General features: G+C 59.5%; 52 protein-coding genes and 5 pseudogenes. 25 read left to right on the top strand and 32 right to left on the bottom strand.

Annotation, left to right across the window (positions count from 1 at the left end; all coding sequences use genetic code 11):
• Window positions 1–437: 437 nt before the first annotated feature.
• On the top strand, window positions 438–836 hold the full coding sequence (locus ACZIRK_RS34185) for a hypothetical protein (protein WP_130224877.1): 399 nt from the start codon (window positions 438–440) through the stop codon (window positions 834–836).
• A 994-nt stretch (window positions 837–1,830) separates the two neighbouring features.
• Here ACZIRK_RS34185 and ACZIRK_RS34180 read toward each other — a convergent pair.
• The 3 genes from ACZIRK_RS34180 to ACZIRK_RS34170 all read right to left on the bottom strand — a co-directional run bounded on the left by ACZIRK_RS34180 (window position 1,831) and on the right by ACZIRK_RS34170 (window position 4,240).
• Window positions 1,831–2,925 carry a DUF7482 domain-containing protein gene (locus ACZIRK_RS34180; RefSeq protein WP_474418945.1) on the bottom strand — a complete coding sequence of 365 codons (1,095 nt, stop codon included), beginning with the start codon at window positions 2,923–2,925 and terminating at the stop codon, window positions 1,831–1,833.
• Between the two features lie 61 nt (window positions 2,926–2,986).
• A complete protein-coding gene (locus tag ACZIRK_RS34175; RefSeq protein ID WP_474418944.1) occupies window positions 2,987–3,583 on the bottom strand; it encodes a cytochrome P460 family protein in 597 nt (198 codons plus the stop codon).
• 9 nt (window positions 3,584–3,592) lie between these two features.
• Window positions 3,593–4,240 (bottom strand): cytochrome P460 family protein, encoded by a 648-nt coding sequence (locus ACZIRK_RS34170; RefSeq protein WP_130224871.1) that lies wholly within the window; start codon window positions 4,238–4,240, stop codon window positions 3,593–3,595.
• A 972-nt stretch (window positions 4,241–5,212) separates the two neighbouring features.
• Here ACZIRK_RS34170 and ACZIRK_RS34165 point away from each other — a divergent pair.
• From ACZIRK_RS34165 to ccmB, 4 genes are all read left to right on the top strand, one after another.
• Entirely contained in the window at window positions 5,213–5,734 is a 522-nt protein-coding gene (locus ACZIRK_RS34165) for a hypothetical protein (protein WP_130224869.1), read from the top strand.
• A 186-nt stretch (window positions 5,735–5,920) separates the two neighbouring features.
• Window positions 5,921–7,177, top strand: a complete 1,257-nt coding sequence (gene hemA / locus ACZIRK_RS34160) for a 5-aminolevulinate synthase (RefSeq protein WP_130224867.1) — start codon at window positions 5,921–5,923, stop codon at window positions 7,175–7,177.
• Window positions 7,178–7,471: 294 nt separating this feature from the next.
• Window positions 7,472–8,098, top strand: a complete 627-nt coding sequence (gene ccmA / locus ACZIRK_RS34155; protein ID WP_456645677.1) for a heme ABC exporter ATP-binding protein CcmA — start codon at window positions 7,472–7,474, stop codon at window positions 8,096–8,098.
• A 127-nt stretch (window positions 8,099–8,225) separates the two neighbouring features.
• Window positions 8,226–8,897: a heme exporter protein CcmB gene (gene ccmB / locus ACZIRK_RS34150; RefSeq protein WP_130224863.1), complete on the top strand. Its 672-nt coding sequence runs from the start codon at window positions 8,226–8,228 to the stop codon at window positions 8,895–8,897.
• Between the two features lie 174 nt (window positions 8,898–9,071).
• Here the strand turns inward: ccmB and ACZIRK_RS34145 are convergent, their stop codons facing one another.
• From ACZIRK_RS34145 to ACZIRK_RS34115, 7 genes are all read right to left on the bottom strand, one after another.
• Window positions 9,072–9,554, bottom strand: coding sequence for a cytochrome c-type biogenesis protein (locus tag ACZIRK_RS34145; protein ID WP_130224861.1), 483 nt, complete (start codon window positions 9,552–9,554; stop codon window positions 9,072–9,074).
• Entirely contained in the window at window positions 9,551–11,548 is a 1,998-nt protein-coding gene (locus ACZIRK_RS34140) for a heme lyase CcmF/NrfE family subunit (RefSeq protein ID WP_130224859.1), read from the bottom strand. The genes ACZIRK_RS34145 and ACZIRK_RS34140 overlap by 4 nt, the downstream gene beginning before the upstream one ends.
• A 42-nt stretch (window positions 11,549–11,590) precedes the next feature.
• Window positions 11,591–12,046 (bottom strand): cytochrome c maturation protein CcmE, encoded by a 456-nt coding sequence (ccmE, locus tag ACZIRK_RS34135; RefSeq protein ID WP_130224923.1) that lies wholly within the window; start codon window positions 12,044–12,046, stop codon window positions 11,591–11,593.
• Window positions 12,047–12,057: 11 nt separating this feature from the next.
• The gene (gene ccmI, locus ACZIRK_RS34130; protein ID WP_245474610.1) at window positions 12,058–12,939 is read right to left on the bottom strand and encodes a c-type cytochrome biogenesis protein CcmI; all 882 of its coding nucleotides are present in this window, start codon (window positions 12,937–12,939) and stop codon (window positions 12,058–12,060) included.
• 214 nt (window positions 12,940–13,153) lie between these two features.
• Window positions 13,154–13,777: a DsbE family thiol:disulfide interchange protein gene (locus tag ACZIRK_RS34125; protein WP_130224857.1), complete on the bottom strand. Its 624-nt coding sequence runs from the start codon at window positions 13,775–13,777 to the stop codon at window positions 13,154–13,156.
• Window positions 13,774–13,923, bottom strand: coding sequence for a heme exporter protein CcmD (gene ccmD, locus ACZIRK_RS34120; RefSeq protein ID WP_130224855.1), 150 nt, complete (start codon window positions 13,921–13,923; stop codon window positions 13,774–13,776). Before ccmD ends, ACZIRK_RS34125 begins: the two co-directional genes overlap by 4 nt.
• Before the next feature lie 7 nt (window positions 13,924–13,930).
• Entirely contained in the window at window positions 13,931–14,704 is a 774-nt protein-coding gene (locus tag ACZIRK_RS34115; RefSeq protein WP_130224853.1) for a heme ABC transporter permease, read from the bottom strand.
• Window positions 14,705–15,388: 684 nt separating this feature from the next.
• Here ACZIRK_RS34115 and ACZIRK_RS34110 point away from each other — a divergent pair.
• Window positions 15,389–16,044, top strand: a pseudogene (locus tag ACZIRK_RS34110) (IS110 family transposase); the annotation flags it as partial.
• Window positions 16,045–16,284: 240 nt separating this feature from the next.
• On the opposite strand, the gene ACZIRK_RS34105 reads toward ACZIRK_RS34110, so the two are convergent.
• Both ACZIRK_RS34105 and ACZIRK_RS34100 read right to left on the bottom strand, forming a co-directional pair.
• A complete protein-coding gene (locus ACZIRK_RS34105) occupies window positions 16,285–17,586 on the bottom strand; it encodes a DUF3095 domain-containing protein (protein WP_245474609.1) in 1,302 nt (433 codons plus the stop codon).
• Window positions 17,587–18,535: 949 nt separating this feature from the next.
• Window positions 18,536–19,045 carry a sensor histidine kinase gene (locus ACZIRK_RS34100; RefSeq protein WP_245474608.1) on the bottom strand — a complete coding sequence of 170 codons (510 nt, stop codon included), beginning with the start codon at window positions 19,043–19,045 and terminating at the stop codon, window positions 18,536–18,538.
• Window positions 19,046–19,602: 557 nt separating this feature from the next.
• On the opposite strand from ACZIRK_RS34100, the gene ACZIRK_RS34095 reads away from it, so the two are divergent.
• Window positions 19,603–19,794 carry a helix-turn-helix domain-containing protein gene (locus tag ACZIRK_RS34095; RefSeq protein WP_130224851.1) on the top strand — a complete coding sequence of 64 codons (192 nt, stop codon included), beginning with the start codon at window positions 19,603–19,605 and terminating at the stop codon, window positions 19,792–19,794.
• A gap of 442 nt (window positions 19,795–20,236) precedes the next feature.
• Here ACZIRK_RS34095 and ACZIRK_RS34090 read toward each other — a convergent pair whose 3' ends face one another.
• The 3 genes from ACZIRK_RS34090 to ACZIRK_RS34080 form a co-directional block, all read right to left on the bottom strand.
• Window positions 20,237–20,446 carry a hypothetical protein gene (locus ACZIRK_RS34090; protein ID WP_130224849.1) on the bottom strand — a complete coding sequence of 70 codons (210 nt, stop codon included), beginning with the start codon at window positions 20,444–20,446 and terminating at the stop codon, window positions 20,237–20,239.
• Window positions 20,443–20,634 (bottom strand): hypothetical protein, encoded by a 192-nt coding sequence (locus tag ACZIRK_RS34085; protein WP_130224919.1) that lies wholly within the window; start codon window positions 20,632–20,634, stop codon window positions 20,443–20,445. The genes ACZIRK_RS34090 and ACZIRK_RS34085 overlap by 4 nt, the downstream gene beginning before the upstream one ends.
• A gap of 152 nt (window positions 20,635–20,786) precedes the next feature.
• A complete protein-coding gene (locus tag ACZIRK_RS34080; RefSeq protein ID WP_130224847.1) occupies window positions 20,787–20,984 on the bottom strand; it encodes a hypothetical protein in 198 nt (65 codons plus the stop codon).
• 1,172 nt (window positions 20,985–22,156) lie between these two features.
• Here ACZIRK_RS34080 and ACZIRK_RS34075 point away from each other — a divergent pair.
• The 4 genes and pseudogenes from ACZIRK_RS34075 (at window position 22,157) to ACZIRK_RS34060 (ending at window position 25,090) form a co-directional block, all read left to right on the top strand.
• A complete protein-coding gene (locus tag ACZIRK_RS34075; RefSeq protein ID WP_130224845.1) occupies window positions 22,157–22,492 on the top strand; it encodes a hypothetical protein in 336 nt (111 codons plus the stop codon).
• A 228-nt stretch (window positions 22,493–22,720) separates the two neighbouring features.
• Window positions 22,721–22,999 (top strand): hypothetical protein, encoded by a 279-nt coding sequence (locus tag ACZIRK_RS34070; protein ID WP_474418943.1) that lies wholly within the window; start codon window positions 22,721–22,723, stop codon window positions 22,997–22,999.
• 173 nt (window positions 23,000–23,172) lie between these two features.
• On the top strand, window positions 23,173–23,706 hold the full coding sequence (locus ACZIRK_RS34065; RefSeq protein WP_245474607.1) for a cytochrome b: 534 nt from the start codon (window positions 23,173–23,175) through the stop codon (window positions 23,704–23,706).
• 92 nt (window positions 23,707–23,798) lie between these two features.
• Window positions 23,799–25,090 (top strand): annotated as a pseudogene (locus tag ACZIRK_RS34060) (IS701 family transposase).
• 1,032 nt (window positions 25,091–26,122) lie between these two features.
• Here the strand turns inward: ACZIRK_RS34060 and hemC are convergent.
• From hemC to ACZIRK_RS34040, 4 genes and pseudogenes are all read right to left on the bottom strand, one after another.
• Window positions 26,123–27,100, bottom strand: a complete 978-nt coding sequence (gene hemC / locus ACZIRK_RS34055; RefSeq protein ID WP_130224838.1) for a hydroxymethylbilane synthase — start codon at window positions 27,098–27,100, stop codon at window positions 26,123–26,125.
• Between the two features lie 197 nt (window positions 27,101–27,297).
• Window positions 27,298–27,774, bottom strand: coding sequence for a redoxin domain-containing protein (locus ACZIRK_RS34050; protein WP_028164538.1), 477 nt, complete (start codon window positions 27,772–27,774; stop codon window positions 27,298–27,300).
• Window positions 27,775–28,039: 265 nt separating this feature from the next.
• Window positions 28,040–28,270, bottom strand: coding sequence for an SDR family oxidoreductase (locus ACZIRK_RS34045; protein WP_028164537.1), 231 nt, complete (start codon window positions 28,268–28,270; stop codon window positions 28,040–28,042).
• 49 nt (window positions 28,271–28,319) lie between these two features.
• A pseudogene (locus ACZIRK_RS34040) lies at window positions 28,320–28,529 on the bottom strand (SDR family NAD(P)-dependent oxidoreductase); the annotation flags it as partial.
• 331 nt (window positions 28,530–28,860) lie between these two features.
• Between ACZIRK_RS34040 and ACZIRK_RS34035 the strand changes: the two are divergent.
• Window positions 28,861–29,445, top strand: a complete 585-nt coding sequence (locus ACZIRK_RS34035) for a Rid family hydrolase (RefSeq protein ID WP_349645059.1) — start codon at window positions 28,861–28,863, stop codon at window positions 29,443–29,445.
• A gap of 63 nt (window positions 29,446–29,508) precedes the next feature.
• Here the strand turns inward: ACZIRK_RS34035 and ACZIRK_RS34030 are convergent, their stop codons facing one another.
• Window positions 29,509–29,754: a hypothetical protein gene (locus ACZIRK_RS34030; RefSeq protein ID WP_207230980.1), complete on the bottom strand. Its 246-nt coding sequence runs from the start codon at window positions 29,752–29,754 to the stop codon at window positions 29,509–29,511.
• Window positions 29,755–30,956: 1,202 nt separating this feature from the next.
• Here ACZIRK_RS34030 and ACZIRK_RS34025 point away from each other — a divergent pair.
• The 10 genes and pseudogenes from ACZIRK_RS34025 to ccoS form a co-directional block, all read left to right on the top strand.
• Window positions 30,957–31,061 (top strand): annotated as a pseudogene (locus ACZIRK_RS34025) (peptide-methionine (R)-S-oxide reductase); the annotation flags it as partial.
• A gap of 202 nt (window positions 31,062–31,263) precedes the next feature.
• The gene (locus tag ACZIRK_RS34020; protein ID WP_028164535.1) at window positions 31,264–31,629 is read left to right on the top strand and encodes a c-type cytochrome; all 366 of its coding nucleotides are present in this window, start codon (window positions 31,264–31,266) and stop codon (window positions 31,627–31,629) included.
• A 165-nt stretch (window positions 31,630–31,794) separates the two neighbouring features.
• Entirely contained in the window at window positions 31,795–33,450 is a 1,656-nt protein-coding gene (ccoN, locus tag ACZIRK_RS34015; protein WP_130224831.1) for a cytochrome-c oxidase, cbb3-type subunit I, read from the top strand.
• A 3-nt stretch (window positions 33,451–33,453) separates the two neighbouring features.
• Window positions 33,454–34,185 (top strand): cytochrome-c oxidase, cbb3-type subunit II, encoded by a 732-nt coding sequence (gene ccoO, locus ACZIRK_RS34010; protein WP_130224829.1) that lies wholly within the window; start codon window positions 33,454–33,456, stop codon window positions 34,183–34,185.
• A gap of 2 nt (window positions 34,186–34,187) precedes the next feature.
• A complete protein-coding gene (locus tag ACZIRK_RS34005) occupies window positions 34,188–34,358 on the top strand; it encodes a CcoQ/FixQ family Cbb3-type cytochrome c oxidase assembly chaperone (protein ID WP_028164533.1) in 171 nt (56 codons plus the stop codon).
• A complete protein-coding gene (gene ccoP / locus ACZIRK_RS34000; protein ID WP_130224827.1) occupies window positions 34,349–35,230 on the top strand; it encodes a cytochrome-c oxidase, cbb3-type subunit III in 882 nt (293 codons plus the stop codon). The genes ACZIRK_RS34005 and ccoP overlap by 10 nt, the downstream gene beginning before the upstream one ends.
• Window positions 35,227–35,472 (top strand): hypothetical protein, encoded by a 246-nt coding sequence (locus ACZIRK_RS33995; RefSeq protein ID WP_130224825.1) that lies wholly within the window; start codon window positions 35,227–35,229, stop codon window positions 35,470–35,472. The genes ccoP and ACZIRK_RS33995 overlap by 4 nt, the downstream gene beginning before the upstream one ends.
• A 5-nt stretch (window positions 35,473–35,477) precedes the next feature.
• The gene (locus tag ACZIRK_RS33990) at window positions 35,478–36,275 is read left to right on the top strand and encodes a DUF2189 domain-containing protein (RefSeq protein ID WP_474418949.1); all 798 of its coding nucleotides are present in this window, start codon (window positions 35,478–35,480) and stop codon (window positions 36,273–36,275) included.
• A gap of 48 nt (window positions 36,276–36,323) precedes the next feature.
• Window positions 36,324–38,603 carry a heavy metal translocating P-type ATPase gene (locus tag ACZIRK_RS33985; protein WP_474418942.1) on the top strand — a complete coding sequence of 760 codons (2,280 nt, stop codon included), beginning with the start codon at window positions 36,324–36,326 and terminating at the stop codon, window positions 38,601–38,603.
• Complete coding sequence (gene ccoS / locus ACZIRK_RS33980) at window positions 38,600–38,794, top strand: cbb3-type cytochrome oxidase assembly protein CcoS (protein WP_035690432.1); 195 nt, start codon at window positions 38,600–38,602, stop codon at window positions 38,792–38,794. The genes ACZIRK_RS33985 and ccoS overlap by 4 nt, the downstream gene beginning before the upstream one ends.
• Window positions 38,795–38,968: 174 nt before the next feature.
• On the opposite strand, the gene ACZIRK_RS33975 is transcribed toward ccoS, so the two are convergent.
• The 3 genes from ACZIRK_RS33975 to ACZIRK_RS33965 all read right to left on the bottom strand — a co-directional run bounded on the left by ACZIRK_RS33975 (window position 38,969) and on the right by ACZIRK_RS33965 (window position 46,502).
• Window positions 38,969–39,196 (bottom strand): integrase core domain-containing protein, encoded by a 228-nt coding sequence (locus ACZIRK_RS33975; RefSeq protein ID WP_245474615.1) that lies wholly within the window; start codon window positions 39,194–39,196, stop codon window positions 38,969–38,971.
• Between the two features lie 339 nt (window positions 39,197–39,535).
• Window positions 39,536–40,576: a LysR family transcriptional regulator gene (locus ACZIRK_RS33970; protein ID WP_207230979.1), complete on the bottom strand. Its 1,041-nt coding sequence runs from the start codon at window positions 40,574–40,576 to the stop codon at window positions 39,536–39,538.
• 1,081 nt (window positions 40,577–41,657) lie between these two features.
• Window positions 41,658–46,502, bottom strand: a complete 4,845-nt coding sequence (locus tag ACZIRK_RS33965) for a trifunctional serine/threonine-protein kinase/ATP-binding protein/sensor histidine kinase (protein WP_130224819.1) — start codon at window positions 46,500–46,502, stop codon at window positions 41,658–41,660.
• Window positions 46,503–46,633: 131 nt separating this feature from the next.
• On the opposite strand from ACZIRK_RS33965, the pseudogene ACZIRK_RS33960 reads away from it, so the two are divergent.
• Window positions 46,634–46,790, top strand: a pseudogene (locus ACZIRK_RS33960) (IS5/IS1182 family transposase); the annotation flags it as partial.
• A 112-nt stretch (window positions 46,791–46,902) separates the two neighbouring features.
• On the opposite strand, the gene ACZIRK_RS33955 reads toward ACZIRK_RS33960, so the two are convergent.
• Both ACZIRK_RS33955 and ACZIRK_RS33950 read right to left on the bottom strand, forming a co-directional pair.
• Entirely contained in the window at window positions 46,903–47,310 is a 408-nt protein-coding gene (locus ACZIRK_RS33955) for a globin domain-containing protein (protein WP_245474606.1), read from the bottom strand.
• A 224-nt stretch (window positions 47,311–47,534) separates the two neighbouring features.
• The gene (locus tag ACZIRK_RS33950; RefSeq protein ID WP_165435114.1) at window positions 47,535–48,539 is read right to left on the bottom strand and encodes a helix-turn-helix domain-containing protein; all 1,005 of its coding nucleotides are present in this window, start codon (window positions 48,537–48,539) and stop codon (window positions 47,535–47,537) included.
• A 332-nt stretch (window positions 48,540–48,871) separates the two neighbouring features.
• On the opposite strand from ACZIRK_RS33950, the gene ACZIRK_RS33945 reads away from it, so the two are divergent.
• Both ACZIRK_RS33945 and ACZIRK_RS33940 read left to right on the top strand, forming a co-directional pair.
• Complete coding sequence (locus tag ACZIRK_RS33945; protein WP_130224815.1) at window positions 48,872–49,408, top strand: PAS domain-containing protein; 537 nt, start codon at window positions 48,872–48,874, stop codon at window positions 49,406–49,408.
• A gap of 223 nt (window positions 49,409–49,631) precedes the next feature.
• Window positions 49,632–50,198, top strand: coding sequence for a sulfite oxidase-like oxidoreductase (locus ACZIRK_RS33940; protein ID WP_207230978.1), 567 nt, complete (start codon window positions 49,632–49,634; stop codon window positions 50,196–50,198).
• A gap of 612 nt (window positions 50,199–50,810) precedes the next feature.
• Here ACZIRK_RS33940 and ACZIRK_RS33935 read toward each other — a convergent pair.
• From ACZIRK_RS33935 to ACZIRK_RS33905, 7 genes are all read right to left on the bottom strand, one after another.
• Complete coding sequence (locus tag ACZIRK_RS33935) at window positions 50,811–51,203, bottom strand: response regulator transcription factor (RefSeq protein ID WP_028164516.1); 393 nt, start codon at window positions 51,201–51,203, stop codon at window positions 50,811–50,813.
• Window positions 51,204–51,563: 360 nt separating this feature from the next.
• The gene (locus ACZIRK_RS33930; protein WP_130224811.1) at window positions 51,564–52,220 is read right to left on the bottom strand and encodes a response regulator transcription factor; all 657 of its coding nucleotides are present in this window, start codon (window positions 52,218–52,220) and stop codon (window positions 51,564–51,566) included.
• Between the two features lie 664 nt (window positions 52,221–52,884).
• A complete protein-coding gene (locus ACZIRK_RS33925) occupies window positions 52,885–54,072 on the bottom strand; it encodes an AraC family transcriptional regulator (RefSeq protein WP_130224809.1) in 1,188 nt (395 codons plus the stop codon).
• A 961-nt stretch (window positions 54,073–55,033) separates the two neighbouring features.
• The gene (locus tag ACZIRK_RS33920; protein WP_130224807.1) at window positions 55,034–55,453 is read right to left on the bottom strand and encodes a hypothetical protein; all 420 of its coding nucleotides are present in this window, start codon (window positions 55,451–55,453) and stop codon (window positions 55,034–55,036) included.
• Window positions 55,454–55,773: 320 nt separating this feature from the next.
• Window positions 55,774–56,127 carry a hypothetical protein gene (locus tag ACZIRK_RS33915; RefSeq protein ID WP_456645656.1) on the bottom strand — a complete coding sequence of 118 codons (354 nt, stop codon included), beginning with the start codon at window positions 56,125–56,127 and terminating at the stop codon, window positions 55,774–55,776.
• A gap of 46 nt (window positions 56,128–56,173) precedes the next feature.
• Window positions 56,174–56,674: a hypothetical protein gene (locus ACZIRK_RS33910; protein ID WP_456645655.1), complete on the bottom strand. Its 501-nt coding sequence runs from the start codon at window positions 56,672–56,674 to the stop codon at window positions 56,174–56,176.
• Complete coding sequence (locus tag ACZIRK_RS33905) at window positions 56,646–56,936, bottom strand: hypothetical protein (protein ID WP_474418941.1); 291 nt, start codon at window positions 56,934–56,936, stop codon at window positions 56,646–56,648. The genes ACZIRK_RS33910 and ACZIRK_RS33905 overlap by 29 nt, the downstream gene beginning before the upstream one ends.
• Window positions 56,937–57,076 lie beyond the last annotated feature (140 nt).

Below are 57,076 nucleotides of genomic sequence, written 5' to 3'. Positions count from 1 at the left end.
TCTATCGTCGCTGTTCGTCGATCGTCGTTTTCTACCGTCGCACTGCATGGACCTGTGGCTTTTCCTACGCGTGCAGCCTAGGACGATCGCGGTCAGCCGCTCAATTGATCGTAGGTAATGTGCGGGCCATCCAAAGGGGCCGGGAAATGCTACGAAGGTATAGCGAGCGCGCCCCTAAAGCCAACCACTTGCGCAGCGGGCCGTTCGCGACCGAATTGGCCAGCGGCAAAGTCCGGGCGCGGTCCGCTATGCTGCCGAACGCGGAAGTTCATGGCTTTGGAGCTACGTTAGAGATCGCCTTCACGCTCACGCTGCAACCGGAGTATCCTACCGCGACGCAACAGGAGCGAACACGAACTGAGAGCTCGCGACCGTGTCAGAAAACTCGCGACCGTCAGCGCACGTCGGCACTGGCACTGCACCTCGATTGCAGCCGCGTGTACATTGGCAAGCTCGAAGCTGAAGGCGTGATCCAGTGGCGGAGTGCGAGCGTCCCGCTCGACCAGAGCCGCGTTACGCACCCTCGATACTTACGACCCGAGCGGCTGCAATTGTCGCGCACGCGAGCCGACGCTGATCATGTCAAGGTCAAGACTGAGATGCGGCAGTTGCTCCTGCTGGAGAAGAAGCGCGAACTGGTGCGCCGGACCAATGTCGATGCACTGATCGACGAGGTCGCTGGCACCGTGCTGATGCATCTGAGCGCGCGTTGCAGTCGCGACATGTTGGGAAGGCGCAACATCGATGCGGTGGTGACGCAGATCAGGCGCGAGATCAGTGAGGCGCGCAGCCAGGCGGCCGACGCACCCAACGAGCCGCTGCTGGATGAGCAATGACTGCGTGATTGTTTTGACGGCCCGGCGGCTTGGTCAAATCTTTCGGCTTTGCTCGCTCTTGCTGTGCGAGCGCGGCGTGCGATCTGGCGCGGAATTGCTACGGACGTGACGGCACAAAAAGAAAGGCCGCCTGCGTTGCCACAAGCGGCCCAAGTCTAGGGAGGAAACGCCCAAGGAGGGCAGCGGTAGCGAGTCGGGGGAGCTGAGGGTTGCTACCGCATGACCTATCTAAGATGATCGCGATCAGCGGCTCAATTGAACGTAGGTAAACGTGAGGCATCTAAAGGGGCTCGGATACGATACGAAGGTTTAGTGACGCGCGACTTGGGACCTTGGCGAGGGACGATTCCGCACGGTTGGTGCGATCCGCGACTTGCAATCAAGGATGCGGATCTCGATGCACTGAAGAAGATATGATGACGATGCCAACGTGGACGTGGCGAAGGGGCTAAAGATGCTGAGGACGCGGGTTTTCGTATGGTGACCGTGACAAATGCGCCTCCAGCCCCCGGCGGGAAGATGCCGCTCGAGAACGCCAACCTCGACAAGTATTTCGAGCGGCAGTTCAGTACCGAGGCACGCGCCTACAAGCCGGCACGGGTCGTCCTTCACATTGGTTGCCCAGGAGTTCGACGTGCCCCCGCAAGACTGCTGTCTGGCGGCGACATATGTTTGGGACCGATCGGCGCGGAGCGCGGGCATGGCGAGCGGCCTTCCCACGCGGCCGGGCCAGGCCATCCCGCCCATCGAAGGCCTAGCGCAACCGATCCGGGTAGGCCCCGATCTGCCCGCTCTCGCACGGAAAATGATTGACTCGTTTCAGCCCGCCCCCACAGGGGCGCCTGAGACATAGCACTGCATCAAAAAAACCGCGCACGACGCTGGCGGAATGCGCTTGATTGCAGCTGCGAACGGATTGCTGGGCTTGTAGGGACGACCAACAACTCACGAAGCTACCGCGTCGCACTAATTTGACGTCTCGTTCGTCGAGGAATCACTCGTTCGTGAAACCCACGACTGGGCAGTTCACCAGATGTCCGATCGTTTTAACCGGACCTCCGACAGGGCTTACCAACAAGCCAGCTTCGCTCTTTGCTGCAATGTCGTTACCGTCAGTAATCAGCTTCCGTTGATTGCTCTCAACAGCCTCTTTGGTCCACTCGGCCAGCTGAACATCCCACATCGGTGAATATCCGGCACTGATCTCCTTGAAATTCGCAAGGATATCGAGTGCAGGGCCTTCGCCACTGAGCGCGCTGTTAAGCCCTTGGCGCTCAGGATCCTTCGGTCCGGTCCTACCATTTACGATTGTGTAGATAATCTCCGTCGCGCCGCTTTGCAGGATGTCGCTTTCGGCGGGCGCAAAGGTAGATGCCTCGAGCGCTGCGGATTCCTCGGAGTTGGCGTCGAAGCTGAGGTACCGCAGATGCTTGCCGTCCGCAAATCCGAAGCGCAGCTTCAAGTCGACGGTGCCCTTGTCAGGGCAGATGTTTGCCACCGAGTCGGTCACAAGCGAGTAATCGGGATTGCCGCCGCAGAACGAGATTTTCTCTGGTCCGACGTTGAAGGCGATCATGGGGGCGTTAAAAACAATGTCATTACGGTTTGCCACCCGGACCAGCGGACTGTAGTGCGCATCCCCAACAGACCCGGCCCGCGCCAACCTAGGCGGGAAGAAGTTTGGCGTCTCTCCGGCCGTCAACGTTTGAACTGGTGAGAAATCAACCCTCCCCGATTTGAAGGTGAAGTTATTGGACGCATCCATTTCCGCAACCCGCGTGCTCGCGAGATCTTTTGCTTGACTGAGGCTCGGCGCCCATGTGAGGCCCATTTTCTTGGAAGTGGCGAAATCGCTTACGTCGGTGAGAACGAACCAGACTGTCTCTCCGGAGGAAAGGCGACCGCGATGAAGCGGCAATCTTACCACTTCTCTTGCAAGATCGACTTGGCCCGAGGTGAGAAACAGCTTCGTGATTCTCCTTTCGGTCGATTCATCCGCCGCCGAACTCCCCTCACTTGCGAGAAAAGACACAAGAAGAACCATCATCGGTCCGTAAACGCATTTACCAAGAGGTTTGCTGAATTTCATAATCGCTCCGATCACTGGCTTTCATAGCCGGCCTTGGCCGGACGACCATTTTTTGGCGCACCTACTTCTTCAGTCCGGGATAACCGGAGACATAGATCCAATCCGTCGCCTTGGCTGGAATGTGGCAGCCCAGACAATCAGCACGAAAATCCTTCGAGGTGGTCTTGACCTTATTGTCAGCATCAAACCAGGACCAGCCCCAGCCGTTACCCCACAGCTTGTTGTCAGGGTGGCTGTTCTTGCTGTCCTTCACCATCATGAACCAACCCTTGAGACGATCTACATGACTGACCGTGCCCGTGGTCATTACTGCAGTCGCTGTGCTCTGGACCTCTTTTACTAAGACCGATCCATCAGGGAACTGACCCGTGGCGCGATAAGCCTCCGCAGCTCCCGGTGAGGCGTAGACGGTGTGCATCTCTTTCGCACCCTTCTCATCGCCTGCCACAGACCAACTTCCCAGGTATTCATAGTTGATGCGGTAATTGTCCGGTATGTGCATGTTGCCGGCCGCATCGACGAGCTGGGCCTGCGCAGAGCCGGCCTGAGCCTGCGCAGAGCCGGCCTGACTGCCCGCCGGCAGCGAGACCAGGCATCCAATGCCCGTTGCGATTATGGACGCCGACAAAGCCGCCATCGTTGGCTTGAGAATCTTCATCGCAGGCTCCTACTTTTTTATAGTCTTGTTTTCGGCGGGCGGCACCGGCACCTGGTCGAGTAACGCGTAGAACTGCGTCCATACGTCATCGCGTTTAGCACTAGCGATATGACAATACGCGCATTCCTCCAGTGGCCTGACCTTGGCGGTGGCGGCCTTCGGCTCGAAGTGGTTGAAGTTGTAGTAACCCCAGCCATTTGTCTCGGGGTACCGTTTGGTGTCTTTGACGGTTACATCGGCGCCGTTAAAGGGCCCCGGAAAGAACCCGCGCCCAGAGGGCTCTTGCCTCGAGCCGTCCGCACGATCGGCGGGCAGCATAAGTTGTAGCTCCTTTACGAAGATGGTTCCTTCGGGGAAGACGCCCGTCTTCTTATAGATTTCATAGGAACCCGGCTCGATGTATACGTTATGGAACTCTGGGAAGTTTGCTTTCCCATTGTTCAATATGTTTGGCGTCAGGGGCGAGCCGACATAAACCCATTCATGGAAGTTTTTCGGTAGCACGAGAGCACCATCACTCGTGTATTCCGGAAGATAGCGCCCAGTCGCATGCCAGTCGTCCGGTGGAGGAAGCTTTGGTTGTTGCGCGAATACCGCCGTTGTGATCGCGCCGACAGCAAGAACGCTGGAAAGCAATAGTGCCACGGTGTGCTTCATGATTTTTCTCCAGTCAAACCGCGATTCGCTCGCGTCGGCGATGAGAGTGACTTCCTCCGCCCAGCAAGGCGAAATTTAACCCAAGGCCCTGCGTCGCGAAAATCGAATGTGGTCATCGAATCGATGCACGTTGGGAATGCGGATCGCGGGCAGTTTATCGTTCGAGACACGATACTCCCTTGGCCAACTCACCTTGCTGCCTCGTAAGGCGGTGGCAATCGTGAATGTTGCAGCTCGATGAGGCGATCTCTGCGCTTAACGTCGAGAGCGTGTAGCTAGTCCAGCACTCACTAGCAGTCTGCTGAAAAACCTCGCCGTAGCGAGAATTTGCTGATTCACTTTTTTATCATGAATTGGTGGAGGCTCGTATGCGGGGCACATTTGTGGATCAGGGCCGGCTGTTGTCGTACATCTCGCCGAGACGTTGGTGCCGCCGAACCGTCCGCCGAGAAGAGTCGAACGCTTGTCCGTGATGTGCTGGCGAGCTGAACCGTAACTTTGATACGCTCTATTCGACCGAAGGATGCCCCTCGATCTCTCCGGAGCAATTGCTGTGCAGGCGTTCTACGGCATGCGGTCGAAAGACAGCTGATCTAGCAATTGGACTGCAATCGCTTGTACTGCTGGTTCGTGGGGCTGTCGCCGGACGATCCGGTCTGGGACCCGCCCCGCTTCACGAAGAACCGTGAGCGGCCGCAGAAACACAACGTGTTTACGAAGCTCATAAACAAGAACCATCCTCGGATCGTGTCGCTATTGTCGGACGAGCATTTTGGACAGGACGTTGATTGAAGCCTGGGCTTCACGGAAGAGCTTCCGCCCCAAGGACGGCAGCGATGACAGCGACGGCGCGAGCTTTCATGGCCAGGAGTGCAAGAACGACACGCATGCGCGGACTAGTAATCCCGACGGTCGCCCTCGCGAAGCCCGCCGGGGTGGGAGGCAAAGCTCTCCCACATCGGCCACGCCACCATGAAGAACCGGCATACTCACTCTCGCCAACGGCACCGCCGAGCGTCGTGCCTCGGAACGGATGCTGAAAATCAAGGCCAAGGTCACCGTATCACTGCCGGTGAGGACAAAGCCTATCATACGGCCTATCATGTGGCCAATCTTCGCGCCTTCACCGTCGCGCCGTACGTGACGCAGAACAACGGCATCACCAAAACTGGCAAGAGCCGCTGGAGCGCCGTCGACGGGCGGACCACGCGCCACCAAGGCTATGGCACGCCGCAATCACGCCGGGCGATGATCGAATGCATCTTCGATTGGGGCAAGCAGCATGGCACAATGCGCAAAACAAAACATGGCGTCATCTGTCGCGCCACAAGCGCAGCCCCGCATGTGCTTGCGACCGAACGCAAGGCACAAGGTAGCGGACTGCATTCTTGTCATGGAGGTGGCTGGATCGCGCTACTTGCCTTTGCAAGTTCACACCAGAGATCGCATTTAGCCGACGCGCATGGCAATAATCAGGGGGCATACAAACAATAACTTGTGCGAGACGAGAGGGCCTGAAAGATAATGAGCCATGGACAACCGGGGCTTCAGCTTTAGGACCTGGCAAAGATGGCAGATCACGTTATAGGGGCGGAATTGCTGGCGAGACCTCAAACTCGCGCTCGTGCTGGCGAAGCATGTCCGTGCTTGAGCGCGATGTCGGGGCAAGGAGCGCCAGCCATGCACTTGCCCGCAAGGGTCGCGTCCAGGCCGGGCGACACGAAGGGCGCGCACCAAGCCTACGAGCGTCACTTCCGCAGGGCTCTCGATCGCTTGCACGATGAGCGGCGCTACCGTGTTTTCACGGATGTCGAGCGCATTTCTGGCCGCTTCCCGGTCGCCAAGTGGCGCCGGCCCGACGGGATGACCACCGAGATCACGGTCTGGTGCTCCAATGACTATCTCGGCATGGGGCAGCGCCCAGAGGTCGTGGCCGCGATGATCGAGACTGCCCGGTGCTGCGGCGTCGGCGCGGGCGGCACGCGCAACATCGCGGGAAATAACTCGGCACTGGTGGACCTTGAGCGCGAGCTCGCCGACTTGCACGGCAAGGAGGCGAGCCTCGTCTTCACCTCGGGCTACATCTCGAACCAGGCCGGCATCTCGACGATCGCCAAGCTGATCCCGGACTGCTTGATCCTTTCCGACGCCTTCAACCACAACTCGATAATCGAAGGCATCCGTCAATCGGGCTGCGAGAAGCGGATCTTCCGCCACAACGATCACGGCCATCTTGAGGCGTTGCTACAGGAGGCGGGCGACCGCCCTAAGCTCATCGTGTTCGAGTCCGTCTACTCCATGGACGGCGACGTGGCACCTATCGGCAGGATCTGTGACCTTGCGGATCAGTACGGCGCGATGACTTACCTCGACGAGGTCCACGCGGTCGGCCTTTACGGCCCCCGCGGCGGCGGGATCAGCGAGCGCGACGGGGTGATGCACCGCGTAGATGTAATCGAGGGCACCCTCGCCAAAGGCTTCGGCTGCATCGGGGGCTACATCGCGGCCTCGCCGACAATCTGCGATGCGGTACGCAGCTTCGCCTCGGGCTTCATCTTCACCACAGCCCTGCCGCCTGCGGTTGCCGCCGCTGCCCTCACTTCCGTGCGCTACCTCAAGCACTCGAATGCCGAGCGCGAGGCACATCAGCGACAGGCGGCTGCAACAAAGGCCGCGCTCAAGGCCGCCGGTCTGCCGGTGCTCGCCACCGACACTCACATCGTGCCGGTGATGGTCGGTGATGCAGAGCGGTGCAAGGCGGCTGCCGATCACCTGCTTGAGCACCACGCCATCTACATCCAGCCGATCAACTACCCTACTGTCCCACGCGGCACCGAGCGTTTGCGCATCACGCCCTCGCCGCTCCACGGAGCGGCACACATAGCCAAGCTAACGGCAGCGCTCGTCGAGACCTGGGATACCCTGGCTTTGGATTGAGCCGTGTCCCTGGGCGAGTTGGGTTCTCGACAGCGGGTGCTCGGCCACACGCGAACAGGGCGCTCCGATGGTTCGGCCAAGAGGCGAGCCTGGGCCGAGCCACCGAAGTTCCGCCATCGACGGGGTCGGAGTCATCGGCCCAAACGTGGCGTCACGTCTGGCACCCGTGCCGCTAAGTCGGATCTCTCACGCGATGTGATGCCAACCTGGGCTCGCGCCGCCGCGAGCGAGAAGCAAGCAGGGGAGCGTTCTAAAAACGCGAACGGCGCGGGGCATAGCTGACTGAAAGCGAAGATGAGCCACACACAATCCTGCCATCTCCAAGTCGCGGACCTCTGGGTCGTGCGCGGTGGGCGCACCGTACTCCGTGGCGTATCGTTACGGCTGGACGCCGGACAGCTCGGCGAAGTAACGGGCTCAAATGGCGTGGGCAAATCAACCCTGCTGCGTGTGATCGCCGGCTTCTTACCTCCGGCGTCCGGCTGCGCGTCATTGAACGAGTGGGGGGCCAAGGATCTGGCGCCTCTCGCAGAGCGCGTCCACTACGTGGGTCACCTCGACGGGTTGAAGTCCGCGCTGACCGCTCGCGAAAACATCCAATTCGGTCTGACCCTTTCTGGGCAGGCCCGGCTGCCCCCTCGGGAGGCGCTCGACCGCGTCGAGCTCGCGCACGTTGTCGACCTGCCGGTCGGCTATCTTTCGGCAGGTCAGCGCCGCCGCGTCGCGTTGGCCCGACTCCTGGCCGCTGACCGCCCTCTATGGCTGCTCGATGAGCCATTGACCGCACTAGACCGAGCCGCACGTGTCATGCTGATGGGTATTGTGGCCGATCATCTCGGACGCGGCGGCTTAGTGCTTGCCGCGACCCACGAACCACTCGGTCTGCCAGGGGCCCTCGAACTGAGGCTTGAGGCGCAATGAGAGCAGTGCCGCGGCGCCCTGCCCGCCTGCTTCGCTTCCATACGCCCCGGAGCGAGAAACAAGGCCTGGCCGATCCTTTTCCTCAAGGGAGACGGTCACACCGCTATGGCGGCGGCGGATGGAGGCCATGACAGATACTCTTCTAGCCGTTTTTTACCGCGATCTCGTGCTATCGCGCCGCATCGGCGGCGGAGGGTCTCTCGCGATAATCTTCTTCCTCGGTCTCGTCACGATCGTGCCCTTCGCGATCGGACCCGACTTGAACCTGCTATCGCGAATCGGTCCGGCCATCCTGTGGCTCGGAGCATTCCTGGCGACTCTGCTAGGCCTTGACCGGTTGTTCCAAGCCGACCACGAGGATGGTTCGCTAGACCAGATGCTTCTGTCACCGGCACCTCTAGAACTCGTTGTCCTGGTAAAGTGCCTAGCTCACTGGTGCGCCACAGGGCTGCCGCTGGTGATCCTCTCTCCTCTGTTCGGCCTGATGTTGGCCCTGGATGGCCCGGCGCTCGGGGGAGTGACCGTGAGCCTGCTAGTAGGCACACCAGCTCTAACTTTTCTGGGCGCGATCGGGGCAGCTCTTACCGTCACGTTGCGACGCGGCGGCCTTCTGCTCTCGATTCTTGTCGTACCGCTGGCGGTGCCAGTGATGATCTTTAGCGTCTCGGCGGCCTCGGCGGCGGCGAGTGGGACGGTGTCATTCCTAACGCCCTTTCTGATCCTCTGCGCGCTTAGTCTCGCGTCCTTTGCGCTCGCGCCGATCGCTGCAGCCGCCGCGCTTCGCGGGGCGGCGGAATAAAGGAAGCAAGCGGTGGAAATAAGTTCGTTCCGAAGCGGATCACGTCAGTGAAACGGCTCCAATCTGTGGCGCGGTATGACTAACGCCGCCGTTCGAGTCGACGCTTGAAGGGAAGAGGTGAAATGCCTCGGCACGTGCATATCGCAAGATAAAACGATCCGACTAATCCCAAAATCACTCTGAAGGAATATCGGCGTTCAATACCAACGCGAGCCGGTCGCACTCGGCTTGGCTCAGCGGATCAGGCGGCGGGAACCGCCTGCGGCGGCGCAGTCCGAGAAGAAGCGGGATCGCGCCTGCCACAAACAGGAGGGCCGGCGTGCCCCAGAGTAGGGCGGTTTCCGAGTCGAATGGCGGTTTCAACAGGATGAAATTTCCATAGCGCCGCACCAGGAAATCGCGCACCTGCGCGTCGCTGTCGCCCGCCTTCAGACGTTCGCGAACCAGTAGCCGGAGATCCCGCGCAAGCTCAGCGCTCGAATCGTCGATCGACTGGTTCTGACAGACAAGACAGCGCAGCCCAACGGAAATTCCCCGCGCGCGCGCTTCGAGCTTTGAATCGGCGAGGACCTCGTCGGGCTGGACCGCGCTCGCCAGACCGGGCGCGAGCCCCGCGAACACGACCAAAAGAATGAGAAAGCGACGGAGCGCGGTCATTCTGCGGGCTGCGGCGCTACAGGATCGCCAGAGAGGCGGCCGCGAATGGCACGACGCGCAAAGCCGATCCTGAGACGCCGATCGGACAACGACACAATTCCTCCGATCGCCATCACGATCGCGCCAATCCAGATTAACGTAACGAGCGGCTTCCAGAACATGCGGGCATCGATCGAACCATCCGGGTGCTGGTCCCCGAGCGAGATATAGACCTGCCCAAAACCTAGGGTCACGATGCCCGCTTCCATTATCGTAGTCTGGCGCACCGGAAACGTGCGCTTGGCCGGTTCAATCGTCGTTACCGTCGACCCACCCTGGCTGATAATCGCACGGACCCCTATTTCGGAATAGTTGGGGCCCTGTCGCTCCTCAAGCTTGACTATGGTGGCTTGATAGAGTCCGAGATCGACCGTCTGCCCCGGCTTGACCGCCGCAATCTGTTCCACGCCCCAACCGGTTGCGGCGAGCCCCAACAGTGTCACGCCGAGCCCCGCGTGGGCGATAGCCGTGCCCCAAGCCGAACGCGGAAGCCCAGTCGCGCGGGCCAAAGTCACCCGCCAGGCCTGCCCTTTGGCCCAGATCCGCGACACTAGTTCGCTGGACGATCCAAGGATCAGATAGACCGCCAAGCCCACACCTATCGGAGCGAGGATCGGGCCGCCACGCAGGGCCGCCACCAGAACTAGTGAAAGGGCCACGCCCGCCGCCGCCGCAACCATCACCCGTTGCGCTGCGCCGAGAAAGTCGCCGCGCTTCCAAGAAAGCGACTGGCCGATCGGCATTAATAGCAGGATGGGAAGGACCAACGGGGCGAAGGTCAGATTGAAAAAAGGCGCACCGACCGAAATCTTGTCGCCGGTCAAGGTCTCAAGTACCAGAGGGTAAAGGGTACCGGTGAGGACGATACCGCAACAGATGGTCAGCATCAGGTTGTTGATCACGAGCGCGCCTTCCCGAGACACAGGCGCGAACAGGCCGCCGGGTCGCAAGGCCGGAGCGCGCCAAACGAAGAGAACGAGCGACCCGCCGATAAAGAGGATAAGGATCGCCAGGATGAAGAGGCCGCGTGATGGGTCGCTGGCGAAGGAGTGCACCGAGGTAAGCACGCCCGAGCGGACCAGGAACGTGCCGAGCAGCGAAAGCGAGAAGGTGAGAATCGCGAGGAAGATGGTCCAGATCTTGAGCGCGTCTCGCTTTTCCATGACGGCCGCAGAATGCAGCAGCGCCGTGCCCGCGAGCCAGGGCATCAACGAGGCATTCTCCACCGGATCCCAGAACCAGAATCCACCCCAGCCCAGGGTGTAATAGGCCCAGTAAGAACCCATCGCGATGCCGAGCGTCAGGAAACTCCAGGCGATCAGCGCCCATGGTCTAATGTATCGGGCCCAGGCGGCATCGACGCGGCCGCTAATCAGCGCCGCCGCCGCGAAGGAGAACACAATCGAGAAGCCGACATAGCCGAGATAGAGCAGCGGCGGATGTATCGCGAGGCCAGGGTCCTGAAGCAACGGATTGAGGTCTTGCCCCTCGAAGGGTGCGGGAAATCGGCGCGCGAAGGGGTCGGATGTGAGCAGAATGAACAGTAGGAAGGCAAACGCAATCCAACCCTGGACCGCCAGCGTATTGGCCCGCAGTTCATCTGCCATGCCGCGGCTAAAGCTCGCCACCGCGGCTCCGAAGATCGCCAGGATTAAGACCCAGAGCAGCATAGATCCTTCATGATTGCCCCAGACGCCCGCGATCTTGTAGACGAGCGGCTTGGTGGTATGCGAATTCTCAACGACCGTTACGAGACTGAAGTCGGACACCACATGAGCGTAGGTCAGCGCCGCAAAGGCGTAGGCCACCAGCGCAAATTGGGTAATCGCGGAAGGCACCGCCATCGAGGCGAGCCCGAGATCGCCGCGGCGAGTACCCCAGATCGGCAGAACCGACTGCAGCAGTGTGACCGCTAAAGCTAGGGCGAGCGCATAATGTCCCGTTTCGACGATCACCCTGTCACTCCTGGACGCTGATATGAACCATAAACGGCAACTCTATTGTGTCTGCGCGGACTGCTCGCCGTCACGCCAAATACCCTGCCGTTTGAGCCTGTCGGCCACGTCCTTGGGCATGTAGCGCTCGTCATGTTTGGCGAGCACAGTGTCGGCATGGAAGAGGCTTAGACCTTCTACCGTGCCCTCGGCCACGACACCCTGCCCTTCCCGGAAGAGATCGGGTAGCAATCCTGTGTAGATGACCTTGATGTGCTTCTTAAGGTCGGTCACCGCGAACGTGACGGTCGACGGGCCCTCATGTATCAGTGAGCCCTGCTCCACCAGCCCGCCGATCCGCAGCCGCGTTCCCAACGGCGGCGCTTTCTCGGCCATTTCGGTCGGCCCGTAGAAGAAGACGATGCTGTCGCGTAGCGCAAAGAGTACGAGACTCATCGCGATCGCCAAAGTTATGCCAGCCGCGCCGATGAGGAGAAGGCGCCTTTTCTTTCTTGCCAAAATTTGTCCTTTCAGCCCGAGCTGTTTGACGAACCCATCAACGCGTGCCAACGCTTCATGTTGTCCGAATGCCTAACCCGCGCATTTGCCACGGCCTCTTCGACCTTCTCTTGCTTACACGCGACCGCGTAGGCCCTGATCAATTGCAGCCACCCGTCGAGATCGTGATCGTTCTTCGCGGGCTTCCCAGCGAGTCCCTCCACCATCGCACTGGTCACCTCCACCCTCTGCTCTGGAGGCGGCGCCGCAACGCCGGTACTGTCTAAGCCGGACCGCGCGGCCTCCACGCCCGGCTGCGGCGCTCCGGCAATAACAGCCAAATGCGGATGCACAGCATCCATCCACGGCGCGTCGGATAGCGAATCCGCTCGTAGCGCCTGCCAGAGTTGCCTTGCTTTTTCTGTGCTGCCGTCTTGCTCGACCACGAGCGCCTGGAAGCCGTGTCCGTCGTTGAGGTCGGCCGCGTGATGCGCCCCGATCTTGGGGATTATAGCCGTGGGGTTGAACTCTGCACCCGTCCGGCGTGATGCTGGCATGTCAAGTTGGTTAGGCGCGCCCACCCTAAGATAAACCGCCAGAGCGATAAACGGCAGCACCACAACAACCGTCAGAAGGGCGCAGATGCGCCTCGGTCGCACCGATGCATGCGGCCGATCCTTCCGCACGGAGTCGACGGAGGCGAGCAGCCGGCGCGCAATTTCGGCTCGCGCCGCCGCGGCATCCTCAGCCGCGACTAAGCCTCGGCGGACATCATCATCCGTTTCAACCAATAGGCTTCGATAGAAAGCGATGTCAGAAGCGCGCGGGTTACGCTCTTCCTGCCGCGCCGAGAGCGGCCGGAGCAGCGCCAGCGAGACCGCGGCCGTCATCATTGCGAAGGCAAGCCAAAGCATGTCTCAAGGTCCTCTACCGCCGACTTCCGCGAACGCGTGACCTTGCAAAAGATGGTACGCTCGCCATTCTCTACGACCAAAATGCTCCTGTAGTGCAGTTCCTTCGAGCCGATCGATCGCCTGCCTGTGGCGCAGGCCAGTGACGCCGCGCGTACGGACAAGATCAGACTTGTTAGACCTGTTGTATATGGATCGAGACTTGGCAAAGTAGCCGTCATGGCCGTTGCGCGCTTGCGATTGCTGCCATCAAAGCGGGACGCGTCGCGTCGGAGATGCCGCCCACCAGCTTGTAGGCGATGGTCCCATTTCCTTTGACTACGTAGGTCTCGGGGACGCCATAGACGCCGAAATCAATACCGGTCCTGCCGGACGGGTCAATGCCGACCTGTGCGAACGGAGTCCCCTTGGCATTGAGATAGCTCCGCGCACTCCCTGGATCGTCCTTGTAGATGATGCCAGTAAGCTTTACCCCATGCTGCCGCAGCGCCGGTTCACGCGACAAGGCCATGAGTGCCTCGTGCTCGTTATGACATTCGACACACCAGGACGCGAACACGTTCACAAGCGTCACATGCCCTGCCTTCAGGTCGGCGCTCGACAGGCCGGGCGGCCCGGGTGTGGCGAGCCCTTCAAGCGGCGCCAACGCGAATTGCGGCACTGGCCTGCCGATCAGGGCCGAAGGCACGAGTGACGGGTTGTCGACGCCAAGCCGCACCGCGAGCAGTGCGGCAATTCCCAGGAAAACCAGACTCGGGACCGCCGCCACAATGCGGACCAAGCGGTGCCGAGTGGCCGCGATATCGGGTGAGAGGAATTTCGAGGGAGGAGTGTCGTTCATGAGCGATTGCCGAGACGGCCTGGTGCAAGGCGGGCCAGCGCATGCAGCTGAAGCCGATAGTCTAAGAGGATTGCCGCGATCGTCCCGATCAGGATCGTGCCCGTCACCAGATAAGCTGCCACGATGAACCCGCCATGCTGAGCCATCGCACCCTCAGGAAACAGTTTCGACCGATTGCAGTCGGGCCCCAGCGGATTCGCCAACGGCCGCCAGCATGATCGCGAGCCGCTGAGCGCGGCGCCGCATGATTTCGTTGCGGATCGCCATAACGTGGAGCGTCGCGAATAGAAGCGTGTATGCAAGCGACATGACGAGCAGTGGCCATAGCATCGGGCCGGCGATCGTCGAGCCTTCAATCCGGAATACAGAGGCTGGCTGGTGGAGGGTATTCCACCAGTCGACCGAAAATTTGACGATAGGAATATTGATGAACCCGACCAGCGTCATGATCGATGCGGCCCGCGCGGCCCTGCTGGTGTCCTCGATTGTCTGCCAGAGTCCGATCAGACCGAGATAGATCAGGAAAAGGACCAGCACGGAAGTAAGCCGGGCGTCCCACACCCAGTACGTGCCCCACATCGGCTTGCCCCAGAGGGAGCCGGTGACGAGGCAAGTAAAAGTGAAGGCGGCACCGAGCGGCCCGGCAGCCTTCTGCGCCGCATTCGCAAGCGGATGGCGCCAAACCAACGAGCCGACCGCCGAGATCGCCATCAGCGTATAGGCCAGCATCGCCACCCAGGCGGCCGGAACGTGAATGTACATGATGCGCACCATCTCGCCCTGCTGGTAGTCGGGTGGTGCCGTGAACGCACCGAAGAGGCCGAGCGCAAAGGCTAACGCCGTCAACCCCCACAGCCACGGCAGCAGCTTCGCGGCAACGTGCAGAAAATTGGTGGGATTGGCGTAGGCGATGAAACTGACCTTCAAGTTCCCGATCTCCTGAAATCGACAGCCTCGGATGTATGGGTCGAGAGCTCTTTCTAGATTGGTTGCAAACGGCTAGTGCCCAATAAAGTCGGTGGCGCGCCTATCGCGTGATACAATGCATCCGTAGCAGCTTCGCCAATTACAATCGGTTATCGTTTCGATGCCGTTGGCGCATCTGAATGGAACACTTTGCCACGTATCAGCGCAGTCGAATGGCCTGACCGGCTTAACCGGTTTTGACGTCTGCGAATCACGGGGGTTGAGCGCGAGAGAGATTAGTGTCGATGCCAGAGATTGAACCGAGCACGACCTCGAAGCTGACCATCCACCTGAAACTTTTGCCCGGATGGACTAGACGTGTTTCGAGCGAAGCAGCGACTTTGCTCCGACGATCTTTCCCTTATCCCCACGATCCGACGCGGGTCGACTTCGTCTTCCAACAGCGACTCGATCATGGCGGTCGGGCTCTAGGAGCTGTTGGGCAACCACATCGACGCGCGCCAGGCTTTCCGGCGATATCCGAAGCCGTCATCCGTCATCCCGTCTTGGATGTGCAGCGTTCGCACGACGGTGTCGTTCGGCATGCAAATTTGGGAACTATGACGTAACTGCGATCGACGATTCTGAACTAAGGTCATCCTATTATCGTCGAGCTCTCGCGATCAACCGATTCGCAGCGCTACCATGAGGCGGTACGTCGGGCTCGACGTCTCGCAAAAGGACGCTTCAGTATGTGGGATCGACTATAGCGGGGGCGGGTAACGTTCGAAAGCAAAGCTAAATCCGAGCCGGGGCATTGACTGAACTGCTTCCCAAGCGTGGCACCAAATGCCGAACGTATCGGGTTTGAGACCGGCGCAATGGCGAGCTGGCTTTCGCACGAACTGCGACGCGTCGACGTTCCAGTTGTCGATGCTCGCCACGCACATGCCGTACTCGCAAATCGCCTGAGAAACAGCGATCAGAATGACGCTAGGGGACTGGCCGAGTTGACGTCGGCTGGTACCGGGAAGTGAAGTCAAGAGCGAAGAGATTCAACGGACCCGTGCTATTCTAGTGGTTCGACCTCGGTCGGTCGGGATCCGAGGAGATATCGAAAACCAAGTTCGCAGCATCATTGGAGAGTACGGCCTGCTGTTCTCGATAGCTTTCGGTTTCCAGTTTCGGAAACAGATTATCGAGTTACAAATAACGATCATCAGCTGCATTCGGTAGTTAATCCCGTTCTTCTGGTCCACGACCAAGTCCGTCAGTAGCAAGGAAGGTTTGATGAGGAAGTTCGCCGACCGTCCAAATCGGATGAAACCGGACGGCGCCTCATGACGGTCCCTGGCGTAGGGTCGCGCAAACTGGCGAACTCCGCCCGACATCCCGCTGTTGTTGCGATTATTGGTCCGTCAACCAGACGAACACCAACCCTATATTCTTGTTTGGTGTCGGACGCGTATCACCGGCATTCGCAGCAACACGCAGTTAATCTGGGGGATGCTCCCGAATTGTCGTCGCTCGAGAACGGCGAGCAGCGCGACAGCGCGGCCGTCTCCACCCCCGCATCGACAATGACGCGATCCTTTCCGATCTCAATCACGGTGCGGCCGCTCGCCGGCGTCGATGCTCCTATTCGCTCTATAGTGACCATTCGTGCCGCGCGGCAGCCTCACCCGCCTTTTTTTGGCGGCAGCCGCGGCATAGCCGCCGTCGGCCCCATCAACGAAGTGGACGTGATCGGACTGAATGTTTGAAGGAACGTAACAGGTGAGATGTGCGCTTTTCTGACGATGTGTACCCGCCAAACAAACGCCAGAACGCTCGGCGAAAATCAGTCGAGCTTCGATAGCCTCTGCGATTTCCGGCGAACAATCCACCGTCATTTTCAGTCCATCATCGAACTTCCTGAAGTCCGTATTCTGCCACATCTCCCGTCGATACTTGGAGGGTTCGAAGCGGCCAATGCGAATACCTGCCGCAAGAACGATTCGCGTCTTGATTGCTCGTAATGCATCTGCCGCGGCAGTCAGGAGGTTCGCGTGTGGGGAGTCCCTGCTAAGCAGTCTCTGGATCTCGCCTCCGAGCCAGCTGGGTAGCGGACCGCCCTCCGGCAACGGATGTCCCGACCGGCGCGACGAAAATTCAATCAGGGTCAAAACGTCTGCCACCAGCGCCCTATACGACGCCTGATCTTCGAGCGGTAAGGCAATAATAGACAGGATGACCCCCTGCTCGGTAGGGATTGGACCGAACCCGCAATAGAGCCCTGATAGATTAGGCTTGGCATCCAACGGTGCGCGATGTATCGCGAATTCTCCTTTCTTTAGCTGCGTTTCCGCCCAGGCAACGCCACCCCCGGTGAACATGGCATACGAGACATTCTCGGATGCGGCATATCGCGCGACACGGACATCGTGACCGGCCGCGCGGATCTCCGAAACGGGAACGATCGTGACTCGAAGCACAAGACCGAGAGAATCTTCGGCCCAAGCCGCAGTTCGCGCCAATTCATACCGCACGTCATCGAGATACTTACCCGGAAGGGCTACGGTCGCTCCGTCGCCGCCGAAAACATAAGGAAAGCCGAGTCTAGGTAACGCGTTAGTTATCGCGACCAGCACCGCAGCAGCTACGGTGTTGACTGCCTTGTATCGACCGATCTCTATCGCCCGAGTCGATTGGACAACATCGGCTACCCCGATGAACCAGTCGTCCGGCAGAGGAAGATAGCGATCGAAATTCGTCAGTTGCTCGAAGTTGGCGAATGGCTTCAGGTCGGCGTAGAAGTCCTCTGTATTCGTGCTTGCGGAAGCAAGTTCTTGAGCAATCTTGCTCATCAAGCCGTCTTGGGGCGATGTCATTTGCTGGTTCTCTTTGTCGTTTTTCTCACTCATTCCACTATTCCGATACATGCGCGTGACATGACATAGTCCTTGTCCGATGCAAGATTGATGTGTTGAGTAACTCGCGACCCTTCGTTGGCAGTCGAAAGATATTGATGTCGGCTGCGCTGCGCGATATAATCACCACTTCAGCCAGCAATACCTGCGATATCTTCACTACGTGCATCTTTCCACGTTCCCACCATGCGCATTCCGACGACGGCGTTTCGCCGAAGCAATGCCGACTCCATGGACCATTTCTATTTCTGCGGCGCCTTAAGTAAAGTTATTGAAACTATAGAGGATCGCGATAGCTTGGAGTTGCGCCGCGAAGCTGCACCGCCGAGCCATTCACGACGCGCAAGGCGCGGAAAGACGAATTGCCTCTTGTAGGTCGTCTTCGCCCGGCTCTCTTCCATGTGACAGGTCGCTTGTGCTCAATGTCGTTGGGAGAGGGCAAAGTCTGGAGCGATGAAGATGAGCTAATCTCTTCTAAACGTCCGATACTTACACCTCGCGAGGTGAAGCGGATAAATGCCTTGCGACAACGGCTTTGCGGAACGGGCGATCGAGATGATCGGAGTTGATTGATCGCCTGGCGATCCGCTTTTCCGCGGGGCTCGCTCCGCGTACTGCACGATGCCATCGTTGTCATCGATGATAACGACCGAGGTTACTCGGCCGATGAATCGAGGGGCTGCGCACCCGAGAACTCTAGTGAACCCAGCTGCCGCTCCCACCTAGCCTCAGGCGACGCTTATACATTGGAGGCGAACCGATTATGCTCGGGGTCCGCACTTGAGGTGAGTACACTCATAATCGCCGTGATTGGATTGGTTCATTTCGACTGAACTATCCTGAACGGCAGACGGTGACGTTGTTCGCAACTGGGACGCCAAAGCTGCCTGCTTCGTAAGCAAGTTGAAATGCTGTAACCCGCCCTGAGCGCTCCTGGTCTTCCTCATAGCGGCAGCGCTAACCGGATAGTCAGGCCGCAATCCTCATTCGTTTCTGCCGAGATCCGTCCACGATGAGCCTCTATAATGCGCCGGCTTATGAGTAGGCCTGAACTCATTCCAGAATCCCTTGTGGTGAAGAATGGATCGAACACGTGATTCATATCGTTTGTGTTTATTCCGGAGCCAACACCGCAATGTCGAAATGTCGCTAACATTTCGACTTCATCAGCACGGCACGATATTTCCAGCCTTCGCGGCCGGCCGTACACATCCTTCATCTCATCGATGCCGTTTCGCAGCAGGTTGAAAACAACCTGCTGTAGCTGCAAGCGATCTCCCCTCAACTCCGGCAACCCTTCATCGATGTCGGCACGCACGGAAATGGATGACTTCTCGAGCTCGTCACGAAACATGCCTAATACTTCCAAAATGACGCCGTCGATCCTGATGAAGCTGAGGCTCGCCTGAGCCACCGTTGGCCAGCACTTCCAATCCACACTCGATCGCAACATAGCGCGTTCCTTTGTCTACAGACCTGGTTAGCAGCCTCGACCGCCTTCGATATCTCCATTCGACATCTTGACAGCCAACAGCTGTGGGCCTCCGCGCTGGTTATCAGCGCAGTCCGTGGTTGATTCACCTCGTGCACGATCAAACCGGCAAGCTCGCCCAAAGCCGCCAGCCGCGAAGCGGTCGAACGCTCAGGCGGAGTTGCGTCAAACACCCTTTCGGCGGCCTTCCTTTCTGTAAATAGCACAGCCCCGGCTAACGCTCGTGACCGCTGAAGAACTATCCCGAAGCGCGCTTTCGCAAGTCCTTCTTGGCTTCTCGCCTCGAGAAGAGCCAAGGTCGCGTTTTGCTCTTCCTTACCTCTTTCGCCCTGAACACTTATCGACATCGCCAACTCGGTCTCGCTGGTTTTGCGGAACACATCATTGCTGAAGATGAGTCACGAGAAGCTTCCGGGTGATCGGGCGATCTCGTCGGACTTTTCGTTGAGAGCAAACTGTCTCGCATCCAGGATGTCACCATCCCAGAGTGCAAGCACATGCTGAAATGAAGATTGGGAATGCTACCGATAATGACTGGTTATCGGGTGGTAATTCGGATGAAGCCTGCAGCAGCCGATATGCTCGCCGCCAAGACATCCTCAGTTGAGCAGATCGCATGGGTGATCGGTTATAGAAGCTGCAGCAGCTTTCTCCGTGCCTTTCGCCAAGTACATGGATGCGTCCCGGCGAAATCCGAGGGTGATGGATAGAACTTCGATTGAAGATACGGCGAGCTGGCTCGCAGCCGCAGCAGGCAAGGCCTGCCGGCATGCGATCGCGTCTGAATCAAGGCCCATGATAAACGGTTATCGGATAGATAGTCACAGGGCATTTCCCTTTACCCGGCGGCGAGGGCTGCGAAGTTGATGAGCTGGACGCCTCGCTGAACCCGGACAACGGCCACAACGGCAGCCCGGACCGATGCAGACCAAGTGCATAGTAGGTCCGCCGCGCCCCTGATAGCGGCGCAATAGCAGACCTCTCCAGAAGTCCGAGTTGGGCCATGACTGGACATCTCGCCGGTCACAACGTGCCACCCCTAGCGGTTCCGAATAATCGGCACCACATTTTGCACGTTGTGACATGATGGCCTGAAATCGCAGCCATTGTGATTAAGCGATTTCAAAGCACCCGTGGAAGCGGCTTTCCTCCCTAAGCTCCCGTGCCATCCTGTTTGCCAATCACGCAGTGCCATGCCGCTAGGCGCTCGGCGGGATGCTGCTTCATCCACTCGGCGAGCTGCGGCGCGCCCATCAGGCAGGACTGCATCGAGACGTCAGCGAAGTCCGAGGTGGTGACGGTCTGCTCGTGGCAATTTTCCGGAGAGGAGAGACTGCAGAGCAAGGCGATGATCTTGATCACGACAGGAGAACCCCGTCGCTACGATGGGCAATGGGGCCGCTGACCTTATGACTTATCGGTGCGTTGTCCTGCTGCTTGCTGGCTGGATCAGCCGGCGGAAAGATGCTGTCATATATCGCGCGGGCTTCTCCAACTAGACGGGCCCGCTCTCGCTCAGACTTTCGGACAAATCGAACAACTTCGCCGATATTCGCTCCAAACATTAGTTAGAGAACATGCCCGCTATTAGATGATGATAATCATTCCACCTTGAATTAGTATCTCAGCCCCAACTTTGAAGCTCTGCAGGCGGTAACGACGGAATAAAAAGCTCGTGACTGGCCGCGCTGGGGCCATAACTTCATGATCGTGCGCGGATGATCTTGATGGCCTTGGCCACCGTGCGCGGATTCAGGCCTAGCGCGTGGATCACTTCCTTCTTTGTGCAGCCGAGATTGCACTCGAGGTAGCCGCGCACACGCTCGACGTTGAATGCTTCCAGATCCTTGGAGCCGGGGCGCAGGTTCAGCGCTTCAATGGTGCAGAATTCGAGAGGCATGCGTCTTTCTCGCGAGCTGACACCACTTCAAAACGTGACATGCTAGCGGCCAAGGCCTTGAGCTGACCCGCAATCGCTGAGTCGCTCATGGTTTTGGCGGCACGGAGCAAACTCTTTGCTGTTTCTAAATATTCCTTGTCTCCTTGTGAGATCTGGACCGTCATAAAGCCCTCGCGCGGTTCTCGGGCGGCTGGTCGAAGGTGATTTGGAGCCGGCTCACCCAATTGCGATCACTTTGCCTGCGGGTTCTGAAGCGATCGACGCACTTCTCGGGGTTCGCCACGCGTAGTGCCGGACGAGACCAAACTTGCCATCACACACTGCGCATCGCGCGGCACTGCCAGATCTAAGGTTATCGGAGCAATGGGGCATCGTAGTCTCCTGTTGGTACTATCGTCGCCGTTCGTCGATCATCCTTTTCCACCGTGGCACTGCATGGGCCTGTCCGCTTTTCCTACGCGTGCAGCCTAGGACGAGCGCGGTCAGCCGCTCAATTGTACGTGGGTAATGCGCCGGCCATCCAAAGGGGCCAGGGAATAGTACGAAGGTGTTGGGAGCGCGCCCCTCAAGCCGACCGCTTCCGCAACGGGTCATGAGCGCCGTTTTTGGCGGCCAAGCCGTCACTTCCGGTCTACGCTGAACAGCAGACGTAGTGACCGGCTGTTGTCAGATCTCTGAAGGGCCAAGAGGCGACGTAACGCGTCCGGGTCAGCTCGGATCGAGTGGCGAGTCGGGGGACTTGGCTTCGTGCCGCCACCAGACCTGAGTGTGCAAGAACAGCTTGGTCGTTACCCATACAGTTCCGGATCTTCTGAAATTTTCTCTGTAGGCATCTTGCCCTATCTGCAAAATGGCGATGTCTTTCCCTCTCTTACCTCGGTCCGGCATCCGGTCGGCGACATGGCGCACGACAAATCCGTTGTAGGAGCGGCGTCATGGTCAAGGACGGCGGCGCGTTGGCACGCGCAACCTCGATTGGTCCAAGGGCGGCAACGGGTTTAAAAGTTTCTGCAGATACGGCTGGTGGCATAACCTCGCTACGGCATCACGCGGCTCGGTGGCAATAACGATCATCTATCGACTCTATGGCGAGAGATGATTTCCCTCGTCGGCGTTGCAAGGTCATTCTCGTTGGGTGATGGGAGTCATCTTTTACACGAACAGGAGCTACCATGAAGATTGAAGTCCGCAGCCTTGCGATTGCGCTCGCAATTGCCGTTCCTATCGCAGTTACCACCACGGCCAAATCGTCTGCTGCGCCGATCAATGGCACGTCGATCAAGGCGGCAATAGCCGCCGTAAAGACGGACGTGCGCTATCGGGTGCGGCGGGATCGGGGCACACGCGGAGTGCAACGCACGCCGAATGATTATCCCTACCCTTCGTACTTGGACTATCCCACCTATAATTCGTACTGGCGCTATCCGACCTATAATTCATATTGGCGCTATCCGACCTATTACTACCCCGACTTCTCTTACGGCTGGGGTGACTACAATCGGTGGTGACGTCAAAGCTTGGCAGCGTGCGGCTCCCTCGAGCCGCCGATCGCCAACATGTATTTGAGAGATTTTAGCGTTCCTCGGTGCGCACGTCGCCCTTGGTCACGAGCGGTAAAGTTCAGATTGATCGCGATCTGTCCGCTTGGCCATTAGAAACTGACATCTACGCCTTTAGTACGCGCCCCAGTCACAAAGCTCAGTATCAGCCCACTACACGACTGAACAGGCAATCCAATGCCCGTCCTGAAGAACAGCCAGCATGAGCTGCTCGCTTATCCCGGCTACAACTGTGCAAGAAGATGGCGCCGCCGTCACGGAAAACCCGGACGGCTGGGTTTCGAGCGATCTTTCAGGTCGGGCCGCTGCGCCGTCCGGCTCGATGACAAGTTCTCTGCGAACTTTTCTGCGAAGATGGATGAAGGCGAGCGGAACACCATTGCAAGCGAATTGAAGCTGCTGCCCACAATCTCCGCGGCCACTGCGATGATCATCTCCTCTTGCAGTCCGGGTTGAAGAGTGCCGGACGCTCGGACACCGATGGTGTACGCTTGGGCGATGGGTTTGTCATAATTTAAAGTTGGGCGCCGGGGAGACCATCAGCCAGCTTACCAAGCATTCAAATCTCTGGCGACGCGCCGCCACTGTTCATCAACCGCTGCGGCGGGCTCAAGATCGGAGTAATCGCTTTGCGCAGCACTTCCTCTCGCTACGGCGCCGGTGCCCAGGCCTTCCATTGGCTGACCGTCATGCTGGTTCTCGCCGCTTATGTGGTGAGCAAGGGCGACCCCGATTCGCTCTATTCCGCCGGCGCGGACGGGCTCCGCCGGATTCACGAGACGCTTGGGGTGCTCGTGTTCATTGTCGTCGTGCTGCGGCTGCTATGGCGGCTGATCGACAGCACGCCCATGAAGCAGCCGATGCCGCGATGGATGGCTGCGGCCGCAAAACTCGTCCAGTTCGCGCTTTATGCGCTCCTCACCGCGATTCCAATAACGGCGGTGCTTGGTACCTGGCTCTTGGGGATTCCCGTCACCCTTCCCGGATTCGACATAGCTCCCCAGATCGCGAAGGCGCATCGACTAGGGCAGCTGATCATGGAACTACACACCACCCTCGGCAACGCCATCCTCTGGGTTGCCGGCGTGCATGCAGCCGCGGCTCTCTTCCACCACTTCTATCTGCGCGACGAAGTATTTCAGTCGATGTCTCCGGGCGGATGAATGATTAGTCGTACTGAGTCAGACGGTCGCAGTCATTGAGGCTGAGAATCAAGTAATTGAGGAGATTCAATATTTGGCGCGCGAAGGGCCAGATGAATCTCGATCAGGGTGGAGATAGCGAAACGCGGTTTGGGGAGTATGTAGCCGGTCTTGGAAGCGTGATCGGCCACGTGGAGCGGACGAGACCGCTGCGCGACTATTGCACGGGCCTGATGCTGCCTGGGGAACGCAAGAGCGTTGAGCCGATGGCGGCGCGGACGGCTCCAGCGCGGACGGCGGCACAGCACCAGTCGTTGCTGCATTTTGTCGCCAACGCGGCTTGGTCGGACGAGGGCGTGCTGGCCAAGGTGCGCGAGATGGTGCTGCCGGCGACCGAGAAGAGCGGAACGATCGAGGCCTGGATCATCGATGACACCTCGTTCCCCAAGCAAGGCAAGCATTCGGTCGGCGTGCACCACCAATATTGCGGGCAGCTCGGCAAGCAGGCCAATTGCCAGGTCGCGGTGTCGCGGTGTCGCTGTCGGTTGCCAATCTTGCCGCCAGCCTTCCGGTGGCCTATCGGCTGTACCTGCCGGAAGCCTGGACGAAGGATCGTGCCCGGCGGAAGAAGGCAGGCGTGCCGAAGCAGATCAAGTTCAGGACCAAGCCGCAGATCGCGCTGGAGCAAATCCGCTGGGCCTGCGAGAGCGGTCTGCCACGCGGCGTCGCGTTGATGGATGCGGCCTACGGCAGGGACGCGCGGCTGCGTGCAGGCATGACGGAGTTGGGCGTACCTTACGTGGTCGGCATCGTGCCGACCATCTTGATGTGGGCCCCTGGCAGTGGCCCACGGCGGATGGACAAGCCGATGAACAACACCGGCCGCCGCGACGAGCCCGAACTGGTCTCGGCCAAAAAAGTGGCACTCGGTTTACCGAAGCAGGCCTGGCGCACGGTGACGTGGCGGGAAGGCTCGGCCGACCAGCTATCCTCGCGCTTCGCGCGTGTGCGTGTCCGCGTCGGGTACAACAAACTGATCCCCGAGAAGCTGTCGCCTGAGTGGCTGTTGATCGAATGGCCGGAGGGCGAAGCAGAGCCAACCAAATACTGGCTCTCCACGCTGCCGGAGAACGTCAGCTTCACGCAGCTCGTCGATCTGGCCAAGCTGCGCTGGCGCATCGAGCGCGACTATCAGGAACTCAAGCAGGAGGTCGGGCTCGGTCACTACGAAGGGCGCGGCTGGCGTGGCTTCCATCATCACGCCACCCTGTGCATCGCGGCGTACGGCTTTCTCATCGCCGAACAGGCGACGATTCACCCCTCAGGACCTCGTTCTGCCGCGCCAATCCAGGTCTCTCCCTTACCCGACAATTATCGACCCAGAGGATCTGCCCTTGCGGCCTGAACGCCACGTCCCGAACTCGATCGCAACCATGCGCGTGCGGCTGAGCCGGGCCCTCAGCAAAACGGTCATACGATGCCCTTGTTGCGGCGCCGTCGCAGCATCATGCACGCCCAGAAAAATCATAACGCAGTAAGATTAGTTCGAGCTACTGCCGCGAGGCGTTTTTCGTCTGAATCCGCCGAGAGTCCCGGCAGAATCACTCGGTCTCATGTCGCGCCGCCCTTCAAGGAACGGTAGTTCCTTGGGACGGCTTAACCCCACAAGCCCGCTATTAGTCTTCGATGGTGCAGCCTATGCTACCTTCTAGGCCGCGTGTGCGGTCTGCAATCTCGTCCAGCGCCGCCCGCAATGGGCCCCGCTTCTTGCCGCGGTCGGATGCGGAGAAGCCCTCCCATGCCGCGTGGCCTCGCAAATGGGGCGCGAGGGTCTCGAGGTGCGCTCCATTGCCGTTGCCGAGCGCCCGGCCAGGTCGGATGTTCGAGCAAGACCAACAATGCGGGATGGCTTTGCGACTCGCTTTCCAGTTCGTTGCGCTCGAATATGAGACTTTGACGTGCTGCCCCCGAAAAGCCGCTCGCGTCAGGCGGGGATTGGCTGCGACGCAGATTTCACCGTTCCTGTGGTTGAGGCTAACGGAAATCACGTTGCTCGTAGAAGGTTGAGACTCTCTTTCGCTCCTGCCAGCGTCGCGCCACTCTGCGGATCTTTATACCCGGCATCGATCAGCAGGCCTCGAAATGGTACGATTGCTTAACAGCGGAACGCGAACAGATCTGCGGATGAAATGGCAAGGATGACTTCATCGATGTCGAGTCTCCTCGAAGCATCTATCTGCTCTCTTACGTCCTTCGGGCAACCTGAGAAGGCAAAGCGCCAAACCAATTCGTTGGGAATTAGCCAAGCAAGTTCCGTCACAAGCTGCGGTTGGCGCTCGTCGTTGTCCGGCCGTAATTGCGAGCGAAGCGAAGCAATCCCGAGCCTCACCTGTGACTCCGGATTGCTTCGTGGCTTCGTTCCCGCAATGGCGCTCCATCACACCGGCCGGCCGCGCTCGATAATCTCGGCAGCACCTCTGGCGAGCAGCTCCATTCCCACTGCGCGGCCGAGTTCGCGCGGGCGGCTTGCTCGACCAACACGCGAGGCCTCGATGATCCGACCGCCCGCATGATCGAGCACGGATGCGGCGAGCTGCATCTCCGCGCCCGTGACTTCCGCAAATCCCGCGATCGGCGAGTTACAATGGCCATTGAGCACCCACAGCACCTCGCGCTCGGCGTCGGCGCACGCGTGGGTCGTCGCGTCGTCGATCGCTGACAGGATACGGCGCGTCTCGAAATCGCGCGCGGCGCATTCGACTGCGATTATCCCCTGCCCCACTGCCGGCAGCATCTCGGCAATCGAAAATTCGTACGCTATCCGGCTCGTAAGCCTGACGCGCTCAACGCCTGAGCGCGCCATGATCAACGCATCCGCAGGCCCCACCTCACCGCCATCTGGCAGCTTCTGCTTTGCGCCCTGGTCAAGCTTGCGCACGCGGCTGTCGGCGGCGCCGCGGAAATGGATGACCTCGATCTCCGGAAACAGCCGCCGCACATAGGCCGCGCGGCGGACGGAGTTGGTGCCGATCTCGAATCCCTTGCCACGCGTGCGTTTGAGCTCGTCGACCGAGGTGCCCGGCCGCAGCACCAGGACGTCGCCGGGCGGATCGCGCGAGAGCGTCGCGCCGATCACAAGCCCGGGCGTGTCCTCATTGCCCGGCACGTCCTTAAGCGAATGCATCGCGGCGTGGAGCCTTCCGCTAAGCACCGCCTCGCGAATCTGCGCCACGAAGGCCCCACCTTTGCCGCCATGCGGCAAGAGCTTGCCAACCTGGTCGATATCGCCCGTGGTCTCGAACTTGACGATTTCGACCTCGGTGCCGACGGCTTTCAGGCGTCGTGCGATCTCCTCAGTCTGGGTGATCGCCATTGCGCTTTTGCGCGTGCCGAGCCGCAATCGATCCGATAGCATACGTATCCCATTCAAGGCCCGCGGGCCTCACTCCCGCAGGGCGCGGCGATCGCAGGCGGCCAGCACCGTGCCCCGGTGCCGACCCGGCTTTCCCCCGCCGAACTCTCCCGGGCACGATTCCGCATCGATAACGCGGCTGCGCGGCTCTAGAATCGGCTGTGCCATTCATCGAGCTCCCGCTAATCGGCCGCTGCTCGTCAGTTCTTTGCCAAAGATTTGAGGTGGCGGACAAATCCGAGCACATCGTCGGGCATCAGACGGCCGATCGCGCGGGTCGAATACACGGCCGTCACCACCCGGCCTTCGGGATTGAGGACGAAGCCAGTTGCCTGGAGACAGACGGGATCGTCATTGACGAAGGCGCCGGTGACTGCGGAAACCGCTCGCGCGTTGGCGCCGTAAGCGACCGGGAAATTGAGCTTGTGCTTTTCGACGAGCATCTCCGACTTTTCCCGATCGTCTACCGATACAGAGACGACCTTGAGGCGTTCCCCAGCGAATTTGTCCGCCGCTCTCGCAAAAGCGGCAAGCTGAGCATTGCAGTACGGACACCAGGAACCGCGGTGGAATAGGACCACACCGAACCAACCGGCGAGATCGGCAGGCAAATGGATTTCGCCGCCACCGACGCGAGCAAAGGTAAGAGAGGGAAAGACATCGCCATTTTGCAGCATCACAATTGCACTCCATGTTTGAACTATTTGGCGCTCAAGGCGCCGAATGATCTTTTATCGCTTCCTCTAGCGCCGGCTTCAAACCGAGCAAGCGCTCATCGACCGCAACCGGGTTCTCGCGATTGAGCGCGATCATCCGAGCCGGGACCCGGCCGCTACGGATCACCTCGGACGCCGATTTCGATGCCTTCTGCGATGGCGTCGGCAACGGCGGAGGCCGGTTGGCGCGTAAAGCCAGGTTCGGGCCCGGCGGGGTTTGACTTCATCATTTGCATATCCGTCTCGCCGGGATAGAGAGGACATGGATGCCCTCCCTTTTCAACTCGCGCCGCGGCGGTTCGCCGAAATAGGCAAGCCGAGCCTTTAGCGTGGCATAGGTCTCGTAGAACGGCGCGCCGACCGGCGCGATACCGGAGGAAACATTCACCATCATGGCGTCGCCGCTGTTGCGGATCACTAGCGGTGCCGCCCGCGTCAGCAGGATCGGTGCGGTCACGTCGATTAGGGCCTGCAGCTCGGGCTCCGTCCGTGTTCTCCCGACGACCGACCCGCACCGCGCTGGCGTTGTTCACAAGGGCATCAAGGCCGGCGAGAGCGGCAAGAGCCTGTTCGAGCGTCGCGGCGCAGCCGTCGGCCGTCGCGACATCAGACGCTATGCCGTGCATCTCGGCGCTCCCGGTTTGCATCGGTCGAATGACTTTGGCGACGACTTCCCTGCGGCGTCCGCTGATCGCCACTTTCGCTCCCTTCGCCAACCACTGGGATCTCAACCCTCCTCACGTTCAGGACAACGTGGCTCTCACCGATTGATAGGTGCCGGACGGCCGCCCAATTCCACCAATACACCCGCAGTTGCCCGCAAGAACGGGAGTTACATCCAGGAACAAGGTAACTTCGCTGCCCCCCGAGAGCGGGACGACTTCAACTACGTCGTTGCTTTGCATCTCGAGTCTCCCGGCTTCTCAATCCGGCATCGCGTCTCGGTCGCCGCACTGGACGTTTCGGTACGACGATGCGTTGGAGAATGACTTTGCAACGCCGGCGAGGGAAATCACCTTTCGCCATAGAGTCGATAGACGATGGTTATTGCTGCTCGCCGTGCCGCGTGATCCGGTTGCGAGGAATGCCACGCTTGAGGGCGCGGCCCTTCAAAGCGCGCGCGAAAAGTACTTCGACTATATTGCTGGTGCTAGCCTTGACCGAAGCGAACCGATCGAAAGCGATGAGCAGGCCCGGGCCGAAATTGCCAGTGATCTTTCCGAAGCCCTGGACGATACCCTCCACAATCACACCGATAAGCTGAACAAGTTGAGAGAGCTCCATGTCTTTGGCCAGCTCAGCCACAACGAGAAGGGGAACCTGATCGCGCCTGGTTCTCTCGATGAATCCGGCAAGCCGGCCGAGTTCTCGATGATGGAACAGCAGATGCGTGCGATCTACGCCAATGCCGTCAAGCTTTTGGCGCGCTTCGGGGCAACGCTGGACAATGTCGTCGAGGAGACGCTCTATGTCCTCGATGTCGACGCCGCATTCGCCGCCGCGGGCAAGGCGCACAAGGAGGCCTACGGCGCGGCACGACCTCAGTGCGCCAGTAACCTGATCGGCGTGACGAGACTGGCCTTTCCTGAACAGCTCATCGAAATCACCTTCAAGGCTGCGCTGTCGGGGTAGAAGCGAAGCCGCGGTGATCTCCGCCACATCGGCGGAGCCAAAGTCGTTCCCCAAAGCCCTCTATCAATCGCGTAGCTTTTTGATCGACTTCACGCAGTGCGTCATGAATGCGTATATTCGTCCTGACTTGCGGATATCCGGATGGATCAGCAACCGCAGCTCATCGTTGAGCGCTAGCTCCACTGCCTCAACACGTATGACATCACCAAGCATGCGGCGCAGGTAACAGACGCCCAGACCCGCAACGATCGCGGCCGCGACGCCGACAAGCTGAACCCGTCCGGTAGGCGATGTTGTCGTGGTGTACACGTTCTTCAATGAATTTGGACGCTTCGAGGCCGGAGAGGGTCCCAGTGTAGGATACCCATTGGCAATCAAACAGCGCGCCAGTGCCGGGCCAGGAACGCAACAGAGTTGGAAAGGCAGACATAGGGCCGGGCTTCATGGTGCGGAAGATCACCTACTATAAGGATGCTCCGAATAAGGCGACCTATGAAGAATTTCGAAACCGGCGCTCGGCGGACTCCGCCTCTCTCCCGATGGCACGATCCCCCCACCCTCCATGGTAGAGGTCGACGCCGCGGCAAACGCTACCCCAGCCGTGCTACTCGAGTAGGGCGAACCCGATACTGTCGAAGCGCAGACTTCTGTCGATACTGCTTATGCGGACGCCATACCGCCTGCGAGATGGGCGGCGCCGAGCACGGACGCGGCACCCTGTCGCCGGAGCGGCTCCTATAGAGTTTAGGTCGAACGCGGATGACGGCGTTTCCGCCTCCCCTCCATCTCTGCCAAAGGCTGAGCCAAGGCCGACTGCGGAGGCTGAGGTGAGGTCGCTGCCGGATCAAACACGCGCTGATCGGCCTATTTTGAATCCGAAGGCGCCTAACGCGACGACGGAAGACGCGCTTAGGCCATTGCCCACCCTTGTCGGCGACCGACGCCGGAGGCGACAACTATGCTAAAGCACACGACAAACCCACTGCGGTTTCAATCGCGGCCCGGCAACAAGCGCGCGTCAATCGCAGCCCTCCTCGCTTCGATTGATCAGGAGGTGGAAGCTGGTGCCGGGTCCTGAGCGCCGACGGCAGGCGCCCGGCGAGACAACGGGAGCTTCTGTCGCCGCGATCGAGGCGTTGTAGGGATCGATGCGACGCCTCCCCGCGAGATTTTCGCCAACAGCTCCGTCAGCGGCCCGCGCGCCGCGCCGCGTGCTGCTGTAGGGAGGACTGCCACCAGCCCCCGCTCCTCGAAATCGACGTTTCTATTTACAGAGACCTCTAAGCCCGATCAGCGGGAAGCATATGTTTGTACTGCACCGTCTATTTTCCCGCACAACGTCGATGGCATCGATTCCATAGCCACAAGTCATTGGACCGTCGACTTTCGCCGTCCTATTTTTTGTTTGTTTGCGAGGAGATCGAAGGATGAACGCGTACAAAAACCTCGAGGCGGTATCGCCGCTAACGCTTAGTGCCGGATCACGCATCAAGACGGCAAGCAGGGACTCGTTTCGGAACGAGTACTGGGACAACAAAGAGCCGGAACTCTACGCCGAGGTGGTGTCGGGCGAGCCATTATTCGCGTGCGCCGACAAATTCGACAGCGGTACCGGTTGTCGGTCTAGACCGCAGTCCCGCCTGCGCTTTCCTTCACCGATTTCGAGGGAGGAATGTAGAGAACCTCTTTGTTGTCGGTGCATCCGTCCTTACCCGATAAGCCCTTAGAGGCATGCGCGCGCGTCGACTCGACGACGACCTCAACAGTTAGGTTGCGCGGCTGCGCCACCGCTGATCCCGATCTAAAAAGGATGTTCCAATGAAAGGCGGAGTGTTTATCGCGGTGCTCGTACTTACGGGAGTAACCACGAATCTCAGCTACGCACAGGACGCCGAGCACGGACAAACCATCTTCAAAGCTTGCGCAGCATGCCATGCGACGGATCATGCCAATCGCGTCGGGCCGGGCCTGGAAGGAATCATTGGCAGGAAGGCGGCCACGGCTCCTGGCTTCAGCTACAGTAGCGCGATGAAGCAGTCCGGCATTGTGTGGGATGCGAAGACCCTCGATGCGTATCTGGAATCGCCACAGAAGGTGGTTCCCGGAAATAGAATGGCCTACACAGGGCTGAAGAACCCGACGGACCGGACGGACCTCGTTACTTATCTTGCTACGTTGAAGTAGCGACTCGTTGAGCGAGGCGTCAGCAAGATGTCATCCATTTGGACGTTACGTCGCTACGCAGCTGCGGCCGACGCAGGCGACCGGACCCACCAGGCGATTTGACCTGACCTTTGAGTTTTCAATGCAGACCAAATCGGAATTCCGGTTTTGGAAGGCAGCAAGACAATGATCGGACAACTGACCAAGGCTGAACGTCAATACGCGCTATTGATCCTGCTCGCGCTCGCGCTGTGTGGATTGATATTTGGCATAGCAGGCAAGGACGATCCGCTCGGCATTCACGGCGCGCTCATCGGGGTCGCAGCGCTTGCCGGGATATTCAAAGTCATTTCGGTCTACTACGATCCTGAACCCGGCGACGAACGCCTCAACCGCTATTACGACGATCCGACGAGATTCGGCATTATTCTCGCGATGATATGGGCCGTGTTCGGCCTCTTTATAGGTGACTGGGTGGCGTGGCTCTTGGTGAAGCCCGACTTCACTTTTGATGCCGGTTGGGCCAGCTTCGGGCGGCTGCGTCCCGTTCACACCACCAGCGTGCTCTTCGGCTTCGGCGGCAACGCACTGATCGCCACATCCTACTACGTACTACAGCGGACCTCGCGCGCGCGCCTGCCCGATCAGCTCAGCCCGTGGTTCGTTCTGCTCGGCTACAATCTGTTCTGTGTGCTCGCCGTTACTGGCTACATGATGGGTATCACCCAGTCCAAGGAATACGCGGAGCCAGAATGGTACGCGGATATCTGGCTGCTGGTGGTGTGGGTCGTATACTTCGCCATCTATCTGCGCACGCTCGCACGACGCAAGGAACCGCACATCTATGTGGCCAATTGGTACTACATGGCCTTCATCCTGGTGATTGCGATCCTGCACATCGTCAACAACCTCGCCGTCCCCGTCTCGTTCGGCAGCGCCAAGAGCTACTCGCTGTTCTCCGGAGTGCAGGATGCCATGACCGAATGGTGGTACGGTCACAATGCCGTCGCTTTCTTCCTCACCGCCGGCTTCCTCGGCATGATGTACTACTTCGTGCCGGTACGCGCCAGACGGCCGATTTATTCCTACCGGATGTCGATCATCAGCTTTTGGGGCATCACCTTCTTTTACATGTGGGCGGGCTCGCATCACCTGCACTACACGGCGTTACCGCAATGGGTGCAGACGCTGGGCATGACGTTCTCGCTAATGCTGCTGATTCCGTCGTGGGCGTCCGCCGCTAACGCGCTGCTGACGCTGAACGGCGCATGGGACAAGGTGCGGGACGATGCGACGCTGCGCTTCATGATGGTGGCGGCGGTGTTCTATGGTATCACCACCTTCGAAGGATCATTCCTCGCCATCCGACCCGTCAACTCGCTTTCCCACTACACCGACTGGACCGTCGGCCACGTCCATGCCGGCGCGCTCGGATGGGTGGCCATGATCACGTTCGGATCGATCTATGCCATCGTGCCGTGGCTCTGGAAACGCGACCGCATGTATTCGCCGCGGCTCGTCGAGGTGCATTTCTGGCTCGCCCTTGCCGGCGCCGTTGTTTACGTCTTCGCCATGTGGAATTCCGGCATCATCCAGGGGCTGATGTGGCGGACCTACAATGAGAGCGGCACCCTCGCTTATACTTTCGTCGACTCGCTGATTGCGATGCATCCCTACTACATCGCGCGCGCCATCGGCGGTCTGCTGTTCCTGATCGGCGCGATCGTTGGCGCCTACAACATCTGGATGACGATCAGAACCGGCATTCGCAAGGTGCATGAATCTGCAACCGACATGCCATCGCCGGTGCTCGGCGGGACCGTCCTTCAACCGGGAGAGTAAGCCGTGTTCGGACTGCACTATCGGCTCGAACGCAAAGCCATCGGCCTCACTCTCGGCATCATCCTTGTGGCCAGCATCGGCGGCCTCGTAGAAATCGCGCCGCTCTTCACCATCCACCAGACGGTGGAAGACGCGCCCGACATGCGCGTCTACACGCCGCTCGAACTGGCGGGCCGCAACATCTACATCCGCGAAGGCTGCTACGCCTGTCATTCCCAGATGATCCGCACCCTGCGCGATGAGGTCGAACGCTACGGCCCCTACTCGCTCGCGGTTGAATCGAAATACGACCATCCGATGCTGTGGGGCTCGAAGCGCACGGGACCGGACCTCGCACGCATTGGCAGCAAATATTCCGACGAATGGCACGTCGCGCACCTCAACAACCCGCGCGATGTGCTTTCCGTTTCCGTCATGCCCGCCTATTCGTGGTTGCTGAAAACGACGCTGCGCACCGATGATCTCGGCGCGCACCTGAAGGCCCAGCGCGCCATCGGCGTGCCCTACACCGACGACATGATCGCGAATGCGAGCAAGGACGCCTACGGCCAGGCCGCGCCGGAATCACCCTACGCCGATGGCGTCACCCAACGCTACGGCAAGGCCACCAACGTCCGCGCGTTCGACGGCAGGCCTGGCGAACTCACCGAGATGGACGCCCTGGTCGCCTATCTCCAGGTGCTCGGCCACCTGACCGACGCGGCGCACAAATCCGTCGCAAAAGCTGCGAGGTGATCATGGATCTCGGACACGGTACGCTGGTGTGGTTCTCGAAGTCATTCGGCTTGTTCTATCTGATCGCACTCTCGATCATCACCGTCGTCTACGCCTATTGGCCGTCGAACAAAAAGGCGTTCGATCGCGCCGCGAAGTCGGTCCTGCACAACGAGGATGGACCATGGCGGTAGAAGAACGCGACTACTACACCGGTTATCTCACGACCGGGCACGAGTGGAACGGCATCAAGGAATTGAACACACCCGTTCCGCGCGCGGTGTACTTTTTCCTGTTGATTGCTTTTGTCTTTTCGGTCGGCTGCTGGGTGTTGATGCCCGCGTGGCCACTCGGCGTCAGCTACACCAAAGGACTGCTCGGCCTCGACCAACGCAACATCGTACAGGACTCGCTGAAGCGAGCCGCCTTCGGCCGCAGCGCATGGACTAAGCAGATCGAGGCCAAAAGCTTTCAGGAGATTCAAGCCGATCCTGCGCTGATGAACATCGTGCGTCAGACCGGCCGCACCGTGTTCGGCGACAATTGCGCCGCGTGCCATGGGCTCAACGCGCAGGGTGGTCACGGCTTCCCGAACCTGACCACCACCTCATGGCTGTGGGGCGGCGATCCGGACGCCATTGCCGAGACCATCCGCGTCGGCATCAACTCGCCGCATCCTGACAGCCGCACCTCGCAGATGCCGGCTTTCGGCCATGATCAGATTCTCCAGCCAGCTGATATCGACAAGGTGGTGGCCTTCGTGCGCTCGCTCTCCGATCCATCCACCGCGAAGACCGCAAAGCCCGGCGATGTGGACGCTGGCAAGGAGATATTCGCTGCCAATTGCGCTGCATGTCATGGCGAGGATGCTAAGGGCAACAGCGACGTGGGCGCACCGAACCTGACCGATAAGTTCTGGATCTACGGCGGCGACGTGCAGACGATCACGAACACGCTGTGGAATGGACGGCAGGGCCACATGCCGTCATGGGAGGGCCGCCTGACACCGCTCGATCGCAAGATCCTGGCGCTCTACCTTTTCGATGAGAGGATGCCCGCCCCATGAGCAGCGCGGCGGCATCCCATGGTGGGTGGAAGGCGAAGTCCATCGTCTGGCTGTCGATCGGCATCGGACTGATCGTGTTTGCCGCCGCCAATGCGCATCTGCTTTACGTGGCTGTATCCTCACAGCCGGACTGCGTCGCTCATCTCTCGCACGGCGAAGGCAACGGCACCAAGAGCTTCAGCGCGGCGACCTCGTCGTGTTCATCTAAACCCTCCATGACAACCAAAGCGCAGGTGGAATGATCGACATGACCATGATCCCGACCGTCTTGCCTCCGCTTCCCACAAAAAACCGCTGGCATCGCTTACTTGTTCCCGCCGATGCCTTCACATGGCTTACGAAAGGCTGGCACGACCTGACCGTGCAGCCGATGACGAGCCTGAGCTACGGCCTGATGATCTTTCTCGCGTCCGTTGCGATTGTCGACGGCCTGTTTCGCCTAGAGTGGGATTACATCCTATTTCCTGCGTTCGCCGGCTTTATGGTGGTGGGCCCGATCCTCGCAATCGGCCTGTATGAAAAAAGCCGCCGCCTCGCCGCCGGCCTGCCCGTCAATCTCGCGAACATGATCTTCGTCAGGCCGCGATGCGGCGGACAGATCCTGTTCGTGGGCGTCCTGTTGTGCCTTTTGATGATCACATGGATGCGCGCGGCGGTGATCATCTACGCGTTGTGTTTCGGCCTGGTGCCGTTTACCGGCCTCGAGTATATCGCACCGATGCTATTCACCACGCCGGTCGGCTGGGCGATGCTCATTGTCGGAAGCGCCGTCGGCGGACTGTTCGCGGCCTTCTCGTTTGCCATCAGCGCGTTTTCAATTCCCATGATGTTCGACAAGCGCGTTGACGCCCTCACCGCCATGGGCTCGAGTATGGCGCTGGTCTGGAACAACCTGACCGTGATGCTGACCTGGGGTGCCATTGCGCTTGCACTGTTCCTGCTCTCCCTTGCCACTGGAATGCTGGGCCTGATCATCGTGTTTCCCCTGCTCGGGCACGGCACCTGGCACGCCTATAGCGCGATGGCGGTCGAAGCCGCAATATAACGACACGCCGCCGGCGGAATGCCGGCGAAGTGCAGAAACGGAGTGCCGATGAGTTGTTGTGCGCCCAGCGCTGAACTCGCTCTCGCGATGGCCGATCCCCACACCGCGAATGAGGAAGTGTTGCTCGCGAGCCGTATCATCGGCGACGGCGTCCGCCAGACTGACCTCTCGGTGCCGGGCATTCACTGCGGCGGCTGCATCCAGAAGGTCGAAGTGGCCCTCGGCGCGCTTCCCGGCGTGGAAAAAGCGCGGGTCAATCTCTCCTCCAAGCGGGTCGCAATTCGCTGGCAGGCGGACAAACCGCCCGCACCGTTCATCGAGACACTCAACAAAATCGGTTACGAAGCATACCTTCACGATGCGGGCACGGACAAGACCGAGGAGACACTGAAAGAATTGATCCGCGCGCTTGCGGTGGCAGGTTTCGCCGCCAGCAACATCATGCTGCTGTCAGTGTCGGTATGGTCCGGCGCGGACGCCCCGATCCGCGACATGTTTCATTGGATCTCCGCGCTGATCGCTTTCCCCGCGCTGATCTATTCGGGCCGCGTATTCTTTTCTTCCGCTTGGCGCGCGTTGCGCCATGGCCAGACCAATATGGACGTTCCGATTTCCATCGGCGTGCTGCTTGCCTTGGGCATGAGCCTCTACGAAACGTTCCATCATGAAGCGCACGCCTATTTCGACGCCGCAATATCACTGTTGTTCTTTCTCCTGATCGGCCGCACGCTCGATCACATGATGCGCGAGCGCGCACGGACCGCTGTCCGAGGCTTGGCCCGCCTGTCCTCGCGCGGCGCGCTCGTGGTGCAGGACGACGGCACCCACGCCTATCTGCCGGTGAACGAGATCCGGCCGAATATGCACATCCTGCTGGCGGCGGGCGAGCGCGTGCCGGTCGATGCCCGCGTCGAAACAGGACAATCGGAGATCGACTGCTCGCTGGTCTCCGGCGAGAGCCTGCCGCAGCCGGTTGCACCGGGCGCGGCGCTGTCCGCGGGTACGCTGAACCTGACCGGCCCGCTCACCCTCGTCGCGACGGCTGCCGCGAAAGATTCATTTCTCGCCGAAATGGTACGAATGATGGAAGCGGCCGAAGCCGGGCGCTCGGTCTACCGGCGCGTTGCGGACAGCGCCTCGCGGCTTTATGCGCCGGTCGTGCATGTCACCGCACTCCTGACATTCATCGGCTGGATGATCGTGGAAGGCGACCTGCATCGCGCGGCAACCATCGCCATCGCGGTGCTGATCATCACCTGCCCCTGCGCGCTCGGCCTTGCCGTGCCCATGGTGCAGGTCGTTGCCGCGCGGCATTTGTTCGAGAGCGGCGTCATAGTCAAGGACGGCGGCGCGTTGGAGCGCATCGCCAAAGTCGACACCGTAATCTTTGACAAGACTGGAACGCTGACCATGGATCGGCTCCGGCTCATGAATCGCAATGACATCGATCTCGCGGCGCTGGCGATCGCCGCTTCGATCGCGGCCCATTCACGTCATCCCTACTCGCGCGCGCTGGTCGCCGCGGGACGCGACAATGCCGTCACGCCTGTGGCGCTGAACGATCTTTCAGAGCAGCCGGGCGCTGGAATGCAGGCCACCATCGGCACGACGACCTACAGGCTGGGCCGGGCGGACTGGGCGCTGACGGCGGCAGCCGAACAGTCGGCCACCACCGGCGTTGTCCTCTCCGAGAACGGGCGGCTGCGCGCGACCTTCCGTTTCGATAGCGATCTTCGCCCGGACGTCCGCGAGGCCGTGCTTGCCATGTCCAATCAAGCATGCCGCGTCGAGATCATGTCTGGCGACCGAGACGAACCGGTACGCCATCTTGCATCGGACCTCGGACTTGCCTACCGCGCCGGCGTCTCGCCCGCGGACAAAGCGAAACACATCGCTGATCTGACGGAGGCAGGACACCGCGTGCTGATGGTCGGCGACGGTCTCAACGACGCGCCTGCCCTCGCCGCCGCCCATGCATCCATGGCTCCGGCCACCGCCGCCGATGTCGGACGCAATGCCGCCGACCTCGTCTTCCTGCACGACAGTCTTCTCGCCGTGGCGCAGGCCATTGCGGTTGCGCGCAATGCGCGGCAGCTCGTGCGCCAGAATCTCATCCTCGCCATCGGCTACAATGCCATTGCAGTGCCCATCGCGATCCTCGGCCATGTGACACCGCTGGTGGCGGCGGTGGCGATGTCGACCTCGTCACTGCTCGTGATCGCCAATGCCCTGCGACTGCAGGGCTGGCGCTCGCGCAAAGAGCCGCGCGGGCGCGCGCCCGCTGGCGATATCTCCGGCCGGGCACTTGCGATGGAGAAAGCCCGATGACAGATTACTTCTTCCTGATTCCCGTTGCGCTCGCGCTCGGCGCCATAGCGCTCGGCGCGTTCATGTGGTCGCTGCGAAGCGGCCAATATGACGATCTTGCGGGCGCCGCCGAACGAATCCTGTTCGAAAGTCGCGATGGGCCTGACAACACAGCGAGGGCGCACGGGGACAAGCCGAGTCACCGCAACTAGTTGTTCAGTCCCGATGTGAGGTGGATTGGATCGTATCTGAATCGCCCGGGATTGTCGGTCCAAGCTTTGCTGTTCGCTCATAGGGTGTGGTGTGAAGCCTTGTAAGTCTTCAATCGGTTGGCGAAGTTGTAGGAAACGAGGAATGCCGCGAGGTGATCGCGGAGCTGGATCCTCTTAGTGATAGCGTCGGACGGTCGCCTCCTTGAGGGTGCGGTTCATTCGCTCGACCTGACCATTGCTCCAGGGAGAATTAGGCTGGCTCAGCCGATGTTCAATGCCATGGCTCCGGCAGGCGCGATCAAAGGGATGGCCACGCCATCTGGCGGTAGGTCCCTCGCCGGTTTCTGGGCAGTAGATCGGCGAACTGAATGACGTCGTCGGTGAGCGCAGTGTGGATCTCATACGGCACCGCGTGAATATACCTAGTTCGGCCGCAACCACTACTCGGTCGGCCGCAACTGGATATTTGTTCAGCGTCTTCAATCGAAGGCAACGAAGATCGAACCGATCAAGAGCCAGATCAGGTGAGCACGGAAGGGCCCTTCACCCGCAGGCTGGATGTCTACGCGAGATGGCATTGCCCCGCTGTGCCGAAGCCGAGCTGATATGGGCCTGAGGCTTTTGGACGTGGCAGGCGACCCGCCAGCGCCCTACAGCACCCCGATGATGTAAGGCTACGCGTGGCGACTGCAACAGCGTCATGGCCGGGCTTGTTCCCACCATCCACGACTTCGCGTCACTTCAGCAACGGCGGCTGGATGCCCGCGACAAGCTCGGGCATGAGGAGGCGGGACCGGAGCCTGTGATTTGGACCAAGGCGCCCGCACCTTGTGCTTCAGCCTTGCCAACATTGTCTCTGTTTGAGGCAGGGGCAGATACGCGGCGGAGTTTGTCCAGCGCACTCGTCCAGTCGCGAACGCGAGCGACCTTGATAAAGGCGTCAAGCGCCGGCGAATACTGCCTCCCCGCCACGGCCAAAAGCTGCACCTCGCGCCGGACAGGGTCGCCTTCAATTGGAATAGCGGCGAGCGACGGCAGCCTGGGAGCGTGCTCTGGCGCCAGGATGGCTCCAAAACCAGCGGATGCCATTTGCTGAAGATGCCTTTCCTGGGCGCTCCTGTGCACAACTTTAGGGCCTGGATGGTCGACAAAACAAGCCTGCTTGAATCGGCCTGCGACGTCGCATCCGACCCTTTCGAGAAATACCGCCTCATGCAAGTCTTGGAGCGGGATAACGGTTTGCCTCGCCATCGGATGTTTCCGCGACAGGACGAGCACGTATCGTTCCTCGAACAGTGGCCAGCGATCGATACGCTCAGGTAGCTCCACGGCGTCACCGACGAGCGCGGCATTGATCTCGCCATCCAAAAGCATCGCAACGAGCCCGTTGGCATCCGCCTCCCGCAGATCGAGTCGAAGGTCAGGGATGATCCTGGCGAGCTCCAACAGCAATTCCGTGATGAGTGCGGCGGAGACCGACGGCACCAGCCCGATCTTAAGCGGAGCTATTGTCTTCTTTTGATAGCCTCGCGCCTGAAGCCGCACCGCCTCCGCGGCCGCAAATATTTTTTCCAGCGTGGGCAAAATCATCTTGCCCAGCTCGGTCAGCTGGGTGAGGTGACGTTCACGGTGAATCAACGTGCCACCGAGTTCTTCCTCCAGCTTTTGTATGGCCTTTGTCAGCGCCGGCTGCGTCACATTGCATTGCTTCGCAGCCTGCGTAAAATTGAGCGTCTTTGCTAGGGCTAAGAAATATCGCACCTGATAAAGCTGCAGCCGCATACTCATACTCGAAAGTTTTGCTGTGGTTCGGACTCTTTCCAGGTTCGTTGCCATTGTAGGCAGGGCGATGGTCAAGCGGTTTGTCGCGGAGCTTCCGCGGAAACAGATATTGCCTGCCGGCTCGGAATTGTCGACCCGCGCCTTGCGAAAATGTTTCTGATCTTGCGGTAAAGTGTTCTGACCGATGTTGATTCCTTTTAACGTCGCGGTTGCGTAGAAAATCGTAGCCGCGAGACCCGCGATAATTATCGTCGTGTCCCCAAGACTAGGACAAGCTCAATCCGAGGGTCCGAAACACATGTCCGATCGTCCAAATCATGCGTTGCCACGCTTGGTGTCCTTGACGGTCACCTCGGCGCCATTAGGCGATGCAGTTGACGCTGGGAATATGGCGCGCATTCTTGTTCTCTGTGACGCTGCTGTGCCTGATGTTGTTGCGCGGACTAGAGATAGAGCGGCGGCTCGATCGCGGCGTTAAGCGCAGTTCTTGTTACGGCGTTCTCATTCTTGCATAGTTTGTTGAGTGAGTATTTCATGGGGCTTGCATCCGTAGCGTGTCCCACGCCTCAGTGATCTGGACCACCGGGTCGCAGCTTGTTCACGGCTGGCTCACTCGCCGTGATCCGCCATGTCAAGGTGCATGGCACGCGGCATCGGCCTTGGCTCGCTAGACTGTTGGCCCGGCGACCCACCAAGGTCGTTGCCATCGCGCTCGTCAACAAACTCGCCAGAACCGCTTGGGCTATGATGGCCAAGAACGAACGATACAACGCACCCGCCGCTCGTGGCGTGATCGAGACGAGATGCACCGGACACCCAGCGTGACGTAACGGTTGGGAGGGCGAACAGCACTTAATGCAGTGCCGGTCGATCCGGCGATCAGGACGGCTCACATGGGCCACGGCATTTTCGAATGCGTGCTGTTGATCGGGACTTGATCCGCGTAGGGCATTATGGCCAGCGGTTATGTGCAGCGCGCAAACAGGCCGAACACATGCCTGCTGCGTGCAATGCTGTAAAATGAAGATTCTCCTTGCCCACCCGGAGCGGTCCACACATGGCCAGCTGCAGGATGTTCAGTTTACATCGCCTGACTTGACTGTGCAGGCAGGGTGAACTGAAAAGTCGCGCCCTGAGGTTGGGCGGCGGTAGCCCATAGTCGTCCCCCATGCGCTTCAACGATGGTGCGGCAGATCGATAGACCCATCCCCAAGCCGCCGGGCTTTGTCGTGTTGAAGGCGTCAAAGATGTGCTCGAGACCCGGTGAACTCAGACCTGGACCCGAATCCCGCACTACGACGAGCACGCCGTCCGGCTCGACCTTACCAGTGGTGATCACTAACTCTCGCGACCGCTCGCTGACCGAGCTTAATGCTTCAATAGCGTTGATGATCAGGTTCATGATCACTTGTTGCAGCTGAACCCGATCTCCTTGAATGAGCGGCAAGCCCTCCACGAGGTGTGACTGCACCGAAATGCCATTCTTCACGACCTCGCCACGGGTCAGGGCGATGACCTCGAGGATTGCTCCGTTGATGTCCACGTCTTCTTTCCGGAGAGGTGCCTTTTTGAAAAGCGCGCGCATGCGGCCGATGACCTCGCTGACGCGATTGCCGTTTGCAAAAATCCGGTTGAGAGCCTGCCGAGCCTTCTCCAGATCTGCCGGTTCTTTGCTCAGCCAGTGCAACGCCGCAGAGGCATTGTTGAGCGTCGCCCCAATCGGCTGGTTGACTTCATGGGCAATCGAAGCCGAGAGCTGCCCCATTGTTGCGACTCGATTCGCGTGCACGAGCTCCATCTGCACCTCGCCGTAACGCCGCTCGCTTTCGCGAATTTCCTTCTCCGCCCGCTTGCGCTCGGTTAAGTCGACCACGAAGGCCACGCCCTGGTCGTGTCGCCCGCCGAACGTCGCTGCCCCGACCAGCACCGGCACGCGGCCGCCGCTTTTCAGGAAGTACTCCTTCTCGTAGGGTTGCGTGGTTCCGGTCGCCTCCAGATCCGCCACACGTCGGTCGTCGGCATCTCGCCATTCGGCGGGCGTCAGATCCCGCCAGCGCAGTCGACCGGAGACGAGATCGTCGCGGCCGTATCCGACGATGCGGAGAAACGCTTCGTTGGCATCGATGATTCGACCGTCCGGATCCCAGACGAAGATGCCGATGATGTTAGCATCCACTAGCCGTCGGATCCTGGCCTCCCGCTCAGCTAGATCGCGGTACAGGCTGGCGTTCTCTATTGAGATAGCCGCCTGGGAAGCGAGCAGTGTGAGGACTACCATTCGAGCAGGAGTAAACGCGGCAGTCGTAAGGTTGTTCTCCAAGTACAGCATCCCGATCAACCTGGTCTGCTTAAGTATCGGCAGGCAGAGCACTGACCGTGAGCGGTGGTCGCGAATATAGCCATCCTCTGAAAACGCGCTCTGACTGGACGCATCGTGCAGGAGAACGCTTTCTTTTGTCCGAAGGACGTAGCGAAACACAGACTTCGGTAGATCTGCGGCCGTGACGCGTGCCTGTTTCAGGACCACGTTCACGTTGTCACTGCTGGTTGTGGCCTCCGCTTCAATTTGATATTTGTCGCCTCGCGGAAGGATCAAGAGACCTCGATCGGCGCCCGCGTGTTCGATTGCCGAACTCATGAGCGTGTTGATTAACTTCTCGAAAACGATCTCGCCTGACACGGCTTCCGAGACTCTGATTACGGTAGCCAAATCGAGCTGCTCGTTGGGTGCCACTATTGTCGCGGTGGAATCCGGGATCGACTTGTCCACCTTGAGGTGCGGATAAAGCTCCTCGAGTTGGCGAACCTTTCCGTCGGCTCCCCAGCGCAGGTAGCAGGCCCGCGCGGCCCGCAAATAGGTCGCCGCGATCTTCTCGTAACCGCGCTCTGCGTAGAAACGCCCGGCAATCTCGTTGGCAATTGCCTGGTTGTGCACGAACCCGTATTTGTGAGCGTCGCGGATGGCCTTGTCGTACAGCTCCTGAGCGTTCAGTAGCCGGCCCTCAATGCGGGCGATCTCGGCACCGACCAAGGCAGCGCAGTCTTCGAAGGTTTCGGGGTTGACCTCCGCCCACATTTGGAGCTGCCGGTGTTGGTCCAGCACAAAATCGAAATGCGTCGGTCTCTGCTCCGGTGTGGCGTGATCCCAGACCGCCGCGTGCGCCAGCGCGCCATAAAATCGATACACCGCTGACTCGAACATTGCCGCCGACGTCCAAAGCAGCGGTTCCGCGTGCAGCGAGGCGTCGACCGCCGACGCAAGGTCCCCGGCAAAAAAGTGCGCCTGCAGCTTTCGCGTCCAGTAATAGAACTCGGCGAGCACCAGATCGGGGCTATTGGCCAAGCGGCGTTCGGTATCGAGTTCGCTGTATCCCTCATGATCCAGGCACCCGAACGTCGCAGTCAGCCCGCGCAAGGTCAGAATCAAACCGAGTTGTGCTCCGCAGCGCTCGACGAGCGGGCCGAAACCCACCCGCCTAGCAAATGCCAGGCCGTTCTCGCATTCCTTTTGCACTTCCGCGAGTGGATCCCCGGCGGCCAGGCAAACCGTGACGGTCAGTAGCTCGCACTCGGCTGTCAGATACTCGATCGAGAAGATGAGCTGGTGATTACGTTCCCAAGTCTCTTCTGCAAGAAGGGCTCTGCCGGCCCTGAGATACTTGAGCGCCGAGTCGTATGCCGTCGAGAGTTTCGCGCGCCGGCCTGCGATCAGATTCAGTTCTGCGACGCGCTCACGATCCTCGACAGAGGTGATGAGATGGGAGCCCCGGTTGAGTTGATTGACGATCTCAAATATCGCCTCTTCACGTTTTTCAGCGGGCGTGTGCACGGCGAGGAGCACTCCGATGTGCAGGTGAGCCTCGGCACGCAGCTCCTTCGGGATCATCGAGTAGGCGGCTTCCTGCACGCGGTCGTGCAGGAAGCCGTAGGAATTGTCCGCACGGAAGATGAGGCCCGATCGCACGGCTTCCCAGAGATGGGCGTGCAGGTCCTCGACCGAGCCCTGATACCCAATCCGCAGCATCTCAAACTCTGCACTGTTGCCCATGCAGGCGAACTGCTGGAGTACCTTCTGGGTTTCTGGCGGAAGGCGCTTCAACTTCTCGACCATCAGCTCTACAACATTGTCCGTGAAGCCTTTGGCACGAATGCGGAGCAGGTCCCATACCCAACGCCGCGCGCGGTAATCGAATGTCAGCAGGCGATCGTCCGCCAGAGTAGAAATGAACTGGATTGCGAAGAACGGGTTGCCCGTGGTCTTTTCGTGAATCAAGTCTGCCAGTGGGGCGGCGCGCTCCAATTGGCAATGAAGCGAGTCCGCAAGCAGTTTACCCAGATCGTCGCGACTGAGTGGTGTGAGAACGATGTCCTGCACTGCCGCTCCGGCCTGACGGATCGCTTCTAGCTTACGTACCAGCGGGTGGGTGGCATTGATCTCGTTGTTCCGATACGCACCAATGAGCAGTAAGTGCTGCAAATCGTTGCGGGTCAACAGATCTTCAAGAAGGTCGAGTGTGGCGGCATCCAGCCATTGCATGTCATCAAGGAAGAGCGCGAGCGGGTGTTCACGTCGCGCAAATACGCCGATGAACCGTCGAACCACAATCTGAAAACGTCTCTGCGCTTCCTGCGGCGGCAATTCGGACACCGGCGGCTGCTCGCCAATGACATGCCTCAGTTCCGGAACGAGATCGACGAGGAGCAGTCCGTTCGGACCCAGCGCCTCACGAAGTGCGTCCCGCCATTTGCGCACGTCTTCCTCGTTCTGGCTGAGGAGCCGCCGGATGAGGCTCTGAAACGCCTGGGCCAGCGAGGCATGCGGAATGTCGCGCTTGTACTGGTCGGATTTGCCCGACGCAAACAAGCCGCGTGGCGGCACGAGTGGTTTGTGGAGCTCATTGACGACTGCGGATTTGCCGATGCCGGAGTATCCGGAGACCAGCACCAGTTCCGCTCGGCCACCGCCAACGATGCGGTCGAAGGCGGTGAGCAGAGTGTCAACCTCGCGGTCCCTTCCGTACAGCTTCTCGGGAATCATGAGGCGATCCGGGGTGTCGCGAGAGCCAGGAGTGAAATCATCGATCCACCCCTGGGACTCCCATTGGGACAGGCAGCGCCGAAGATCGCCTTCAACTCCCACCGCTGTCTGATACCTCTCCTCCGCCGTCTTGGAGAGCAACTTCATCGTGATCGCGGAGACCGAAGCCGGGACGGTTTCCACCCGCTCACTGGGTGCGGCTGGTTGTTTCGCGATGTGACAGTGCACCCATTCCATCGGCTCGGAGGCCGTGAATGGAAGACTGCCGGTCAGCATTTCGTAAAACGTCACTCCAAGCGAGTAAAGGTCGCTCCGAGAATCGATGGAACGGTTCATTCGTCCCGTCTGCTCGGGTGCCATGTAGGCGAGCGTTCCCGCGATGAACTCGGGAGGTTCGGGCGACTGGCGCTCGCGCGGAAGTCGGGACGCAATCCCGAATCCGGTGAGCCATGCGTTGCCGGAGTCGTCGACGAGGACATTCGCAGGCTTGATATCCTTATGTATGAGGCCCTGCTGATGGACTTGACCGAGTGTTCTTGCCAACCCAATGGCATTACGAAGGAAGCGAGTCAGGTCGAGCGGTTGCCCCTGGTCACGCTCAAGAATCCGATCCAGCGGCTGACCGCCGGGGTCCTTGAGTAAGAGGATCGTCCGCCCTTCGTGACGAGTAATGGCCAGAGGCTTGGCAGCCCACGCGGGATCGAGTTCGGCTGCGAACGAGTATTCGTGCATGAGCCGCCTGATACTGTGAGGCGGCGCCTGTTCAAAGAGTGCGATCGCCAGGACTGGCGAGGGGTCGTCGTGCTTTCGGCCGCGGTAAAGGGCAAAGTCCGCGCTTTCCCGCAGGGGCACCAGCACGTACCCCGAGAGCCCCGGGATAGGTGACATTCTTGTTGCCACAGCATCACCACTTCAGCAAGCTGCCTAACCTTCACGCAGCGCTATCATAGCGCTACCCGGCTCTCGCGCGCATGCGTCAATCAGGCGGTCTTCGTCGTATGCGTACGATGCGCAATACGCCGGATCAACAGATATCGCTGACCGATCCGGATGCCCGTTCGATGGCCACCAGCGGACGTGGATCGGGTGTCGTCGGCTATAATGTCCAGGTCGCGGTGGACACCGCGACACCATCTGATTGTTACGCACGAGGTCATAAACGTCGGCCGACAACGGCCGCGCGCCGATCCTATCCGTTTGCACACAACCAAGACCCGGAACGGACATATCGGGATCACCGCTTCCAGAGAGGAAAAAAGGCGCTTAGTGCCAGGCGGGAGATCGTAAATCAGACGCCGGCCGCCGCCTTCATTTCACCCGCGAGTTCATCGTAGCAGACCGTCCACGCCTCACGAACGGCGGGCGTGAGATCCTCTCCAAGCGCCTGTTCGAGGGTCCAGAGCAACGCTTCCCGCACCGCGTCATAGTCCGCGAGCTTAACCCCGTACTCGACATGGCGGAGGGCAAGGTCATGGATCGCGGGCGAAAGGTGATCCAGCGCGGGTAGATTGTAGACGACCATAGCGAGCATGGTCATTAGCTTGACGCCCTGAATACGCATGTTGTTTCTGAATAGCGGCCGGAAATTCGGATTGGTGGCGAATAGCCGCTCGTAGAACAACGCCCCGGCGACCTCAGGCATCGCCGCGAGCCGGGCGAAGGTGGTCTGAACAAGCTCCTGCTGCACAGCATCCACGATGTCATTTCCTTTGCGCGCGGGCGCGGCTCACTCGGCTGCGCGCGACACATGATAGCAATCGGATGCGACAGCTCAGGCGCATAGAAGCGTCGTGCAACCTGACGCATCTCATTGGCGCGCGATTTCCGTGGGTCATTCACACGGAAGCAGTTGCGATGTCGCCTCATTTAGCGCCAAGCAACGTCTCATTTAGCGCCAAGCGGGAGATCGCCCCGAGCAATTCACGATGTGTCCTTTCCTGTCGTGCGCTGGCCATTCACTCGTCCTTGCGATGCCGCACGCAGCATGGTGGGCGGGCTACCGAACTCGCTTGCGAACGCGCGATAAAACGTCGCCATACTGTTGAACCCCCAGCCAAAAGCTATATCGATCACCGATCGGCCGGTTCCCGTCGCGTCGGCGACGGCGTCGCGGCACCGGAGCAGTCGCTCGCGCGAAACGTATCGGGCGAAACTGACATTGTTTGCCTCGAACAGGCGATGCAACTGGCGCGCCGAGATGCCGAGTGCGGCCGCGGCGCTGGCGGCGGTCAGGGAAGGATCGGCGAGATGCAGGTCGACGTAACGCTTGGCGGCCGCGAGCCGCGCCGATTGTAGCGAATCCCGCCCCCGATTGATGCCTTCGTTGGAGATGTTACAGCTCAGTGCCACGAGACCGCAGAGATTGCGCAGCACGGCTTCACCGTGTTCGTTGGAGAGCAGCGGGGCTTGCGCCTTCGCCGCATCAATAGCTGCGCCGAGCAGCGAGCCGAGCGGCGAGGCACCGGCCAACCGAAACGGGCGTTCCAGTCGGCCCCCGGTTATAATCGGCGAGAGTGCAGCCCGCGGGATGATCAGCATGTCGAACGACGCTGGGCCTTTCCATTCCGCGTTGAATTGCCATTCGGTCGAGCTTATGCAGAAATCACCCGGCTCATGCATCAGGTCGACTGGCGTGCTGCGTGCCGCGGCCCTCCAGATGACCGGCGCGCGAAATCGGCGGACGAAGAACGCTTCGATCTTGTCCCTGGCAACGTCGGCCGCCGTCCGTTGGACCCTCTCAAGTCCCGAACTTATCTCCAGCAGCGCAAATTCGCCTGCAATCGATCCATTCGCTTCCGCGCGAAAGGCAGCGGGATCCGGAATCTCGCCCGGCGTGATGCTATGGGCCTGCTTCGCGAAATAGTCGCACCAGAACCTCACGCGGTCGCGCGGCGCAATATGGTCCGTGGAAAAATGGACTTGCATGACCATCCCGTGGGCCGACCAAATGCCTTGGAAACCTAACCTTAGACCGGTTACATGGGCAAAGCGAGGGTGCCAGACTTTGGGGCTGCCACTTTTTAAAGCGGATGTGGAGAGTTCCTTTGCGTCTCGATTCCAGCGGGCGAGCTGATCACCGCACCCGCCTCTCCGCGGCCTTAACTGAACAACAACCGAATGGCGATCGGCGCAAAATGAGACATCGTGCGGCGCACGGTGAGACGACGGTAGTGACCTGCGAGACTATGCTTACTCAAATTCGAGTGTAAGGCCGAATAGATCCTATGAACAATGTGAGTACGCAAAGGAGGTTGAAAATGGCAACCAACGCAACGAGCACGATGATTTTGGATGGCGACTTCGACAAAATCGACTTCCGAGGAGAAGTCGTCGACGGGCACCTCGTCACAAAAGGAATTCTTGCAGACCAAGCGGCAATGGATTCTATCCCAGTAGGGATATACGTTCTCGAAAAGGATGCCACTGTCGTCAAGTGCAACAAAGCTGCAATCGCGGGTTGGGGACGCACGCCGTCTCTGGGAACCTCGGAAAAGTATTGCGGGTCACACCTTCTGCGTTACCCTTCAGGAGAAGTGATGCCGCACGAAGTTGCACCACCATCCGTGGTGATCAACAACGGCGCCACCGTTCGCAACGCCGATGTGATTTGCGAGCATCCGAACGGCAATCGTCTTCTGGCGCTCGTTAATGTCTTTCCAATTCGTGACAACGAGGACGAGGTGATCGGAGCCGTCAACATTTTCCGTCACAATACCAGCAAGACTGTCCCTGGCTTACTCTCCGAGTCTGCAAATAATTCCGATTCCGAGATCGGTGAGGGGGAGGAGCAGTGAGGCTCCCTTCGCCGCTTCTGGTTCCGTAGTTCTTCATAGGGACCTTCTCGGCATGTGGCGTACCAGAAGCTCAATGTTTGTCCGCCGCACCCGGCTGACCGCGTTTTCGGGCCCTGGAAATTACAAGTACGCTAACTAGGGCGCGCGGTGCTTTTGCGCGCGCCATACATTTGCGATGGAGCTAGCTGTGCGATCGAACGAGCGACGTGAACGGGAGCGTGAGATGCGTGACGCTGGGCGGCTGCCCCCAGGACAGTCGCTGACGCTCAAGTGGCCGGTGCTGCATGTGGGCTCGGTGCCGCTCTTTCGTCCCAGGACGTGGGATTTTCGCGTATTCGGCCTGGTAGAGGAGCAGCTGCGGCTTTCGTGGGAAGAGCTCTCCAATCTGCCGCAGAGCGAGGTATTTTTGGACATGCACTGCGTCAACGGCTGGAGCCGGTTCGACAACCATTGGGGAGGATTGCTCGCCACAGAATTGATGAAGCGAGTGAAGTTGCGGCCAGAGGCGCGGCATGTGATGGTCCATGGCGAGAACAACTACACGGCAAACCTGCCACTCTCGGATTTTCTGCGCCCGACAACGATTTTCGCGCTGCGGCATAACGGCGTACCGCTTACTGCTGAGCATGGCTACCCGCTGCGCCTCGTGGTACCAAACCTCTATGCGTATAAGAGCGTGAAGTGGGTGCGCGGGATCGAGTTATTGGATCGCGAATCGCCGGGCCTATGGGAATTTAACGGATATCACGTCTACGGCGACCCGTTCAAAGAGCAGCGATCTTCGAGCTGAACATCGGGACGCTGGAGATATGGGTCGCTCTCAAGTACGGCTGCTCGAAGCCAATCGTTAGACTATTTCACCTACAGGTACGACTTCATCAGAACAACAACATAAGGATGAACGAGTGCATAAAGGTCAGTCCGGGCATCGCTAGACCGGTTCATTCGTCCTGTCTGCTTAGGTGCCGTCCAATTAAGCTGAGGATCACCTGCTGCAGGTGAACTCGATCCCTTGAACGGACGGCAAGCCGCCCGCGAGTACCGTCTGCACCGAAATGCCATTTTTCGTGACTTCGCCATGGGTCACGGCGACGACCTCGAGGATTGCTCCGGCGCAAATTGTTCCAAATATCTCGCCGTCAGGCCGCGAGAGCCAGATAAGAAATCATCCCCAGTTCCACATCTCCGATTTCCAGTGGTCCTAGCCCATTTGCCGTTTTTGCGCTCGATTGCTTGATCATTATTGCTGAAATTCGAATTTGCTTGCGGCGCTCGTGGAGCCTAGCGAAGGCAGATGCGATTTTCCAGCTGTCCGAAGGCGGTATAGTTCACGATCGTCGGCCCGAGCGCAAACCACAATATGACCGAACTCCTGGTCGCGCGCCGGCAGGTGATTGAGCGGTCATGACGGATCTTCATCCGATTTGGCGCGCTGCAGAGCCGATTCGACGCATCCGAGCAGAACCTCCTCGTCGATGGGTTTGGTCAGGTAGCCAACGACGCCATGACCTAGAGCCCAAGCTCGCGTGCGGTCATCGGGGTAAGCGGTGATCAGAATTGTTGGTATGTTATAGCCAGATCCTGCCAAGTTGCTATGCAACTCAGTCCCAGTCATGCCCGGCATGTGGACATCAACGATCAAACAGGACGTATGGCGTACGTTGGGAGACGCCAAAAAATCCACTGCGGACGAAAAGGCCTCAATCGTGAAACCCATTGCTCGCATGAGATCCGCTAACGCCGCGCGAAACTGCTCATCATCATCGATGATCGAAATTTGACTCTTGCTGGGCATATCCCGCATCTCGCGTTCCGCGTCCATTTCAAGAAGCACACTGCGCGGCTATCCAATCATCGCGCGGCGGACCGCATCCCCAGCAGTGAAAGTGTAACGACAAGGGTCTCGACTTGGCGATTATATTGTGGACGGGCGATGCCACACTTCGGAATAATCGATGCTATACTCTGGAACAATCAATGCAGAACTTCTGAATAGTTCAGCCCGGTTTGGGCCACGTCCGAACGCGTACGCTGATGCCACGTCGATGCGCTTGACGCGGCCGCAGCACCCTTTCGGCAGCCGATTAAAAGCATGAATTGGCTTACGCAAACAAGAACGTCTTTGCGGATGGAGCCACGTGCCATCATGAAGCGATTAGGAGCGCGGCGACTTTATGCCAAGCGCCTCCGCCATTTTCACAAGCTCAGCCAGCGATTGCGCACCCATCTTCTGCATCACGTGGCTGCGGTGCGCCTTCACAGTGATCTCAGCTACGTCTAGCTGGAAAGCGATCTGCTTGTTCCTCAAGCCGGTAGTCACGAGAGCCAGCACCTCTCGCTCGCGCCGGCTCAAACGCTCGAGACGCGATTTCAGCTCCGTGAGCCGCTGCTCGGCTTTCCGCCGCGTTCGATCGCGCTCCAGCGCGATCGTCACTGCATCCAGCATATCTTGATCGCGGAACGGCTTGGTCAGAAAATCCACAGCTCCTGCCTTCATCGCCTTGACCGACATCGGAATGTCGCCGTGGCCGGTCATGAAGATGATGGGAATGGAAGCGTTCACTTTCGACAGCTCGGCTTGAAAAGCGAGACCGCCCAAGCCGGGCAATCTGACGTCAAGCACGAGGCAGCTCGCCACGTCGCGTAACAACTCGCCTTCGAGCAGCTCTGCGGCCGACCCAAACAATTTGACTTTGTAGCCGACCGAGTTGAACAGATCTCCGAGAGAGTCGCGGAAGTCCTTGTCATCGTCAACGATGACGATAGTTGGTGCCTCGGCTACGGCACGCTTTTGATTAGAATGCTGCGCCACGAGATACTCTTCCGATACGCGCCGACTTGCAGTGTAAAACTATCACCTTCACGAGGGCCATTCAACGCACAACGCCTCCCGAGAGTTCCAGTGTAGAACGCCATCGTTCGTGGCCACGAGAAGTTCACCAGGTCGATGGTCATCAGGACCCTTGGTGTAAGCCGACCGATGAAATGTCAGCTCAACTCACGCTCCGTTAGCAGCGACAGATTGCGGAACGCCCCTCGCATCGCTCTGTGGCCGTTGGGCAAGGGTGTTCCCCTTGCGCCGCTTCAGCCTTCAGTCGCTTTGCTGAACTCCCGCTCCGGGCTTTCCGCTTCCTGTTCGCCAAGAGTCTTCCAGCTCGCGGAGCCAAGATGGCAAAGCAGTCTTGGCCGGTTGCCGATGGGCTATGGGGAGCATCGAGTACGGCCAGATCTCCGATTTGCTGCGTGTTAACTGGTTCGGCGTCTTCAGACGAAATGATCCGTTTAAGTGCGATACCGTGCTCGCCGCTACGGTCGCGAGAACGGATGCTGCCAGGGCCATCACTCGTAGACGCATGTCTTCCTCAGGCTCGTGAGCTGCTTTCTAGCGGCACCGAAAGCCCGATCATCCTTATCGCAATGTGAGGCCGAGATGCCTCCATTTTCCGAATAGCAAAATTGGTCGCAACGCACGCAGCTCATTCATGTGTCATAGGAGGAGCCACACTTCGGCGATAATCCGTGGGGGCAATTCCGGTCGCCTTCCGGAACGCCGTGGCGAACGCGTTAGGAGTTCTGAAGCCTACCGCCAAACCGATTTCCGCCATCGAGCCTGCGCGTTTTGCCAGCAGTACCTTGGCGTGCTCAACACGACGGCTGGTCTGGTATCGATGTGGCGGCATTCCGAGTGATTGCTTGAATACCCGGCAGAAGTGATACGGGCTCAGACGAACGAGCTGCGCCAACGTGCCAATCGGTATCCGCTCATTGAGATGTTCGTGGATATAGGCAGTGACGAGTCGTTGCTGCCACGGTGCAAGGCCACCTCGGAGTTGAGGTTGAATGCTGGGCATCCCACAAGTGAAACGCGCGACTTCATGTATGAGCAGAGTACCGAGACTCCCGAAGGAGATCGGGTCTCCTGCAGAGCTCTCGACGAACGTCTTCAGCTTGAGCGCGGTGTGCCATAGCGTTTCGTCTTCGAATAGTAGGCGTGGAGCGTCCGGTAGGTCGGTGATGCCCGGCTTGGAAAGAGCCTTCACCTTCTCAGGTTCGAAGTAGAAGTACATGAGCCGCATCTGCGACCCGCGCGGCTCGTGCCAATCATGAAATTCGCGGCCAGCCGGCACGAATGTCAGCTTCCGCTCGAGGTTCCGGATCGCTGATCGCGGCAGACCTTCCACAAATGTCTCTCCGTTGCGGCGCTCTCCCTTCTCGTACATCACGAGCATATGCATTGGAGCCCGAAAATGATGTTGGATTTTGCTTCGGCTGGCGAATCGCACAGATTCGGCCGCCATGCCTTGCCCCGCTACAGTGAGGCGTGTCACAGCCTCGGAAGGAGAGATTTCAACGACAGGATGGATCCCGTCCGCCGCGACGTAACCATCCAATTGGCGAGCTGGATCGAAATTGGACGAGTCATGGTCACGTGCAATGATCGGGGATCGAGTTATCGGAAGCAACACTTGTGATCTTGAAAGTTGTTGCAGATCTTCAGTGCCGTTCAGCGAATCGCGTGGTTTCGATAAATTCTCGCCTAAACGGACTTGCTGGATCTCGGCTCGCAGCGTGGAGGGCGAATGTGGTGGGCGGCCTTCTGCTATCGCTTTTCGGGTTCGCTTGAATTGGAGTGCTGTCAACTGGTCATCATCGGCTAGACGCATGGAGACGAACTCCGGGTCCTATTCAGGATTTCATTCATCCATTCCGTTGTCGCGATCGCGGTGCCCGTGTTGGGGGTAGTAGGCCCCGCGTCAGCGGCAGCTTCCTTCGCCCGAAAGCTGCTACAAGCGATACGAGGTGATCCTGCCCTACGACAGGCAAGTCCTCAATTGCACTCGCGTTTGCACGTCTGACAGGAAGGGCGAAACGGGTTAGACGTTTGGCGGAGCAGGGCTGCGACTTTTGGATATCCCCGTTTCGACTTATTTGTAAACTCAAAGGAAAGCCGCTTGAGGTTCGGGAGCGGCGCGACCGGATCTCGGCGCGCTCGAAATTGCTGCTGACCGCGCACCGGAGCGATGAGCGATTACGTATCCTGTTAGAGGTCGTGATCCAGTCTCATCTTGAATGAGCCCTGCTCATCGTGAGCTTCTTCGGACGGCGTCTATAGATGCCAGTGTAGACCAGGAAGCTCTTTGGTATCGATCAGAAGATCGCCCCACAGGGTGGAGCCTGTCTCAAATTTGCCGGACGCATTTACGCTTTTTCGTAACGGCCCGCGACGTAACGCATCGTAACGCTTGACCGTAACGCACCGCGGCGGCGTGACAGCGTAACGCGATCCCGCTGATCCCGAGGCTGCGACGATTGCCTAGGGGAAGCAGACACAGTTCTGCGCCTGCTGCAAGGCGCGAACTGACTGATCCTGAGAGCATCGCGACCCGCCATCGGGGCTGATCATGCCCGAAGAAGTGGGGATGGTGATGAAGGACCCGTGCTCCAGAGCAAACCAATCTCGGCCGCGCGGTCGCGGTCAACCTGCCTTCGCCGGATAACAGTTAGCTCATTGACGCAGGCGAGAAACTCGCTGATCGCGGCGCGCATTCCAAACTTCGCACAGAGGTCACGATTTTCTTCTGCTATCGCGAGACCAAGTCGGCACGGCTGGTCCGGCGGTGAAGGCTACATACAGACCACGCAGCAATAGCGCGGGAAAAACAATGAGTACGCAAGGCGTGAATGTCTTTCAGCGTTCGTCACGATAGGAGAAGTGGTGCTAGCTTTGGTGACGTTCGGAGGAGTGGTGCTAGCTTTGGTCATTGCAATCTCCTTCACGTGGAAGTCATTAAATAAGCCGCGAACCCAGACGCCAGCTCCTGGTGGGTTGAGCTGCCACGGTTGGCGGAAACCGCCAGCCGTACGGGAGCCGGAACGCATTGACCAGATGCGGCCCGGCGAAATCGCGATCATCCCGAGACGGTCGAGCAACTTCGGCGACCGCGACACCGCAGGCCGTGCGGTGTCGTGGTCCAGCCGGAACGCGACGTAGCTCACGCTCGCCTTGCTGCCGTCACCGATGGCCGCCTCGATCGCCGCGAACACCCAGCGCGCGCTCTGGGGGCAGCGCCGCATAGGCCGGGTTTTCTGATCAATGCGCCATCGTTGCCTTCCTCAGTTGGCTACTGGGCCATCCACACCGCCAGCGCGACCATAATGACCGTCGCGACGAAGACAAGCGCCTGAGCGTTAGACATGCGCCACATCGCGCACCGCCGCCTATTCTGTACGAGCTGGTACAAACGTTACAGCGATATGATTTGCAAATATCTTGACACCGCGCCAACCGGCACTTTGCTCTGTGCCCCAAAGGCCCCGGAAGCGAGGGGGTGCACACAAAGGAAAGGCGGCGCGCGTCCTAAAGGTCAGGTGTCGAAAAAAACGTATCGACTGATGATTCGTTCGTGCTTTACCGTGATTACATCCCGGCCCTTGACGACCGGGTTGCCGTCTTTCCCCGCGAGCGCCCAAGTGTACGTAGACATCTCCCCCGTTGTCTGGATCGGGCCGGTGACGGCGAGCTCCATTTCCGGCATCTGCGCCTGTACCGTTTTAATCGCGAGTTCAATGCCCGCAAAACCAGAAAACCACGCGGCCGGCTCGCCGATGACCACGTCTTCTGCATAGGTTAAAGGGATGCCCGTGATGCGCTCAGCGGCATGTCGAGCGTTCCAGATTTTCAGGTGCCGATCGATAATCTTTGCGACGGGATTGGACATGTCTCACTCACGCTTATGTGCAAGGCGTGATCGCCCTGCGCTCGCATCAACCCATGCTCCCCGGCATGAAGCATCTGACGCCAACCAAAGCGCCGTGCAGATAGTAGGGCCAGACCATCGTGCGACCAGCGCGGTTCGGTCCATCCACGACAGCGTCGTTCGGAACATCAACCCACTCGCCATCAATGCGCGCGCGATAGTGACCGTCTTTCGTTTCCCAATCGGCGTCATCAACGCGCTTCGCATCACTGCCATCGCAGCAGGGCCCCTTGCCACTGGACAAGCTCTCATACCAACTGTTCAACTCAGGGCGTTGATGATCGTGGGCGCGAGCGTGACCGATTGTGGAAACCGACAGCATGACCGTGAATGCGACCAGTGTTGCATGCCAAATGTGATTGTTCATCTCGCGCCCAATGTCGTTCGCTATTCGTCCATTATTCCATTTCCACTGTCGCACTTTATGAGCCTGTGCACCTTTCCAATGCATCCAACCTAAGACGATCGCGATCAGCGGCTCAATTGAACGTAGGTAACCCTGCGGCATCTAAAGGGGTCCCGGATACGATACGAAGGTTTATGCGCTCGCCCTCTAAAGCCACGTATTTTCCCGCGAGCGCCAGAACCGGGCAGGCGACGTCAGCAAGCTCCTTGCGCGTCTCGGCGCTGACAAGCATGCGGTATGCGGCGGCATAGCCTCTTGGGTCGGCGCCGAGCCAGCGGGCTCGAGCTTTGCGTCTGGCGCCGTCGTTCGTCCACAGGTGATCCGGAAAAGCTTTCGGGAAGACATCGCTGTCAATCCCCCGCATGCCTTTCTCATCCGTAAGCGCTTAGCCGCAACCCTATTGACACTGGCTTGACGTTTTGCGGAACCGCCACGGCATGAGGTCTTCGATTCTGTTATGGGGATGGCCGTCGATGATCGCCTCGAGTGTTTCGGCGATGTAGG

The organism is Bradyrhizobium sp. Leo114, assembly GCF_055229415.2.
The sequence above is the reverse complement of the archived record's forward strand: the minus strand, read 5'-3'. Positions and strand labels throughout refer to the sequence as shown.

What these genes read in the sequence shown, in the direction of transcription:
- ACZIRK_RS34180 (WP_474418945.1), bottom strand. Translation starts at nt 2,925, where the DNA reads ATGAAATTCAGCAAACCTCTTGGTAAATGCGTTTACGGACCGATGATG.
- ACZIRK_RS34175 (WP_474418944.1), bottom strand. Translation starts at nt 3,583, where the DNA reads ATGAAGATTCTCAAGCCAACGATGGCGGCTTTGTCGGCGTCCATAATC.
- ACZIRK_RS34170 (WP_130224871.1), bottom strand. Translation starts at nt 4,240, where the DNA reads ATGAAGCACACCGTGGCACTATTGCTTTCCAGCGTTCTTGCTGTCGGC.
- ACZIRK_RS34165 (WP_130224869.1), top strand. Translation starts at nt 5,213, where the DNA reads ATGAAGAACCGGCATACTCACTCTCGCCAACGGCACCGCCGAGCGTCG.
- hemA (WP_130224867.1), top strand. Translation starts at nt 5,921, where the DNA reads ATGCACTTGCCCGCAAGGGTCGCGTCCAGGCCGGGCGACACGAAGGGC.
- ccmA (WP_456645677.1), top strand. Translation starts at nt 7,472, where the DNA reads ATGAGCCACACACAATCCTGCCATCTCCAAGTCGCGGACCTCTGGGTC.
- ccmB (WP_130224863.1), top strand. Translation starts at nt 8,226, where the DNA reads ATGACAGATACTCTTCTAGCCGTTTTTTACCGCGATCTCGTGCTATCG.
- ACZIRK_RS34145 (WP_130224861.1), bottom strand. Translation starts at nt 9,554, where the DNA reads ATGACCGCGCTCCGTCGCTTTCTCATTCTTTTGGTCGTGTTCGCGGGG.
- ccmI (WP_245474610.1), bottom strand. Translation starts at nt 12,939, where the DNA reads ATGCTTTGGCTTGCCTTCGCAATGATGACGGCCGCGGTCTCGCTGGCG.
- ACZIRK_RS34125 (WP_130224857.1), bottom strand. Translation starts at nt 13,777, where the DNA reads ATGAACGACACTCCTCCCTCGAAATTCCTCTCACCCGATATCGCGGCC.
- ccmD (WP_130224855.1), bottom strand. Translation starts at nt 13,923, where the DNA reads ATGGCTCAGCATGGCGGGTTCATCGTGGCAGCTTATCTGGTGACGGGC.
- ACZIRK_RS34105 (WP_245474609.1), bottom strand. Translation starts at nt 17,586, where the DNA reads ATGAGTGAGAAAAACGACAAAGAGAACCAGCAAATGACATCGCCCCAA.
- ACZIRK_RS34100 (WP_245474608.1), bottom strand. Translation starts at nt 19,045, where the DNA reads ATGTTGCGATCGAGTGTGGATTGGAAGTGCTGGCCAACGGTGGCTCAG.
- ACZIRK_RS34095 (WP_130224851.1), top strand. Translation starts at nt 19,603, where the DNA reads ATGCTACCGATAATGACTGGTTATCGGGTGGTAATTCGGATGAAGCCT.
- ACZIRK_RS34080 (WP_130224847.1), bottom strand. Translation starts at nt 20,984, where the DNA reads ATGCCTCTCGAATTCTGCACCATTGAAGCGCTGAACCTGCGCCCCGGC.
- ACZIRK_RS34075 (WP_130224845.1), top strand. Translation starts at nt 22,157, where the DNA reads ATGAAGATTGAAGTCCGCAGCCTTGCGATTGCGCTCGCAATTGCCGTT.
- ACZIRK_RS34070 (WP_474418943.1), top strand. Translation starts at nt 22,721, where the DNA reads ATGCCCGTCCTGAAGAACAGCCAGCATGAGCTGCTCGCTTATCCCGGC.
- hemC (WP_130224838.1), bottom strand. Translation starts at nt 27,100, where the DNA reads ATGCTATCGGATCGATTGCGGCTCGGCACGCGCAAAAGCGCAATGGCG.
- ACZIRK_RS34050 (WP_028164538.1), bottom strand. Translation starts at nt 27,774, where the DNA reads ATGCTGCAAAATGGCGATGTCTTTCCCTCTCTTACCTTTGCTCGCGTC.
- ACZIRK_RS34020 (WP_028164535.1), top strand. Translation starts at nt 31,264, where the DNA reads ATGAAAGGCGGAGTGTTTATCGCGGTGCTCGTACTTACGGGAGTAACC.
- ccoN (WP_130224831.1), top strand. Translation starts at nt 31,795, where the DNA reads ATGATCGGACAACTGACCAAGGCTGAACGTCAATACGCGCTATTGATC.
- ACZIRK_RS34005 (WP_028164533.1), top strand. Translation starts at nt 34,188, where the DNA reads ATGGATCTCGGACACGGTACGCTGGTGTGGTTCTCGAAGTCATTCGGC.
- ccoP (WP_130224827.1), top strand. Translation starts at nt 34,349, where the DNA reads ATGGCGGTAGAAGAACGCGACTACTACACCGGTTATCTCACGACCGGG.
- ACZIRK_RS33995 (WP_130224825.1), top strand. Translation starts at nt 35,227, where the DNA reads ATGAGCAGCGCGGCGGCATCCCATGGTGGGTGGAAGGCGAAGTCCATC.
- ACZIRK_RS33990 (WP_474418949.1), top strand. Translation starts at nt 35,478, where the DNA reads ATGACCATGATCCCGACCGTCTTGCCTCCGCTTCCCACAAAAAACCGC.
- ACZIRK_RS33985 (WP_474418942.1), top strand. Translation starts at nt 36,324, where the DNA reads ATGAGTTGTTGTGCGCCCAGCGCTGAACTCGCTCTCGCGATGGCCGAT.
- ccoS (WP_035690432.1), top strand. Translation starts at nt 38,600, where the DNA reads ATGACAGATTACTTCTTCCTGATTCCCGTTGCGCTCGCGCTCGGCGCC.
- ACZIRK_RS33975 (WP_245474615.1), bottom strand. Translation starts at nt 39,196, where the DNA reads ATGAGATCCACACTGCGCTCACCGACGACGTCATTCAGTTCGCCGATC.
- ACZIRK_RS33970 (WP_207230979.1), bottom strand. Translation starts at nt 40,576, where the DNA reads ATGCGGCTGCAGCTTTATCAGGTGCGATATTTCTTAGCCCTAGCAAAG.
- ACZIRK_RS33965 (WP_130224819.1), bottom strand. Translation starts at nt 46,502, where the DNA reads ATGTCACCTATCCCGGGGCTCTCGGGGTACGTGCTGGTGCCCCTGCGG.
- ACZIRK_RS33950 (WP_165435114.1), bottom strand. Translation starts at nt 48,539, where the DNA reads ATGCAAGTCCATTTTTCCACGGACCATATTGCGCCGCGCGACCGCGTG.
- ACZIRK_RS33945 (WP_130224815.1), top strand. Translation starts at nt 48,872, where the DNA reads ATGGCAACCAACGCAACGAGCACGATGATTTTGGATGGCGACTTCGAC.
- ACZIRK_RS33940 (WP_207230978.1), top strand. Translation starts at nt 49,632, where the DNA reads ATGCGTGACGCTGGGCGGCTGCCCCCAGGACAGTCGCTGACGCTCAAG.
- ACZIRK_RS33935 (WP_028164516.1), bottom strand. Translation starts at nt 51,203, where the DNA reads ATGCCCAGCAAGAGTCAAATTTCGATCATCGATGATGATGAGCAGTTT.
- ACZIRK_RS33925 (WP_130224809.1), bottom strand. Translation starts at nt 54,072, where the DNA reads ATGCGTCTAGCCGATGATGACCAGTTGACAGCACTCCAATTCAAGCGA.
- ACZIRK_RS33915 (WP_456645656.1), bottom strand. Translation starts at nt 56,127, where the DNA reads ATGTCCAATCCCGTCGCAAAGATTATCGATCGGCACCTGAAAATCTGG.
- ACZIRK_RS33910 (WP_456645655.1), bottom strand. Translation starts at nt 56,674, where the DNA reads ATGCCGCAGGGTTACCTACGTTCAATTGAGCCGCTGATCGCGATCGTC.
- ACZIRK_RS33905 (WP_474418941.1), bottom strand. Translation starts at nt 56,936, where the DNA reads ATGCGGGGGATTGACAGCGATGTCTTCCCGAAAGCTTTTCCGGATCAC.